Source organism: Agrobacterium tumefaciens (assembly GCF_009649785.1).
Taxonomy (GTDB): Bacteria; Pseudomonadota; Alphaproteobacteria; order Rhizobiales; family Rhizobiaceae; genus Agrobacterium; species Agrobacterium tumefaciens.
In genome coordinates this window covers 112,340-153,612 of the sequence record NZ_WJOK01000014.1, presented here as the reverse complement: position 1 = coordinate 153,612, position 41,273 = coordinate 112,340, and the positions used below count along the sequence as shown (strand labels likewise).

At 59.5% G+C, this 41,273-nt stretch carries 39 protein-coding genes and 1 pseudogene (1 of these 40 cut by a window edge); 26 read left to right on the top strand and 14 right to left on the bottom strand.

What is annotated here, in order from left to right; all coding sequences use genetic code 11:
• The 3 genes and pseudogenes from GH784_RS16525 to GH784_RS16515 all read left to right on the top strand — a co-directional run.
• A pseudogene (locus GH784_RS16525) lies at positions 1–701 on the top strand (pseudouridine synthase); the annotation flags it as partial.
• The gene (gene rsmD, locus GH784_RS16520) at positions 682–1,239 is read left to right on the top strand and encodes a 16S rRNA (guanine(966)-N(2))-methyltransferase RsmD (protein WP_004432183.1); all 558 of its coding nucleotides are present in this window, start codon (positions 682–684) and stop codon (positions 1,237–1,239) included. The pseudogene GH784_RS16525 and the gene rsmD, both read left to right, overlap by 20 nt.
• Positions 1,240–1,427: 188 nt before the next feature.
• Positions 1,428–2,354, top strand: coding sequence for a patatin-like phospholipase family protein (locus tag GH784_RS16515; RefSeq protein ID WP_065702803.1), 927 nt, complete (start codon positions 1,428–1,430; stop codon positions 2,352–2,354).
• Between the two features lie 42 nt (positions 2,355–2,396).
• Here GH784_RS16515 and GH784_RS16510 read toward each other — a convergent pair whose 3' ends face one another.
• On the bottom strand, positions 2,397–4,226 hold the full coding sequence (locus tag GH784_RS16510; RefSeq protein WP_004432178.1) for a monovalent cation:proton antiporter-2 (CPA2) family protein: 1,830 nt from the start codon (positions 4,224–4,226) through the stop codon (positions 2,397–2,399).
• A 116-nt stretch (positions 4,227–4,342) separates the two neighbouring features.
• Here GH784_RS16510 and GH784_RS16505 point away from each other — a divergent pair, with 116 nt between their 5' ends.
• The 6 genes from GH784_RS16505 (at position 4,343) to lpxK (ending at position 10,368) form a co-directional block, all read left to right on the top strand.
• The gene (locus GH784_RS16505) at positions 4,343–5,689 is read left to right on the top strand and encodes a TldD/PmbA family protein (RefSeq protein WP_004432174.1); all 1,347 of its coding nucleotides are present in this window, start codon (positions 4,343–4,345) and stop codon (positions 5,687–5,689) included.
• Between the two features lie 93 nt (positions 5,690–5,782).
• Complete coding sequence (locus tag GH784_RS16500) at positions 5,783–6,589, top strand: 3'(2'),5'-bisphosphate nucleotidase CysQ (protein WP_065702801.1); 807 nt, start codon at positions 5,783–5,785, stop codon at positions 6,587–6,589.
• 58 nt (positions 6,590–6,647) lie between these two features.
• Positions 6,648–6,887: a DUF4170 domain-containing protein gene (locus GH784_RS16495; protein ID WP_019564234.1), complete on the top strand. Its 240-nt coding sequence runs from the start codon at positions 6,648–6,650 to the stop codon at positions 6,885–6,887.
• A gap of 215 nt (positions 6,888–7,102) precedes the next feature.
• Positions 7,103–8,425 (top strand): lipid IV(A) 3-deoxy-D-manno-octulosonic acid transferase, encoded by a 1,323-nt coding sequence (waaA, locus tag GH784_RS16490; protein WP_013635565.1) that lies wholly within the window; start codon positions 7,103–7,105, stop codon positions 8,423–8,425.
• Complete coding sequence (locus GH784_RS16485) at positions 8,419–9,156, top strand: HAD family hydrolase (RefSeq protein WP_065702799.1); 738 nt, start codon at positions 8,419–8,421, stop codon at positions 9,154–9,156. Before waaA ends, GH784_RS16485 begins: the two co-directional genes overlap by 7 nt.
• A 165-nt stretch (positions 9,157–9,321) precedes the next feature.
• On the top strand, positions 9,322–10,368 hold the full coding sequence (lpxK, locus tag GH784_RS16480) for a tetraacyldisaccharide 4'-kinase (RefSeq protein ID WP_065702798.1): 1,047 nt from the start codon (positions 9,322–9,324) through the stop codon (positions 10,366–10,368).
• 75 nt (positions 10,369–10,443) lie between these two features.
• Here lpxK and GH784_RS16475 read toward each other — a convergent pair whose 3' ends face one another.
• The 3 genes from GH784_RS16475 to mutL all read right to left on the bottom strand — a co-directional run bounded on the left by GH784_RS16475 (position 10,444) and on the right by mutL (position 13,046).
• Positions 10,444–10,731 (bottom strand): DUF3892 domain-containing protein, encoded by a 288-nt coding sequence (locus GH784_RS16475; protein WP_025592606.1) that lies wholly within the window; start codon positions 10,729–10,731, stop codon positions 10,444–10,446.
• A 122-nt stretch (positions 10,732–10,853) separates the two neighbouring features.
• The gene (locus GH784_RS16470; RefSeq protein WP_003519053.1) at positions 10,854–11,075 is read right to left on the bottom strand and encodes a DUF2093 domain-containing protein; all 222 of its coding nucleotides are present in this window, start codon (positions 11,073–11,075) and stop codon (positions 10,854–10,856) included.
• A gap of 150 nt (positions 11,076–11,225) precedes the next feature.
• On the bottom strand, positions 11,226–13,046 hold the full coding sequence (gene mutL, locus GH784_RS16465) for a DNA mismatch repair endonuclease MutL (protein ID WP_065702796.1): 1,821 nt from the start codon (positions 13,044–13,046) through the stop codon (positions 11,226–11,228).
• A 407-nt stretch (positions 13,047–13,453) separates the two neighbouring features.
• Here mutL and GH784_RS16460 point away from each other — a divergent pair, with 407 nt between their 5' ends.
• Positions 13,454–15,073, top strand: a complete 1,620-nt coding sequence (locus tag GH784_RS16460) for a response regulator (protein WP_049790311.1) — start codon at positions 13,454–13,456, stop codon at positions 15,071–15,073.
• A 142-nt stretch (positions 15,074–15,215) separates the two neighbouring features.
• The gene (locus GH784_RS16455) at positions 15,216–16,568 is read left to right on the top strand and encodes a putative bifunctional diguanylate cyclase/phosphodiesterase (RefSeq protein WP_003519050.1); all 1,353 of its coding nucleotides are present in this window, start codon (positions 15,216–15,218) and stop codon (positions 16,566–16,568) included.
• Positions 16,569–16,662: 94 nt separating this feature from the next.
• Here the strand turns inward: GH784_RS16455 and GH784_RS16450 are convergent, their stop codons facing one another.
• The 4 genes from GH784_RS16450 to GH784_RS16435 form a co-directional block, all read right to left on the bottom strand.
• Positions 16,663–17,550 carry an SMP-30/gluconolactonase/LRE family protein gene (locus tag GH784_RS16450; protein ID WP_065702794.1) on the bottom strand — a complete coding sequence of 296 codons (888 nt, stop codon included), beginning with the start codon at positions 17,548–17,550 and terminating at the stop codon, positions 16,663–16,665.
• A 4-nt stretch (positions 17,551–17,554) separates the two neighbouring features.
• Positions 17,555–18,184: a 2-dehydro-3-deoxy-6-phosphogalactonate aldolase gene (locus GH784_RS16445; protein WP_065702813.1), complete on the bottom strand. Its 630-nt coding sequence runs from the start codon at positions 18,182–18,184 to the stop codon at positions 17,555–17,557.
• Positions 18,185–18,261: 77 nt separating this feature from the next.
• Complete coding sequence (locus tag GH784_RS16440; protein WP_065702792.1) at positions 18,262–19,176, bottom strand: 2-dehydro-3-deoxygalactonokinase; 915 nt, start codon at positions 19,174–19,176, stop codon at positions 18,262–18,264.
• Complete coding sequence (locus GH784_RS16435; protein WP_065702790.1) at positions 19,176–19,946, bottom strand: SDR family NAD(P)-dependent oxidoreductase; 771 nt, start codon at positions 19,944–19,946, stop codon at positions 19,176–19,178. The genes GH784_RS16440 and GH784_RS16435 overlap by 1 nt, the downstream gene beginning before the upstream one ends.
• A gap of 84 nt (positions 19,947–20,030) precedes the next feature.
• Between GH784_RS16435 and GH784_RS16430 the strand changes: the two genes are divergently transcribed.
• The 12 genes from GH784_RS16430 (at position 20,031) to GH784_RS16375 (ending at position 31,936) form a co-directional block, all read left to right on the top strand.
• Positions 20,031–20,900 carry an IclR family transcriptional regulator gene (locus GH784_RS16430; RefSeq protein ID WP_065702788.1) on the top strand — a complete coding sequence of 290 codons (870 nt, stop codon included), beginning with the start codon at positions 20,031–20,033 and terminating at the stop codon, positions 20,898–20,900.
• Between the two features lie 208 nt (positions 20,901–21,108).
• Positions 21,109–21,849: a helix-turn-helix transcriptional regulator gene (locus GH784_RS16425; protein WP_065702787.1), complete on the top strand. Its 741-nt coding sequence runs from the start codon at positions 21,109–21,111 to the stop codon at positions 21,847–21,849.
• Between the two features lie 78 nt (positions 21,850–21,927).
• Positions 21,928–23,151, top strand: coding sequence for a CmpA/NrtA family ABC transporter substrate-binding protein (locus tag GH784_RS16420; RefSeq protein ID WP_003519038.1), 1,224 nt, complete (start codon positions 21,928–21,930; stop codon positions 23,149–23,151).
• 127 nt (positions 23,152–23,278) lie between these two features.
• Positions 23,279–24,430, top strand: a complete 1,152-nt coding sequence (locus tag GH784_RS16415; protein ID WP_065702785.1) for an Mrp/NBP35 family ATP-binding protein — start codon at positions 23,279–23,281, stop codon at positions 24,428–24,430.
• A gap of 338 nt (positions 24,431–24,768) precedes the next feature.
• Positions 24,769–25,746, top strand: a complete 978-nt coding sequence (gene corA / locus GH784_RS16410) for a magnesium/cobalt transporter CorA (RefSeq protein WP_003511691.1) — start codon at positions 24,769–24,771, stop codon at positions 25,744–25,746.
• A 15-nt stretch (positions 25,747–25,761) separates the two neighbouring features.
• Complete coding sequence (locus tag GH784_RS16405; protein ID WP_013635578.1) at positions 25,762–27,681, top strand: potassium transporter Kup; 1,920 nt, start codon at positions 25,762–25,764, stop codon at positions 27,679–27,681.
• Positions 27,682–27,827: 146 nt separating this feature from the next.
• Complete coding sequence (locus tag GH784_RS16400; RefSeq protein ID WP_194842975.1) at positions 27,828–28,979, top strand: cell wall hydrolase; 1,152 nt, start codon at positions 27,828–27,830, stop codon at positions 28,977–28,979.
• A 270-nt stretch (positions 28,980–29,249) separates the two neighbouring features.
• Positions 29,250–29,615: an AtpZ/AtpI family protein gene (locus GH784_RS16395; RefSeq protein WP_003511695.1), complete on the top strand. Its 366-nt coding sequence runs from the start codon at positions 29,250–29,252 to the stop codon at positions 29,613–29,615.
• 60 nt (positions 29,616–29,675) lie between these two features.
• Positions 29,676–30,425: a F0F1 ATP synthase subunit A gene (locus tag GH784_RS16390; protein WP_003511697.1), complete on the top strand. Its 750-nt coding sequence runs from the start codon at positions 29,676–29,678 to the stop codon at positions 30,423–30,425.
• Between the two features lie 73 nt (positions 30,426–30,498).
• Positions 30,499–30,726 (top strand): F0F1 ATP synthase subunit C, encoded by a 228-nt coding sequence (locus GH784_RS16385; protein ID WP_003494147.1) that lies wholly within the window; start codon positions 30,499–30,501, stop codon positions 30,724–30,726.
• A gap of 81 nt (positions 30,727–30,807) precedes the next feature.
• Positions 30,808–31,449 carry a F0F1 ATP synthase subunit B gene (locus tag GH784_RS16380; RefSeq protein ID WP_003511698.1) on the top strand — a complete coding sequence of 214 codons (642 nt, stop codon included), beginning with the start codon at positions 30,808–30,810 and terminating at the stop codon, positions 31,447–31,449.
• A gap of 1 nt (position 31,450) precedes the next feature.
• The gene (locus tag GH784_RS16375; RefSeq protein ID WP_003511699.1) at positions 31,451–31,936 is read left to right on the top strand and encodes a F0F1 ATP synthase subunit B; all 486 of its coding nucleotides are present in this window, start codon (positions 31,451–31,453) and stop codon (positions 31,934–31,936) included.
• A gap of 218 nt (positions 31,937–32,154) precedes the next feature.
• Here GH784_RS16375 and GH784_RS16370 read toward each other — a convergent pair whose 3' ends face one another.
• The 3 genes from GH784_RS16370 to GH784_RS16360 all read right to left on the bottom strand — a co-directional run bounded on the left by GH784_RS16370 (position 32,155) and on the right by GH784_RS16360 (position 35,129).
• A complete protein-coding gene (locus GH784_RS16370; protein ID WP_065702783.1) occupies positions 32,155–32,844 on the bottom strand; it encodes a permease in 690 nt (229 codons plus the stop codon).
• A gap of 137 nt (positions 32,845–32,981) precedes the next feature.
• The gene (locus GH784_RS16365) at positions 32,982–33,635 is read right to left on the bottom strand and encodes a ribonuclease HII (protein WP_019564214.1); all 654 of its coding nucleotides are present in this window, start codon (positions 33,633–33,635) and stop codon (positions 32,982–32,984) included.
• Positions 33,636–33,971: 336 nt separating this feature from the next.
• Positions 33,972–35,129, bottom strand: a complete 1,158-nt coding sequence (locus GH784_RS16360) for a PA0069 family radical SAM protein (protein ID WP_065702782.1) — start codon at positions 35,127–35,129, stop codon at positions 33,972–33,974.
• A 288-nt stretch (positions 35,130–35,417) separates the two neighbouring features.
• Here GH784_RS16360 and GH784_RS16355 point away from each other — a divergent pair, with 288 nt between their 5' ends.
• A complete protein-coding gene (locus GH784_RS16355) occupies positions 35,418–35,936 on the top strand; it encodes a hypothetical protein (RefSeq protein ID WP_003511706.1) in 519 nt (172 codons plus the stop codon).
• A 27-nt stretch (positions 35,937–35,963) separates the two neighbouring features.
• Here the strand turns inward: GH784_RS16355 and GH784_RS16350 are convergent, their stop codons facing one another.
• The 3 genes from GH784_RS16350 to GH784_RS16340 form a co-directional block, all read right to left on the bottom strand.
• On the bottom strand, positions 35,964–37,397 hold the full coding sequence (locus GH784_RS16350; protein ID WP_065702780.1) for an FAD-binding oxidoreductase: 1,434 nt from the start codon (positions 37,395–37,397) through the stop codon (positions 35,964–35,966).
• Positions 37,398–37,445: 48 nt separating this feature from the next.
• Positions 37,446–38,423, bottom strand: a complete 978-nt coding sequence (locus GH784_RS16345; protein WP_065702778.1) for an L-threonylcarbamoyladenylate synthase — start codon at positions 38,421–38,423, stop codon at positions 37,446–37,448.
• A gap of 64 nt (positions 38,424–38,487) precedes the next feature.
• Positions 38,488–39,096, bottom strand: coding sequence for a DUF6656 family protein (locus GH784_RS16340; protein WP_013635584.1), 609 nt, complete (start codon positions 39,094–39,096; stop codon positions 38,488–38,490).
• Between the two features lie 332 nt (positions 39,097–39,428).
• Here GH784_RS16340 and GH784_RS16335 point away from each other — a divergent pair, with 332 nt between their 5' ends.
• A complete protein-coding gene (locus GH784_RS16335) occupies positions 39,429–40,673 on the top strand; it encodes an aromatic ring-hydroxylating oxygenase subunit alpha (RefSeq protein ID WP_013635586.1) in 1,245 nt (414 codons plus the stop codon).
• Between the two features lie 7 nt (positions 40,674–40,680).
• Positions 40,681–41,273 carry the 5' portion of an FAD-binding oxidoreductase gene (locus tag GH784_RS16330; RefSeq protein WP_013635587.1) on the top strand. The gene runs 490 nt beyond the window's last position, so the window shows 593 of its 1,083 coding nt (coding positions 1–593); the start codon lies at positions 40,681–40,683; the stop codon falls past the right edge of the window.

Genomic DNA, 41,273 nt, shown 5'->3' with positions numbered 1-41,273 from the left:
CCGGCGCAAAGCCCACCCGTGATGGCAAGGAGCGGAAGTCTTCTGCCCGCGCGGAAGCGGAAAGCCTGTTCAAGAAGCCATCCGCCCAGGCGGAAGCGCGCCGCAACGTCGTCAGGCATGCCGATTCCGAGGGCGAGTGGATCCGTTCGGATTCCCCGCGCGAAGAGGAAGGCGGTCGTGGACGTGGCGACGGCCCGCGCGGTGGAAAGAGCTTTGGAGATCGCGGCGGGAAATCCTTCGGTGACCGCCCGTTCCGTGACAAGCCACGTGAAGCGGGAGATCGCCCGCGTGGCGACGGTCCTCGCGGCGAGAAGAGCTTCGGAGATCGCCCCGCACGCGGTGGAAAACCGTTTGGCGACCGTCCGTTCCGTGACAAGCCACGTGAGGAGGGTGATCGCCCGCGCAGCGACCGCCCACGCGGCGAGAAGAGCTTCGGAGATCGCACAGCACGTGGTGAGAAACCTTTCGGTGACAAGCCAAGAGGCGCAAAACCGGGTGGAAAACCCGGCGGCAGGCCCTCATCGGGCAAGCCTTCTTTTGGAAAACCGGGTGAACGTGGCGAACGTTCGGGTTTTTCAGGCAAGGGCAAAGGCCCCGGTGGCGGTAGCGGCCCCGGCGGCGGCAAACCGGGCGGCAAAGGCCCGGGTGGCAAACCTTCTGGTGGCAGGGGAATGACACGTAATGCGGATCGTAGGCGGTGAGTTCCGCGGCCGAAATCTGGCCGCGCCGAAAACAAATTCCATTCGTCCGACAATCGACAGGACACGGGAAAGCCTCTTCAATATTCTAAGCCACGCCTATCCGGAAAGTCTTGACGGTACGCGCGTTCTGGACGTTTTTGCCGGAACGGGCGCGGTCGGGCTGGAGGCGCTTTCGCGTGGCTGTCGTGTGGCGCTCTTCGTCGAAAACGGCGTTGAGGGCAGGGGGCTGTTGTGGGAAAATATCGATGCGCTGGGGCTGCATGGGCGTGCCCGCATCCTGCGGCGTGACGCGACCAAGCTTGGCGGCGTCAACAATATCGAGCCCTTCGATCTACTGTTCGCCGATCCGCCCTATGGCCAGGGCCACGGGGAGAAGGCATTTGCTGCTGCCCATGCTGGCGGCTGGCTGGCACCCGGTGCGCTCGCCATTCTGGAAGAGCGCGGCGATGTTGTGGTCAATGTCGAGCCGGTGTTCAAACCGCTCGAAAGCCGCATCTTCGGTGACTCGAAAATGCACTTCTACCGCTACGAGCCCTAGAGCATTTCCAGCAAAAAACGGCCCCGGTTTCCGTGCGGAAATGCCGCAAAACAAAGAGTTAGAGTGTTTTCGCGATTTGAAGAAAAGCGAAAACGCTCTGACGGCAGCACTTCCCGTCACGTCACGGTCTTGTCTTGTTTGCCGAATAGGCAGAGGCTTTGCCGTGGAAAGGGTCTTGGGTATTTGGCATGGAGCAGGGTGTAAACGACAGCGTCACAATGGTTCACGCCGGGCAAGAGGCAATCGATGCCAGCCGCGAGATCGGTCATGAGCCGACATTCGGCCTGGCGCTCGGCGGCGGTGGCGCACGCGGCATCTGCCACATCAACGTCATCGAGGCATTCGACGAACTAGGCATTCGCCCGGTCGCGCTTTCCGGCTCCTCCATCGGCTCCATCATCGCAGCAGGCATGGCGGCCGGCATGAGCGGCAAGGAAATCCGCGAATATACGCTTGAACTCATGGGGCGGAAGGGTTCGGTCGCCAACCGTCTCTGGAGCCTTGGCCCCGCATCCATGCGCCATGCGGTCGATGGCTTTCGTCTTGGCCAGTTCAATCTCGAACTCATTCTGCACGCCTTGATGCCGCAGGCCCTGCCGAAGGATTTTTCCGAACTTGCCATTCCCCTGAAAGTGGTGACCACGGATTATTATGCGCAGACCGAAGTGGTGGTGGAAACCGGCGAGATCATTCAGGCGCTGGCGGCTTCTGCGGCTATTCCGGCTCTATTCATGCCGGTGCGCGTCAACGGCCGCATCATGATCGATGGCGGCATCTTCAATCCTGTGCCCTATGAGCATCTGATGGATCAGGCCGATATCATCGTCGGCATCGATGTGGTTGGAGGCCCTGAAGGTGATGGCACCACCATGCCGAACCGGCTGGACAGCCTGTTCGGCGCCAGTCAGCTGATGATGCAGGCGGCCATTGCCCTGAAACTCAGATTGCGCCCGCCGCATATTTTCCTGCGCCCACCGGTGCACCGTTTCGGCGTGCTGGATTTCCTCAAATCGGAAGAAGTTCTGAACGCTTCCGCCGGGATCAAGGATGATCTGAAACGGCAGATCGAAATGCAGGTGGAACTGTTCCATCGCGGGCAGGGCGTGGAGGCTTGAGCGGTACTCCTTGAGTATTCGCTATGGGCGAGCGCGTGCCGCTTAGTGGGTGACTGCTATTTCACCCTCGTCTTCGTCCTCTTCTTCCTCGCGCTTTTCCACCTTGTTCTTCGGCTTCATCAGTGGCTCGGGCTTCACTTCGCGCACCGGCTTGTTGTGCAGCATCTGCCTGCCGGCGGCGAGCCCTTCCACGGCCTGTAGCTGCAATCTCTCCTCGTCGCGCTCGCGTATGTCGTCGGAAATGGCAAGCGCCCTTTCGCCGTCCATGTCCAGCCCTTCCAGAATGCGGCGGCCAAACAGCAGGCCGGATTCCAGCGTCTCGCGGATTTCGTATTCCACGCCCTTTTTCCTGAGATCGAGGGAATGAATGCGGTCATAGGAGCGGGCATAGATGCGCACGCTTGGAAATTCCGACTGGATCATGTCGATGATGCGGTCGGTGACTTCCTTTTTATGGGTGCAGACCGCCACGAGATCGGCGCGCTCTATGCCAGCCGCGATCAACACGTCCTTGCGTGTACCATCGCCAAAAAAGATGCGGAAACCGAAGCGGGAAGCCTGACGTACACGATCGGCCGAACTGTCGATGACAGTCACGTCGCGCCCACCGGCAAGCAGGATTTGCGAGGCGATCTGGCCGAAGCGCGAAAAGCCGATCATCAGCACATCGGCGCCAGCCCCGTCAAAATCCTCGTCCAGCGTGTCCTCATCGGCATCCTCCGCCGTCAGCCGGCGAGAAACCACTGCCAGCAGCGGCGTCAGCGCCATGGAAAGCGTCACGATGGCGACAAGGATGGAAGCCGTCGCCTGCGGAAACAGGCGGGAGGCGGCGGCAGTGGAAAACAGCACGAAACCGAATTCGCCGCCCTGCGCCAGCAGCAGCGCGATACGGCTCGATGCATAACGGGATGAACCGGCGATGCGGCATAGCCCATAGATTACGGCCGCCTTCACAGCCATCATCGCCGGCACGGCGATCAGGATGAGAAGAATGTGCTCGTAGACGATGTTGATGTGCAGCGACATGCCGACAGCCATGAAGAACAGCGCCAGAAACAGCCCGCGAAACGGCTCGATATCGGCTTCCAGCTCGTGCCGATAAGAAGATTCCGACAGCATCAGCCCGGCCAGCAGCGCACCCATGCCCATCGAAAGCCCAACCGCCTCCATGATGGCGGCCGCACCGATGACGACGAAGAGGGCGGCGGCGATCATCACCTCCCGCGCACCCGTGCGGGCGATGATCTGGAACATCGGCGTCAGCAGATAACGCCCGGCCAACACCATGCCCGCCACCGCGACAACGGAGGCGACGAGATCGTAGGCCATCGAATCCGTTGGTACGTCCGGGCGGTTGGAAAGAATGGTCACAAGGGCGAGAAGCGGTACGATAGCGAGATCCTGAAACAGCAGGATCGAGAAGGAGCGGTTGCCATGCCGCGTATTCATGTCGCCATCGTCTTCAAGAATCTGTAACGCAAAGGCGGTGGAGGAGAGTGCAAGGCCGAAACCCGCAACGAGGCTGCCGCGCGCGTCGATCAGTCCGGCCCACCAGGCAATCAATGCCAGCACGCTGCCCGTCACCAGCACCTGCGCCAGCCCCAGCCCTAAAATATCGCGCCGCATCTGCCATATGCGCGATGGCTTGAGTTCGAGGCCGATGATGAAGAGCAGGAAAACCACGCCCAGTTCCGAGACGTTGAAGATATCTTTCGCGTCTGTCACCAGATGCAGGAACGGCCCGATGACGATGCCCGCCACCAGATAACCGAGCACGGTGCCAAGGCCGAGTTTGCGGAAAATCGACGCCGCGATGACAGCGCCGGCCAGAAGCAGCAAGGGTTCGGAAAAGAGAGCGTCGTGCTCGGTCATGCTGGCTGACTTTCGAATATGGTGGCGACAAAGCCTTGTCGATGGAGAAAGCGGCGTTTCGCCCTTGATGCGGGGTTGATGGCACAATAAATGGAACAGGAATGAAAGGCCAACTCATGTCCTCAGAAATAGATTCTTCCAAACTTCTCGATCGCGCCAGCGAGCTTGTCGATCTTGCCCGTGCTGCAGGCGCGGATGAGGCGGATGCCGTCGTCGTCCGCTCTCGGTCGCAATCGGTCGGCGTCCGGCTTGGCAAGGTGGAAAGTACCGAATCCTCCGAAAGCGATGATTTTTCGCTTCGCGTTTTCGTCGGGCGGCGGGTGGCGAGCGTTTCGGCCAATCCCGGCTTCGACCTGAAGACCCTGGCGGAACGGGCGGTGGCCATGGCGAAGGTTTCGCCGGAAGACCCCTTCGCCTGCCTGGCAGACAAGGAACGGCTCGCAACCTCCTACGACGATCTCGAGCTTTTCGATGCGACCGAGGTCTCTACAGATCAATTGCGTGAGGCAGCCCTCGCCTCGGAAGAGGCGGCGCTTGCCGTCAAGGGCGTCAGCAATTCCTCCGGTGCTGGCGCATCGAGCGGCATGGGCGGCCTCGTCCTTGCCACCTCGCACGGTTTTTCCGGCAGCTACATGGGCAGCCGTTTCAGCCGTTCCGTCAGTGTCATCGCCGGCGAGGGCACGAAGATGGAGCGCGACTACGATTTCGACAGCCGCCTCTATTACGCCGATCTGGATGCAGCCGAAGAGATCGGCCGCCGCGCCGGCGAAAAAGTCGTGCGGCGGGTCGGCCCGCGTCAGGTCGATACCGGCAGCAATATTACCGTGGTTTTTGATCCCCGCATCGCGCGCGGTTTCGTCGGCGCCATTGCCGGCGCGATCAATGGCGCTTCCGTTGCCCGCAAGACCAGCTTCCTGCGCGACAGGATGGGGCAGCAGGTTCTGAAAAAGGGCCTTTATCTGACGGACGATCCGCAGATCGTTCGTGGCCCCTCGTCGCGTCCTTTCGATGGCGAGGGTGTCCGGGGCGAGAAGATGACGATGATCGAGGACGGGGTGCTGAAGCATTGGTTCCTCTCTACCTCGGCAGCGCGTGAACTCGGCCTTGAAACCAACGGTCGCGGCGTGCGCGGTGGCACTTCGGTATCGCCGTCCTCAACCAATCTTGCGCTGGAGCCAGGCGATATTTCGCCGGAAGATCTGCTGAGGGACGTCGGAACCGGCTTTTACGTCACCGAATTGATTGGCCATGGCGCCAATATGCTCACCGGTGAATATAGCTGCGGTGCGAGCGGCTTCTGGATCGAGAATGGTGAAAAATCCTTCGCGGTTTCCGAGGTCACCATCGCTTCGAACCTGAAGGACATGTTCATGCGTGTCACGCCGGCTAACGATATCGACCGTAAATACGGTGTCGCAGCACCGACGCTTGCTATCGAAGGCATGACGATCGCGGGCAAGTGAGGCGACCTGCGGGTTGTTTTCGCCAGCACTTTGTGTGCAAGTGCGAAGGGAAAAACAGGCGCGCCGTATGAGGCGCGCGGAAAAGACGGCAAAATGAACGATATGGCTGAGGCCCGCTGGGCTTCCGATCTGAGGCTGGTCCTCGAAGCCGCACGCAAGGCGGGCGAGACGGCCCTCGGTTTCTTCCGCAAGGACCCCGAGGTCTGGTGGAAGAATGGCGGGCTTTCACCGGTCAGCGCGGCCGATTACGCGGCAAACGAAATTCTCGAAACCATCCTGCGTACCGCCCGGCCGGAATATGGCTGGCTGTCGGAAGAGACGGATGACGATACGACAAGGCTGGCCCGCTCCACCGTCTTCGTCATCGATCCCATCGACGGAACGCGCGCCTTCATCGGTGGGCGGGATACCTGGTGCGTCAGCGTCGCGGTGGTGCATGAGGGCCGACCCGTCGTTGCCGCCCTTGTTGCGCCTGCACTCGCAGAGGAATTCACCGCGCTTGAAGGCGGCGAAGCGCTGAAGAACGGCAAGCCGATTTCAGCCGCCCGCGAAAACACCGGCGTCTTCCATCTGGCCGCACCGGAAGACGTGATTACGCATCTGCCGGAAGTGGTGCGCAGCACCGTCAAGCGCATTCCGCATGTGCCCTCGCTCGCCTACCGGCTGGCGATGGTGGCGGATGGCCGCATCGATGGAACGCTGGTCAAGGCGAACTCGCACGAGTGGGATCTGGCCGCCGCAGACCTGATCCTCGAAAGGGCAGGCGGCAGTCTGGTCGGACTTGACGGAAAACCCCTGATGTACAATCGCCGCGAGGTAAACCACCCCGCATTGTGCGCTGCAGCAGAATATGCGCTTCCCGCGCTTTTGAAAGCGTTTTCACATCTGTCCGATGGTTGACGTTTGCCCGGAAATCCCGCAGATGAGGGGCTCTCAGAGCTTAAGAAAGAGACAAGACATGACGGAATCTGGCAAACAGAAACAGCTGCTGCACCTTGTGTTCGGCGGCGAACTGGAAAATCTTCAGGATGTTCAGTTCCGGGATTTGAATGCGCTCGATATCGTCGGCATCTATCCTGACTACGCTTCCGCGCTGACCGCGTGGAGATCCAAGGCGCAGATGACTGTTGATAACGCCCATATGCGTTATTTTATCGTGCATATGCACCGTCTTCTCAATCCCGACGATAAAAATTGAGTCCTTTTGCCCTTGCGTTGTAATACTATTGGGTGAAGGCGAGTTTTCCCGTGATTCCTGCCCGGAATGGCAGGCAGGAAATTCGGTTGCGAGAAAACGTGATCGCGCTTTTGTTTCCGATGATAAAAAATGACGCAATTTGAGAAGAAGTAGGCGGCGATAACAACAAAGAACAGGGGCAGGGCATTGCGCGGAATGATCAAGGGCAGAATGTCATGAGCAGCCGTATCGCACGTTTCGCTCTTTCCGGTTACAGGATTGCCGGTATCGCCGCTTATCCGTTTGCACGGCCTTATCTTTCCTATCGGGCCGCAAAGGGCAAGGAAGACAAGCGCCGCCGTCTGGAACGTTTCGGTTACGCCAGCGCGGAGCGCCCCCGTGGCCCGCTCGTCTGGTTCCATGCCGCAAGTGTCGGCGAAACGCTCGCCCTCATTCCGCTGATCCGCGAAATACGCAAGCGCGATATCTTCGTGCTTTTGACCACAGGCACCGTCACCTCGGCCGAGCTGACCCGTACCCGGCTTGGCGATGATGTGATCCACCAATATGTGCCGCTCGACATCAAGATCGCGGTCAACCGTTTCCTCGCCTACTGGGCACCGGATGCCGCCATCACCGCTGAATCGGAAATCTGGCCGGTGACGATGATGGAGCTGGAGCGCCGGCACATTCCGCAGATCCGGGTCAATGCGCGGCTCTCAGACCGTTCCTTCGACCGCTGGAACAACCGGCACGACATTGCGGAATCGCTGTTCTCCAAGCTGGCGCTGGTGGTTGCGCAATCCGATGTCGATGCCGAACGCTTCCGTGATCTCGGCTCCTGGCCGGTGGTGATATCCGGCAATCTCAAGGGAGATACGGATCCGCCGCCTTGCGACGAAGCTCTGCTCGAGCACTATCGCAGGCAGATCGGCCCCCGCAAGACATGGGCGGCGATCTCCACCTTCGACGGTGAAGAGAAGGCAGCAGCCACCGTGCATGCGGCGATCAAGTCGCGCAACGGTCAATTGACCATCATCGTGCCGCGCCACCCCGAGCGCGGCGACGACGTGGAAGCCATGCTGAAGGGCATGGGGTTGACCGTGGCGCGCAGAAGCCGCAACGATGTGATCACGCCGGAAACCGATATCTTCCTCGGGGATTCCATTGGCGAAATGGGGCTTTACCTGAGGCTCACCGAACTTGCTTTCGTCGGCCGTTCGCTGACGGCCGAGGGTGGGCAGAACCCGCTGGAGCCGGCAATGCTGGGCTGCGCCGTACTGTCAGGCGCGCATGTACAGAATTTCCGCGAGGCCTATCAGAAGCTGATCCGCGCCGGCGGCGGGCGCATCGTCCGCGATGTCGAGATGCTGGCCAAGGCGGTGCATTACCTCCTGGTCAACGACAATGAACGCTACAAGATGATCGATGCCGGCAACCGGGTCATTCAGGACATGCGCGGCGCGCTTTCCGCCACCGTCAAGGCGCTGGAGCCCTACATCAACCCGCTCACAGTCACCGCCAAGCTGCAGCCGCGGAGTGCCATCGGTTCATGGTAGCGGATATGGAGATTGATGCGACCCGATCGATTGCCGCAGTCCTTTTCGACAAGGACGGTACGCTGTTGGGTTATGACGCAAGCTGGGGGCCGGTGAACCGCGAACTTGCGGCGATTGCCGCCAAGGGCGATCCCGTTCTTGCGGACCAGCTTCTCGCCGCCTGCGGCATGGATCCGGTTACCGGGCATGTGGTGCCCGACAGTCTTTTGGCTGCCGGCAATACGGCGGAGATAGCTGCCGGTCTCGTCGCCGCCGGTTCGCCTTGCGATGTCGTGGAGTTGACTGCGCGGCTCGACCGGCTATTCACTGAAGCAGCGGATAAATCCGTGCCGGTCACCGATCTCAAGGCATTTTTCGCAAGGCTCAAGGCACGCGGCTACAAGCTTGGCATCGCCTCCAGCGACAACGAAAACTCCATCCGCCAGACGGCGATCCGTTTCGGTTTCGAAAGCGATGTCGATTTCGTCGCGGGTTATGACAGCGGTTACGGCACCAAGCCGCAACCCGGCATGGTTCTCGGTTTCTGCGACGCGATTGGTCTTGCGCCTGCGCGCGTGGCAGTGGTCGGCGACAATAATCACGATCTGCACATGGCAAGAAATGCCGGCGCAGGATTGCGCATTGCCGTTCTCACCGGAACCGGCTCGCGCGAAAGCCTTGGCGCCGACGCCCATTATTGTTTCGATGATATTACCGCGCTGGAAACCCTGCTTCCGGAACGCGTTGTTTAGGTCATGTCCCCGCAGTGCGCGCCACTTGTCGCACAAGATGGGAAGAGACAAGCTGCGCATGTATAGCCGGGTTTTGCAATTCAGGGTTTTTTCTGGCAAATACCCATGTGACTTATCGAATTTAAAGCGCAATGCCGTGGGTGATGCGGCCGGGAGCAGGCATATATGGTTTCTGAAGCGCCGCCTTTCTGGTGGCAGAAAGCAGGCTGGCAAGCCTGGCTGTTATCACCGTTTTCCCTTCTCTACGGCAATATTGCCGGCCGGCGGATGCGCACGGCAAAACGGGCGAGCGTTCCCGTTCCGGTCATCTGCATCGGCAACTTCACCGTAGGTGGTGCAGGAAAGACGCCGACCGCAATGGCAATCGCCCGAGCCGCCACCGCAAAGGGCCTGAAACCCGGCTTCCTGAGCCGTGGTTATGGCGGCACACTTGATGTCACGACCCTCGTAGATCCCGCGCAGCACCGCTCCGCTGATGTCGGCGATGAACCTCTGCTGCTTGCCCGCGAGGCGGTGACGGTCATCTCCCGCAAGCGGGTGGAAGGTGCACATCGGCTGGTGAAGGAGGGCGTGGATCTCATCATCATGGATGATGGCTTCCAGAGCGCACGCCTGACATTGGATTATGCGTTGGTCGTTATCGATACGGTGCGTGGCATCGGCAACGGCCATCTTGTGCCGGGCGGCCCGGTCCGGGCGCCGCTTGCCGAACAGATGCGGCATATGACCGGACTCTTGAAGGTCGGTAACGGCCATGCGGCCGATCCGCTGGTCAGAACCGCGGCAAAGGCCGCCAAACCGGTTTTCGTCGCGGCGATAAAGCCGCAGGAACCGCAGGATTTCAGGGGAAGGCGCGTGCTGGCCTATGCTGGTATCGCCGATCCCGCCAAGTTTTTCCGAACTGTCGAGGGGCTTGGTGGCGAAATCGTGCTGCAGCGCTCCTTTCCTGACCATCACCATTTCAGCGATGACGAGATCGCCGATCTTCTGCAGGACGCGGATAAGGAAAACTTGCAGCTGGTGACAACGGCCAAGGACGCCGTGCGTCTTAACGGGCACCATGGCCGTGCGGAAGAATTGCTGTGGAACAGCCTGGTGATCGAGGTCGACATGGTGTTCGACGATCCCAATGCGGCCACAACGATCATCGAGACGGCGGTGCGGAACTGCCGCGCCCGTTTGCTGCGGGAAAATGCGCGGACGTCATTCTAACAAATATACCAAGTATTTTGTGGTAGGCGCACCAAAATAAAGATTTATATTTCAGTGCGCTATGCCATACTCGTCTTAAGGGCATTCAGGCAAGCTTAGGAGGTTATTTGGTTGATCACCGTCTGATGTAGTTTTTAGATACTTGTTTCCATAAGCACTTTTGGCCACGACTACGTTGACCCTATCCCCTGCAGGACGTTCTACATAGAACGCGTAAGTTTTGTTCTCGATGCCTACGATTGCGTCGTTGAGCGTAAGTTTCCAGTTCTTACCGTCCGGGTTGACGCCGCCGACGCTTCTTATGCGTTCCCAAGCGCTGCTTCTGTCAGTTTTATTGATGCATCTAATTCTGGCAGTGATCATAACGAATCGTTCCTTTGCTCGTTGAACAAGAGAACTATCGCATACCTCAATTTTCGCGTGAATTAGTGTTTTCTATAATACCAGTGCTCGCGAAGCATATTCACTACATCGTCGCGTCTACACTATGCTGGCAAATTACCAGCCTTGCGCTCTGCCTCCAGTGAGGCGCTGGCATCCACATAGGCTTCCTGCCGGGCGACGCTCCAGTAGCGCAGCTCATCGACCGGAATGGTCTTGCCGGTGATGGCGCATATGACATGCGAGCCGGTCTGCACGATCCGGAAGTCACCGTCGAGATATTCGATGACGGCGATGCGGTTTCCGCCTCCCTCAAATCTGTTCATCCGTTTTCGTCTCCTGCTATGTCCTGTCAGTGCATCCAGCCCGAAACGGCGTAGCGTTCTCCTGAACAATCCGGATGCTCCAGTCCCTTGAATTTATATCGCTGAGCTACGCCCAAGGCCAGCCCTGCCTGCTGCCCCCGGGGTTAAGGCTCAGCTTCGGCCGAAGAGACGTTCTATATCGGAAAGTTTTAGCTCAATATAGGTCGGACGACCGTGATTGCACTGTCCTGAACCCGGCGTGTTTTCCATCTGCCTTAAAAGCGCGTTCATCTCCTCCGGCCGCATGCGCCGCCCTGAACGCACCGAGCCGTGGCAAGCCATGGTGGCGGCGACATATTCCAGCTTGTTGGCAAGCGTGGAGGCAGCGTCCCATTCAGCGATCTCGTCGGCAAGCTGCCGCACCAGCCCCTGCACGTTGACCTCGCCAAGCATCGCCGGCGTTTCGCGAACCGCGACCGCCCCCGGCCCGAAACGCTCGATGACCAGTCCCAGTGCATCGAAACCAGCCGCATGGTCCATCAGCCGGTCGCAATCCTCTTCGGGAAGGTCGATGATCTCAGGAATGAGCAGCACCTGTGAAGGCGGGCGTCTGGAATGCAGCGCATTGCGCATTTCCTCAAACACCAGCCGTTCATGCGCCGCATGCTGATCGACGATGACGAGGCCGTCTTCCGTCTGCGCGACGATGTAATTCTGGTGCAACTGCGCCCGCGCAGCGCCGAGCGGATATTGTGACGGTTCGAGCGACGGGCTTGCCGAGGCCTCGTAAACCTCGCGGGGTTCTGCCCGCGCGGTCGGCATGGTGATGTCGGAAAAGCGCGATTGCACGGCCTCGGCAAATTGCATGTTCCCGGAAATGGCAAGCGGTCGGGAAGGCGAGGCCGCGGCGGACCATGTCGCAGCGGCAGACGGTCGGAGATTGGACGGGCTGTAGCCGGGGCGAAAGGCGTTCATCATCTGGCTGGCACCAGTCGTCGCCGCCCTGTCACCGTCGCGGGTCAGCGCCTGGCGGATCGCACCGACGATCAGTCCGCGAACGAGGCCGGGATCGCGAAAGCGCACATCTGATTTCGCCGGATGCACGTTCACGTCGACAAAGGCGGGATCGAGCGTCAGGGACAGCACTGCGACCGGATATCGCCCGTGCGGTACGGTTTCGGCATAGGCACCGCGAATGGCGGACAACAGCAATTTGTCCTGCACCGGGCGACCGTTGACGAAGACATATTGATGCGCCGAGTTGCCGCGGTTGAAGGTCGGCACGCCGGCAAAACCGGAGAGCGTTACATCCTCGCGCCCGGCATCGATTTCGATGGCGTTGTCCTTGAACTCGGCACCGAGAATCTGCGCCATGCGGGCAAGATGATCGTCGCCGGTGGAGGGGATTTCAAGTGTGGAGCGGTCGGTGCCTGACAGCACGAAGCGGATATGCGGAAAGGCAATTGCCATCCGCTTGACGACTTCGGTAATGGCGGCTGCCTCCGCTCGCTCCGTTTTCAGGAATTTCAGCCGTGCGGGCGTCGCGAAAAACAGGTCGCGCACCTCGACGATGGTGCCGGCATTGGCAGCGGCGGGCCGGACCTCGGAGACTTTGCCGCCGGTGACGGAGATCACCGAACCCTGTTCTGCGCCGTGTTGCCGGCTGGTGATGGAAAGCTTGGCAACCGAGCCGATGGAGGGCAGGGCCTCGCCGCGAAAGCCAAGCGTGCGGATATCGTCAAGCGTGGTGGATATTTTCGAGGTGCAATGGCGTCGGACCGCAAGCTCCAGATCGGCAGGCGACATGCCGGAGCCGTTATCGGTGATGCGCACCAGTCCCTTGCCACCGCCCGCCGTGGCGATTTCGATGCGCGTTGCGCCCGCGTCGATGGCGTTTTCCACCAGCTCCTTCGTGGCGCTGGAGGGTCTTTCTATGACCTCGCCGGCGGCGATCTGGTTGATGAGGGTTTCTGAAAGCTGCTTGATGGCCATGATCGTCATTTTCGCGGATTCGTCACGGCTTCGAAAGCAAAAAACTCAAGTCGTGAAAGTTTGCACATGTTTTGCGGCCTGCCCGGCGTTTGATCATTTCCGTTCAACGTCAGGTTAAGCGTTAATCCGCCTTTAATCGGCCTTGCATATGGTGAGGCGGCTTGAAATGACTGCAGGAACGAGGCCCCCCGTCGCCGGGTGGTGTGACGTCGTATATGGGTGAACGTCATCTTCCCCTCAAGACTGCTTCAAGTAGCGAACCCTGATGTCTCTTTTGCGGAATTTACCGTTTCATCCCGGCATTTGCCTCGGACGATTCCAATAGAAACATAAGCCTGACCCTGAAAACAGGTGGGAGTTTGCAGTTGAGTGATTTGGCGTCCTCCGGCGCGGGCGTTCATACAGTGATGCTTGATGCCCTTTGCGACGCGCTTGGCGCGGCGATCGTCGTTTACGACCGGAACGATCACATCGTTTTCGCAAGCCGGAAGCTTTTGAGTTTTTTTCCACTGCAAGAGGCCGTTATCGGGCCGGGCGCGCGGCTGCGCGACTATCTGAGCGCGCTTTACGATTGTTATCTTCTGGAAGCGGAAAGCCTGTCCGCCAATGCCCGGCAGCTGGGACGCGAGGAATGGATTGGCGAGCGGCTGGCGCTGCACTGGAAGGAAAGGTCTGAAAAAACCGAGCGGTTGAAGGGGGAGCGCTTCCTGCGCTTCGTCATGAACCGCCTGCCTTCCGGGCTGGGCATCAGCGTCGTTGCCGATATTTCCGAACAGAAGAAAAGAGAAGAACAGTGGCGCATCGACCTCGAACGCGTGCAGCTGATCGAAGACATTCTCGACAATCTGCCGTTTCCGGTCCTCGTCAAGGACCGGAACCTCGCCTATGTCGCCGTAAATAAAGCCGCCTGCACCATGGTCGAGACCAGTGCAGAGAGCATTCTCGGCCGCACGGTTTTCGATCTGCATTCGCGCCAGGTCGCAGGCCGGATCGACGCTGCCGATCGCATGGTGCTGGACAGCGGCACGCCGAGCATCCTTCCCGAAAGGGTGAGGCGCGCGAATGGTGAAGAGGTGCTGACGATTACCCGCAAGCAGCGGGTGGGTCGGCCTGGCCGGCATTTTCTGGTCACGACGATGGAGGACGTGACCGCGCTCGCCACCATCGACGCGAACGGCATGCCCGTCATCCCCTCGCTCGAACATGTCGATTTCGTCGCCTCCACCTATGGCAAGGATGAAGATCGCGATTCCGCAGGCGGTCTGCTGAAAAGCAAGGCAGTGCTGGTGGTTTCCGGAAACGGGCGCTTTGCCGAAGCCGCCTGCCACCGGCTGGCCGCGAGCGGCATGGATCATGCCGTGGTGAGGAGCGAGGAAGAACAGCGAAGTTTCATCGATATCGCCGCTTCCGCAGGCGTCGGCATCGATGTCGTCGTCGTCGACGCCCAGATGAGTGTCACATGCCTCGATATCGCGGCTGCGCATGACCTGCCGGTCGTCACCATCGAGGAAGAGGAGATCGATGCTTCGCTGCTGCATTATCTCGCCGTCGGCCTCAAATCGTCTCCGAAGCAAAAATCCTCCGACGAGGACTGGGAGATCATGACCGAAGACCTGCCCAAAATCCTCAAGACCGGCGGCGTCTGCGAGATACTTCTCGTCGAGGACAACAGGGTCAACCAGATCGTCTTCTCACAAATCCTCGAGGGATTGGGGCTTTCCTGGCGGCTTGCCACGTCGGGTGAGGAGGCGTTGCGTCTTTTTGAGGAGCAGGCACCGTCCGTCGTCCTGCTCGACACCACGCTTGGCGATATCGACGGTTTCGAGGTCGCCCGCCGTATGCGTGCACTGGCCGGCGACGAGCGCATTCCCATCGTCGGCGTCATCACCCACGCTTTCGAGGGCGATCTCGACAAATGCCTGGCGGCGGGCATGGAAGACATGCTGCTGAAACCCGTCAGTCCCGATATGGTCGATGCCGTTTTTCTGCGCCTTTTCGGCAAGGATGCCCTGCGGCTGCAAGCCTGAAGCTCCTCCATTTCAGCTTTTTGTGTTCGAGCCGCTGGCATTGCGGAGACGCCGCCGCATTTTCGGTGCGCGGTTCTATGGCTTTTTTAATACTTGCCCTGCATTGTGATCGCGGTCGACACGGGATTCACGAGATGCAGGAATGAAACGGGCAGAGCCGCAGGCGTTGCACGTCAGCCAGAACGAGCTGCAGGCGATGGCTTACAGCGATCCGCTGACGGGGCTTGGCAATCGTTACCGTTTGCGGGACAAGATCCGCATGCTCGCCAGCGAGCGTTCCAGCGATCCCGCGCCCTTCACCGTCGGCATTGCGAATATTGACGGCTTCAAACCCATCAACGATCTTTTCGGCGTGCAGGCGGGCGACGAGATTCTGTGCCAGGTCGCGCATCGGCTGAAGGCTTGCATTCCCGATGGCGCCGCCGTGACACGCCATGATGGCGACGAGTTCGCCTTCGTGCTGCCGCTGGTATTCGAACGCACCGGCGCAGAGCGCATCGGCAACATGATCAAGGACGTGCTTTCTGCGCCTTACGACCTCGGCGACCGCAACGTCCGGCTTTCCTCATCCTTCGGTTTTGCCATCTATCCCTTCGCCGGCGATGATTTCGAGGATTTGCTGAAAAGCGCCGAGACCGCGCTTTACCGCTCCAAGCGCCGTGGCCGTGGACAGATAACGGTCTATTCGCGCGAGATTGCGCAGGAAATGAAGCGCGCCACCCAGCTGGAACAGGCGTTGCGGAACGCCATCATCACCGATGCGATCGACGTGCATTTCCAGCCCATCGTCAGGCTGGAAGAAGCGAAGGTCATCGGTTTCGAGGCACTCGCCCGCTGGAACGACCCCGATCTCGGTTTCGTGTCGCCCGCCGTTTTCGTGCCGCTGGCCGAAGAACGCGGTTTCATCGACGCGCTGTCGGAAGCGCTGCTGAGGAAGGCGGCGGAAGCGGCGCTGTTCTGGCCGCGAGAGCTTTTCCTGTCCTTCAACCTGTCGTCCGCGCAATTGATGGACCCAGGCACAGCGGATAATATTCTGTCCATCCTGTCGCGTGTCGGCCTTGATCCGCACCGGCTGGAGCTTGAAATAACCGAAACCGCTGTCATGACTTCCGCCGATACCGCGCAGCGCATCATCAGCGAATTGCAGGGTGCGGGTGTTCGTATCTCTCTTGACGATTTCGGCACGGGCCAGTCGAGCCTTGGCCGCCTGCGCGACTTCACCTTCGACAAGGTCAAGATCGACCGCGCCTTTGTCTCCCGCATCAGCAGCGACCGTCCTTCGGAACATATCATCAAGGCCATCGTCGCCATGTGCGAAGGGCTTGATCTCGAGGTCGTCGCGGAGGGTATCGAGGAGCAGGCGGAAGAGGAAAAACTGCGCGCGCTCGGCTGCGCTATGGGGCAGGGCTATTTTTACGGCCGCCCCGCCGATGCCGCCGCCACGCAGCGTTACCTTCACGAGAACTATCGCGAGATCCTGTCGGATATTCCCTGAGAAATGGAGTGGCCTTGCACATAAGGCTGTAGGGACCTCCCCAACCTCATCCCTGTGACGAGCACAGGAATGAGAAGGCGGCACGCGCCGCGCTTCACAACCGGTAGAGCGGCTCGAACCTGCCCTTCACCTCAATCCCGAGCTCGAATGTCTTTCCGTGCTGCGGATTGGCGGCAATGGCGTCGTCGTCAAGATTTTCGCGGGCGGATGTGACGAGAAGGCGCGACGCATCGGGGCCGATGAAGGCCGGGCAGGTCGTCTGTCCCGCTGGCACCAGATAGCGTTCGATGTGGTTGCCGTCGGCATCGTAACGATCGACCGCACCCATCCCCCAGCGGGCGTTCCAGATATGCCCTTCCGCATCGCAGACCGATCCGTCGACGCCACCGTCGATGCCGGCGGTGTCAATGAACACCTCTGCCTTGCCGGTGGGAAGTCCCGTCTCGGCATTGAGCGGCACCCTCATCAGCTCGTTGACCTTGGTGTCGACGTAATATCCGGTCGCGCCATCGGGCGAAAAGCAGATCGAATTTGGAATGCTGACATCGGCAAACAGCTTGGTCACGGTTCCCCTGGCAACGTGGTAGATGCTGCCCGCGCCGATTTGCGCCTTGCGGCCCATGGTGCCGATCCACAGCGCGCCCGAGGGATGCATACGCCCGTCATTCGAGCGGTTGTCGGGCATGTCCTTTTCAAGCTCCGCATGCAGCGTCAACACGCCGGTTGCCGTATCGCGAAGGAAAAGGCCGTCATCGGAGGCGATCAATTGCTTGTGGTCGCTGATTTTCGCCAGTGCGCTGCCCATGAAGGGCAGGGCGTGCACCGTTTTGCGGCCGGAAGCGAGATGCAATTCATGCAGTTCGCGCCCGATGATATTGAACCACCAGGCCGTGCCGGTCACCGGGTCGAAAGTCGGGCCTTCGCCAAGCGTCATCGGCGTTTCGTCAAGAACACGTCCGGCAAAGGGAAAAACGGTCGCCATGCTTTTATCCTCCAATTGCTGCATCATAGGCCGAAACTGTGACGATGGCGCGCTCGCGCACCTCCGCAGCCGTCATGCCGGGCTTGTAGAGACTGGTGCCAAGCCCGAAAGCGAGGATGCCGGCGTTGGTATAGTCGGCGAAATTCTTGTCCGAGACGCCACCAACGGCGGCAATGACCAGATCCTTCGGCAGGATCGTCCGGATCGCTTTGATGCCGGACGGGCCGATGATGCTGGCGGGAAAGAACTTCAGCCCGGTTGCTCCGGCTTTTGCGGCAACCAAAGCCTCGGTCGGAGTCAGAACGCCCGGCATCGTCACCATGCCCTTGACGCGCGCGGCGGTGATGACGTCGGCATCGGCGTTGGGGCTGACCATCAGCTTGCCACCGGCGGCGTCCAGCGCATCCACGTCTTCCGTGCTGAGCACGGTGCCGGCGCCGATCAGGCAATCGGCGGGCGCCATCTTCGCGGCGATCTCGATCGAGCGGAACGGATCGGGCGAATTGAGCGGGATTTCGATGGCGCGGAAGCCGGTCTCGATCAGCGCGCCGACGACGCCTTCGGTTTCCTCGGGTTTAAGGCCGCGCAGGATGGCGATCAGCGGATATTTCATGGCGGGGAAGGGGATACGCATGGTGGGTCTTTCGTCCTTGAGCGGGATGGCGAAAAGCGTGAGCGGTTTTCGCCTGGAATTCCGCTCCACTGAATAATCTATGACCAGATGGCATTTGCGGCGGCTAACAACCCGCGCCGAACGGCCTCGTCTGCGTCGATGACAGTATATTGAATCTCAAGGGCTGCGAATGCACCCTCGTAAAGCGCACCGAGCGCGCCGGAGCCGATCAGCACCACCGGCGTGTCCCGCCGTACGGAGGAATGCGCACCGGCGATTTCCAGTCCGATCATGATGCCGGAAAGCTTGGCCTTGGCATCTGTCGCGGTGAGGCCGTGCAACAATTGTCCAGAGCGCAGGGTGAACAGACGGTTGGTGGCGAGCTGCGGATTGGCATAGACGTCGCGCACCGCCGCCCTGAATACCTCGTGCTCGCCGGTAAAGGCGTCGGCTTCCGCCACCGCATGGGAAAGGATGGTCTGTTTCGAGATGACCTCGAACAGCTCACCGGTCATGAAGGTGGCAAAGCCCGTCACGTCGCTGCCATCCACCGTTACCCATTTGGAATGGGTGCCGGGCATGCAGACCAGCTTCTTGCCGCCACCGGCGGAGCTGAGTGCACCGAGCAATTGCGTTTCTTCGCCACGCATCACATCAGGTGCGTTTTTGTCCCGCTGCGCCAACCCCGGCAGAATGCGGACGTCCCGCTCCTGACCCGGCACGCGCACCGCACCATCGAGAACCGCTGAAAGCGATGCAGGCACGTCGATATAACCGGCTTCCACCCAGCCCTGCCGCGCACCCGCCATGCCGCAGATAAGAACCGGCAGTTTTTCCGGTGCGCCGATGGCATCGAGATGCGATTGCAGCACCTCTGTAAAGCCGGTCCGCATGGCCGTCGTCATGCCTTCAGCACTTCTGCGCTCAGCCAGCACCGCGCCGGACCGGCTGAGCAGCCAGAGCCGGAAACTGGTCGTGCCCCAGTCGACGGCGATAAAAGCGGGTTCAGACATTATAACAGGCCTCCGTCTACGATTATGGATTGCGCGGTGATCGCGCTCGATGCCGATGATGCGAGAAACAGGCACGGACCCACCAGATCGGCGGCGACAAGCGTGCGCTTGAGACATTGCCGTGCCGTGGTCGAGGTGACGTTGTCTTCCGTCAGCCACAATTCTTTCTGCCGTTCCGTCACGATCATGCCCGGCAGCAACGTGTTGACGCGGATATTTTCCGGCCCCAACCGTCCGGCCAGGCTTTTCGTCAGGCCGATGATGCCGGCCTTGGCTGCCGCATAAGAAGGAAGCTCGCCCATGTTCAGCAAAAACGAAATCGAGGAGAAATTGATGATGGCTGCGTCCTGCGCCTGCCGCAGATGTGGCAAGGCGGCCTGAACCGTGAAGAACATCTGCTTGAGATTGACTGCCTGATTGGCATCCCAATAGGCTTCTGTGACGGTATCGATGTCGTGGCGGTCGTCCCATGCGGCATTGTTGACGAGCACCTTGATGCCGCCGGTTGCAGCTGCCGCCGCCTCCACGCTCTGCCGGGTCGCCGCAATATCGCGCAGGTCGGTCTTGAAGAAATGGACCGGATGGCGTGCGGCATGAGCAAGCCGCGCAACGAGCGCCACACTCGGCTCTTCGGCGATGTCGATGAACGCGACCCTTGCGCCCTGCGCCGCAAAGGCCTCCACCAGCGATGCCCCGATGCCGGAGCCGCCGCCGGTGACGAGCACGCCCGCGTCCTTGAGGTCAGGGAAATGGGCTTGCATCATCGGCATCGTCTCGTCCAGTGAGGGGCTTGATTGTTCCATTATTTGGAACTAGATTTTACTAAGTGGAATTATTCTCTTGGCCGCAGGCTTATGTCAAGACAGATGACGGTGGATGTTGCCATGCCCGATCACAAAAACCCAAATGACAGCGAGCATGAGGTGGTTCCTGCCTTGGAGCGAAAAAAGGAAAGCGTAACCGGCACGCTTGGTAAGGCCGTCTCGCTTCTGGAGCTTATCGCCCTTGCCGAAAAACCGATGCGCTTCACCGACGTTGTCGAGGCTTGCGGCCAGCCGCGCGGCACGGTGCACCGCCAGCTCGCCCATCTCGTGGCCGAAGGTCTGGTCGATCATGTCGCCGACCAGACCTATGTCGTGGGTCTGAGGCTGCTGCAATTGGCTGCCAAGGCCTGGAGCAGCAATGATCTGCGCAGCGTTGCCGCGCCGCATCTGGCGGCATTGCAGGAGGCGACGCAGGAATCCGTGCATCTTGCCGTTCTGAACGGCGGGCAAGTCACCTATCTGGACAAGATGGAGGGCAAGCATACTTTGCGCATGCACTCGCAGGTGGGCAAGACATCACCCGCCTATTGCACAGGGGTGGGCAAGGCCGCGCTGTCAATGCTTTCCCCTGACGATCTCGCTGCACTTGCCGCAGAGCTGGACTTCCACCGCTTCACGCAAAATACGATCGTAACCCCGCAAATGCTGGCGCAGGATGTGGCCGCCATTCGCAGCAATGGCTACGGTTTCGACCTTCAGGAGCATGAAATCGGCATCCACTGCGTTGCCGCGCCGGTAATGGCGCCGGGGCGCAATTTTCTCGCGGCGATTTCCGTCACCGGCCCAGCCTATCGCGTGGATGTGGAGCAACTGCGGAAATGGGGTCCTCTGGTGCGCGAAACGGCCGATCAAATTTCGGCGGAACTTGCCTGCAGATTATCTCCGGTTGCGAATGGTTGAGAAAAATGGATGCGTGAAGCTGTTGGTTTCCGCTTCAAAAACGGCAGATCGCGCGCCGATGCGTGTAAGTGAAATCTTATTTTCGATTATTCGGAATTAAGTTTCAACTTTTGTTTGCATGAATCATTTTGGCGAGTAACATCCGCGCAATTTCCGCACGAAGGCAGGCCTTTGCGGCGGTATTTTCTCTTTTTTGAAGAACCGCTTCATGCAGAAAACAGAGACGGCCGCCGTTCAGTCGATTGGTGTTGATTGCGTTCGCGAGATCGCCGGTCTCAACACGCAATTTGATATATTCCGGTTTTTGAAACGGCTGACGGAAGCCTGGGGATTCAAGGCCTTCATGGTGCTTGACCTGTCGGCCGAAATGGCGAGCGAATTGTCGCAATGCACCATCATCACCAGCTGGCCGGCCGAGCTTTTGCAGCGTTATGACGAAGAGGGCCTGCTGCAGAGAAGCCGGGTTATGGCGCAGTTGAAAAAATCGACCACTCCCTTTTCCGTCTCCCTGGATTTTCTGGTCAGCGGCGACGAAAACGCGCCGAAGAAACCGGTCATCGGACTTTTTGAGCGGTTCGATATGATCAATTCGGTGTGGTTTCCCGTTCACGACATCACCACGATGCGGGGAGCGGTGTCTTTTTCCGGTAACAAAACGAGTTTGCCCACCAGCCAGCTAGCGGAACTTTTTTACATTTCCAGCCACATCTTTGCCCGGCTATCTGAAATCCGCCGCCTTGACCTGCGGGTTCCCGAGACATTGAACGAGCGCGAGATAGATTGTCTGAACTGGACGGCCGCCGGCAAGACCAGCGCCGAGATCGCTGAAATCATGATGCTCTCGGAACATACCATCAATCACTACCTGAACCGTGCGACGAAAAAACTCGATACGGTCAACCGCACCCAAGCCGTCGCAAAGGCGCTCCGGGTCGGTCTGATTAAATAGCGAAACCGCAAATTTATCATTGTGATAAATGGGTTCCTGGGCGATCCTTCTTTCGAATCACCGGGAAGGAGAAATCGTTTGCCGGAACGGCATAGGATAAAAGCGGGGTTTTCTCCGACTGTCGATTGCGCCGTACTGATAGCCGCTGCCGAAAAAGGCTTTGCTGCCGACGAAGGCGTCGAACTGGAACTCATCCGAAAACAATCCGCGCGCGCCGTGCTTGCAGCACTTGGCGAGGACGAGGTTCAGATCGCCCATTTGCCCGCCGCGGTTCCTGTCGGTTCCGCGGTTGGCCTCGATGACCTGCCGGCCGATATTGTCGGCGTCTTCACTCTTTCCCTTGGCGGATCGGCAACGACCGTTTCGCACGGATTTTTCGACGAGCTTTACCGGGAGGGCATGAAGCTGCCGGACCCGGCCGCGTTCGGGCGGGCGATGGCCCGTGTCTGTTCCGCGCGCCGGGCGGCGGGTGAAAAACCGCCGGTCTTTGCGATCGAGGATATCGTGTCCACGCCGTTTTATGCGTTGCGTTATCTGCTCGGAAGCTGCGGTGTGCTGCTCGGCCGCGACATGGAAATCGTCGAAGCCCTGCCGAAGGCTATGCCGGCACTTTTGGAAAGCGGCAAGGTCGATGCGCTCTGTACCGCCGAACCGGCGGGCAGCGCTGTGGTGCTGGGTGGCGGCGGGCGGATCGTCACCACGGGAGCGCTGATCTGGCACAATGCGCCTGAAAAGATACTGGCCGTGAAGCGGCCCTGGGCGGAAGAGAACGCCACTGTGCTGGAAGGCTTGCTGCGTTCGCTTTATCGCGCCGGCGAATGGTGCGCCAACTCCGCCAATATCGAGGAACTTACCGGCATTCTTGCCGCCCCCCATTATATTGACGAGAACGGCGAATTCCTGCTTCCGGCGCTGACAGGCTATATTTCCACTTCGCAAAGGGACATGCAGCGTTTTCAGGAGTTTTTCGTAACAAGCGCCAAGGCCGCCAATTTCCCCTGGCAAAGCCAGGCGCTGTGGTTCTTCAGCCAGATGTTGCGCTGGGGCGAGGTTCCCCCCGATCGCCGGTTCGATGCAGCCGTGGTGGAGGCCGCACGCAATGCCTATCGGCCGGATATCTTCCGCAAGGCGATGAAGCCGCTTTTCGTGCCGGTGCCGGGCGCGAACCTGAAGCTGGAAGGCACGTTGCGGGAGCCGGTCCATGTCGGGGCGTCACGCTCGGGTCTTGTCCTCGGCCCCGACTGTTTTTTCGATGGTCGGGTTTTCGATCCGGAAACGCTTGATATGGACGACGAAATCTGAAGTCTGCGAATAAACCGTCGCGGTGATCCGCTGTTTGCGGTTTGGCATTGGCGAACGGGCCGCGTTTGTCTATGGATGGCGCGGAATGCAGCCCATATCCGGCGGGATGATGTAGCGGAGTAAACATATGGCAGAGGTCAGCAAGCACCAGGTCGAAAAGGCTTTGGAGGCAGTCATCTATCCGGGCAGCGGCAAAAGCATTGTGGCGCTTGGCATGGTCTCGGAAATCTTCATCGCCGACGCGAAAGCCTATTTCTCTATTACCGTCCCGGCCGACAGGGCAGCCGACATGGAGCCGTTGAGGCTTTCGGCTGAACAGGCCGCCAAGGGCGTTCCGGGTATCGCCGGTGCCGTCGTCGCGCTGACGGCGGATCGCAAACCCGGCACACAACAACCCGCACCGGCGCGCCCGGCACCAGCACCCGCGCGCCCTGCGGCTGCGACCGGCCGCCCGCCCGCGCAACCCGGCTCGTCGAAGGTCGGCGTTCCCGGCGTCGGCGCGATTATCGCCGTTGCCTCGGGCAAGGGCGGGGTCGGCAAGTCCACGACCGCCGTCAACCTGGCGCTGGGCCTGCAGGCGCTGGGCCTCAAGGTTGGCATGCTCGACGCCGACATTTACGGCCCCTCGCTGCCACGACTGCTGAAGATTTCAGGACGCCCGCAGCAGCAGGAAGACCGCATCATCATCCCCATGGAAAATTACGGACTGAAGGTCATGTCCATGGGATTTCTGGTGGATGAGGAAGCGGCGATGATCTGGCGCGGGCCGATGGTTCAGTCCGCATTGATGCAGATGTTGCGTGAAGTCGCCTGGGGTGAACTCGATGTGCTGGTGCTCGACATGCCGCCTGGCACCGGCGACGCGCAACTCACCATCGCCCAGCAGGTGCCGCTCGCCGGCGCCGTCATCGTCTCCACGCCGCAGGATCTGGCGCTGATCGACGCGCGCAAGGGCATCACCATGTTCCGCAAGGTGGAAGTGCCGCTGCTCGGCGTCGTCGAGAATATGAGCTACTTCATCGCACCGGATACCGGCGCGCGTTATGATATTTTCGGCCATGGCGGTGCCAAGGCAGAGGCTGAGCGGATTGGCGTGCCGTTCCTCGGCGAAGTGCCGCTCACCATTTCCATCCGTGAAATGTCTGATGCCGGAACGCCGGTGGTTGCCGCCGAGCCGGATGGTCCGCAGGCCGCCATCTACCGCGATATTGCGGAAAAAGTCTGGGCCCGCATCGGTGCGGGCGAAAGAAAAGCCGCCCCGAAAATCGTTTTCGAATAACGTACCGGTTGCGGAAGAAAAAAAGGCCGGGCGGTCGCCCTGCCTGGATATATTTTAAAAACAATATGTTAACTGGTGGCTTCGGGAAAGGCCGATGCATTTGAACGCCAGAGATGCATCGCCTGCAATGCTGTCGCGAGAAAATATTGCTTGATTGGGTCTCGCTTTGGGAGCATAGCCCTGCGCCGTTTGGTTCTTGGTCCGTCAGTCCGGCGGGATGTGAAAATCCCGCTCGTTCCGGTGTTCCCTGAAGTGTCGTCCAAAGGTTTGCCGACCTTGAACAGGATATGTTAAGCAGCATTGCGGCTGAAGCCAGCGATGCGGACCGGAGAAACGGATTGATAAAAGCCTATCGCGCCAACTGCGAGGCGATCAGCCTGTCGCCAGACGACGGCCGTGAACAGATTCCCGACGATATCGTCTGGATCGACCTTATCAATCCGACGAGAACGGAAGAGCAGTATGTTGAAAAACTGCTGGGGCTTGAGCTGCCCACCCGCGAGGATTTGAAGGATATCGAACCTTCCAGCCGCCTTTACATGGAAGATGGCAACGTCTTCATGACCGCCTCTCTGGTTTGGAAGGCAGATTCCGACGGTCCACGCCTGACCGATGTCGCCTTCATTCTTGCCGGCAAGCGCCTTGTGACGATCCGTTATGCCGAGCCGAAATCATTCCACCTCTTCACCGCCGCCATCACCCGCGTGCCGCACGAGATGCGCAGCGGCACCGCGCTGTTGCTGAAACTGCTGGAAACCATCGTCGATCGCACGGCGGAAATTCTCGAAAACTCGGTGGCAGGCATCGACAATCTCGCCGCCGATCTTCTCGGCAGCCAGGCGCGCAGCAAGCGCAAGGCGCCGCGTTATCTGGAAGACCGACTGACGAACATTGCCGCCTATCACCGGCTGATCTCCAAGGTTCGCGACAGCCTTGCTTCCCTTGCACGCCTGCAGACTTTCCTGTCCACAAGTGGGCAGGTCCAGCAGGACAAGGAAGCGAGGGAACAGAGCAAATCGATCGGTCGGGATATCCAGTCGTTGAGCGAACATGCCTCCTTCGTTTCCGGCAATCTGACATTCCTGCTGGACGCTTCTCTCGGCATCATCAACATCGAGCAGAACGGCATCATCAAGATCTTCTCGATCGCGTCGGTCGTGTTCCTGCCGCCCACTCTGGTGGCGTCGGTTTACGGAATGAACTTTCAGCTCATGCCGGAGTTGAACTGGACGTTTGGCTATCCACTCGCGCTCGTCGTCATGCTGATGTCGGCAATCATCCCGTTTCTCTTTTTCCGTTGGAAGGGCTGGCTCTAAGGAGCCAGGATCATCATGTCTCAAATCGCAGACAAGGACTTTACCGAGAAGCCGGATTCGGATGACAAGCATCAGAACAAGGGGCTTTATGCCGCGATCCTTGGTTCTATCGGCGTCGTCTACGGCGATATCGGCACCAGCCCGCTCTATGCCTTCCGCGAAGCGCTAAAGCCGATCGCCTATGATGGCGTGACGAGAGAAGAAGTCATCGGCCTGACATCCCTGATGATCTGGTCTCTGACGATCATCGTGACGTTCAAATATATCACGCTTCTGCTGCGCGCCGACAATGACGGCGAGGGCGGCACACTCTCGCTTCTGGCGCTGTTGATGAAGACGGCGGGCACTCACCGCAGCGTTCTCATCGTGCTCGGCCTCATCGGCGCAGCCCTGTTCCTGGGCGATGCCATGATCACGCCGGCGCTATCAGTGCTTTCGGCGGTGGAGGGTCTGAAGCTCGTCACTCCGGCCATGGACGACTTTATTATTCCGATCTCCGTCTGCATTCTCATCGGTCTATTCGCGATCCAATCGCACGGTACGGGAACGGTGGCGAAATTCTTCGGACCGATCACCGCTGTCTGGTTCCTGGTCATGGGTGTAGCCGGCCTCATTCACATCGCCGATGATTTCGGCATTCTCTATGCCTTCAACCCCTGGCATGCGGTCGAGTTTCTCGCCAATGAAGGCTTTTATGGCATCGTCGTGCTGGGCGCGGTTTTCCTGACGATCACCGGTGCTGAAGCGCTTTATGCCGATCTCGGCCATTTCGGCCGCCGTCCCATCCAGTGGGCATGGTTCTGTCTGGTTTTCCCGGCACTGACGCTGAATTATCTCGGTCAGGGCGCGCTGGTTCTCAAGGACCCGGCGGCGATGTCCAATCCGTTTTATCTGATGTTCCCGCAATGGGCGATCCTGCCGGCCGTCATTCTGGCGACCGCCGCCACCATCATCGCCAGCCAGGCGGTTATAACAGGCGCGTTCTCGCTCGTGCGTCAGGCGATCCATCTCGGCTATCTGCCGCGCATGGAAATCCTCTTCACTTCGGAAACCAATACCGGGCAGATCTATCTTCCTGCCGTCAACACCATCCTGCTGTTCGGCGTCGTCGCACTGGTGCTCACCTTCAAAAGTTCGGATGCACTGGCCACCGCCTACGGCATTTCCGTTACCGGCGCGATGGTCGTCACCAGCATGATGTTCTTCGAATTCGTTCGCAAGCGCTGGCAGTGGTCCATCTGGCTGGCGATTGGCGTGCTGGCGCCGCTTCTGCTGCTGGAACTGATTTTCCTCGGTGCAAACCTGCTCAAGATACATGATGGCGGCTATGTGCCGGTGTTGCTGGCAATCGCTTTCACCATCATCATGACCACCTGGCAGCGCGGCTCGAAAATCCTTTTCGCCAAAACCCGCCGCAGCGATGTGCCGCTGAAGGCTTTCGTGGCTTCGGTGGAAAAGGAAAGCGCCCATGCGCCGGTGCGCGTGCCCGGCACAGCGATTTTCCTGACTGGCGATCCGGATGCCGCACCCGCTGCATTGCTGCACAATCTCAAGCACAACCACGTCCTGCACGACAAGAACGTGATTTTGACGATCCGCACGGAAGACCAGCCGCGCGTCCGCCCCGAAAATCGTTACACACTGACGAAGCTGAGCGATCGTTTTGCCGTGGTCGAACTGCATTTCGGCTTCATGGAAACGCAGAACGTCACCCAGGCGCTCGGTTACCTCAGGCGCACGGGTTACAAGTTCGACATCATGTCCACCTCGTTTTATCTCGGTCGCCGCAAGCTGGTGCCGGATCCGAAATCGGGCATGCCCGGCTGGCAGAACCGACTGTTCATCGCGCTTGCCGAAACGGCCGCCGATCCCTCGGACTACTTCCGCCTTCCGGCCAACCGCGTGGTGGAACTCGGGTCTCACGTCGTCGTCTGATTATTAGAAGGTGGTTACACATTAACGTGAAGCCGCGCCCGCGCGCGGCGTTAACCAAGCATCAAGGTTAATAAGAGATTCTCGAACACCTGTAACAAATATGGTTCCTGGTGTTCGGAGTGCTGGTTTTGCGTTCGAAAAGAGTAATGCGTCGTCGGTCCTTTGCGTCCCTTCAGGCATGGACCTCACCCATTGTCTTCGGCCTAGCTGCCTGGCTCGTCTTTCCTTCCATTGCCGCACGCGCGGATTTGGCCTCCCTGCTGGCAGGGCTGGACAATGGCGGCGAGCAATGGCGCATGGTGCTGACCGCGTCTCCGGCAGGCTCTGTCCATAATGCCTCGCTCACCTTTAACGATGCGGAAGGGGAGGCGGCGTTGCATGGCAGCGGCATGACCCTGCCCGATGGCCGCAAGGTGGCTTTCGTTACCAACAAGAAGGGTGACGAGACGACACCCGACAGCGAGCGCGTCAACCGTGCCGCCAAGAAGGGTCGCATCGTCGCAACCGAAATCATGCAGCCGCCAAAGGCCTTCACCGCCGGTTCCGTGCTGGAACGCACCAGCATGCTGGATATAGAGCCGCTGAAGCGCAAGGACCGCACGGCTTTTGTGAAACCGAAACGCGGCAGCGACGTCAAACTTGCCTCCTTCTATTTCCGCCGTGATGAAAAGAAGGCGGACAAAAGCGTCTCTCCGATGCTGGCGGAACTCGTCACCAACAGGACTCCCGATATTCTCGCCACGGCTTACGCGCCGGCCGAACCGGATTTCGCCCGTGAATCGCCGTTCGACGCCATTCTGAAAAAGCCGGAGGCCGGCCGCTTCGTGCCGTTGATCGGCGCGGACGATCACGCATGGGCGGCAACGCCGCTGCCCGCTGCCGTGTTTTCCGCAGCCGAACAGCAATGCCTCGCATCCGGCATCTATTTCGAGGCGCGCGGTGAATCGGTCAAGGGACAGGCGGCGGTGGCACAGGTGATCCTTAACCGCGTACGCAACCCCGCTTATCCGAAAACCATCTGCGGTGTGGTTTATCAGAACAAGGACTGGCGCAACCGCTGCCAGTTCTCCTTCGCCTGCGACAATATAAAGGACCGGGTGAATTCCGAACGTCACTGGAAAATGGCGCGCGAAGTGGCCATGGCAACCACCGCCGGCAAAATCTGGCTGACGGAAGTGGGCTCGGCGACTCACTATCATGCCGTCTATGTTCGTCCCGCCTGGGGAAAATCCATGAAGAAGGTCGGCAGGATTGGCTTGCACGTCTTTTATCGAACCTATGGTGGCGGCTGGAGCTGATACCACCGCCAATTTGTCGCAATTTGCGTGTCAAAAATGCCGATTCCCGGGGGAAACATCGTCGACAAACGGCGATTTGGCGTTAAGCCTTTGTTTTTAAATATTTAATTTGTCAAAAAACAAGCTTCGCCAGTGCCTTGACTAGCGAAGCCCCTAAAACTATGTTGCGCGCGACTTCAGAGCGGGCTGGAACAGGCTTAATCCGTCACCGTTTACAACTCCAAAGGGTTCTGGCATGGCTGGAACGGAGAAAATGGGTGGGATTTTAAGATGACTGGCAACCGTGACGATAGTCTGGACGAGCGTCGCAAGCGCCTTGCCGAAGAGTTGGCAAAGGTGAAGGCGGAGGATGAGGCGGAAGTGAGGGCGGAGACCAATGCCGCGGAAAGCCGGAAAGGCTTTGCGATGGCGGTGAAGCTCTCATCGGAGTTCATTTCGGCCATCGTGGTCGGCGCTATGCTGGGTTATCTTCTGGACTATTTTGTCGGCACGACGCCGTGGGGGATGATCGTTCTTCTTCTTCTCGGTTTCTGCGCAGGCGTATTGAATGTGTTGCGCTCCACGGGCGCGGTGGCAAAGCCGCCGCTGCTTGAGAGAGCCGACAAGCGAGACGAGGGTGGAAAAGACGGCGTTTAAGCTGTTTTTTCTTGCAGTTGAGATGCCGCCGTGAGCGGCGACAGGTAAAGAGGGCAGCCGGTGGCAAACGATCCGACCCATCAGTTCTTGGTGCAGCCGATCATTCCGATCGAAATTGGCGGCGTCGATTTTTCCTTCACCAATGCGTCGCTTTTCATGGTCGCGACCGTGGCCGCCGCTTCCGGTTTCCTTTATTTCGCAACGTCGAGCCGCGGTCTGATCCCGACCCGCATGCAGTCCGTTGCTGAAATGTCCTATGAATTCATCGCCTCCATGCTGCGCGAAGGCGCCGGCAAAAAGGGCATGGTGTTCTTCCCATTCGTATTCTCGCTGTTCATGTTCGTGCTGACTGCGAACCTTCTCGGCATGTTCCCGTATTTCTTCACGGTCACCAGCCAGATCATCGTCACCTTCGCGCTTGCCTGCCTCGTCATCGGCACGGTCGTCGTTTACGGTTTCTACAAGCACGGTCTGCATTTCTTCGGCATCTTCGCACCTTCTGGCGTGCCGAAGGCGCTTTTGCCGCTTGTCGCGTCAATTGAAATGATTTCGTTCCTGTCGCGTCCGATCAGCCTTTCCGTTCGTCTCTTCGCGAACATGCTGGCTGGCCACATCACGCTCAAGGTTTTCGCAGGCTTCGTCGCCTCCATGGGTGCGCTCGGCGCGCTCGGTATCGGCGGTGCAGTCCTGCCTCTCATCATGACGGTCGCAATGACCGCTCTCGAATTTCTCGTTGCCTTCCTGCAGGCTTATGTGTTCGCGGTACTGACTTGCATGTACCTGAACGACGCCGTGCATGGTGGTCACTGAGAAGTAAAGTCGCTGGCCCCGGCAACGGGCGCCAAAAGATAGCCGCAACAACCAATATCTCAAGGAGTCTCACATGGAAGCGGAAGCAGCAAAGTACATCGGCGCAGGTCTCGCATGCCTCGGCATGGCTGGTACGTCCCTCGCACTCGGCCGTATCTTCGGTGATTACCTCTCCGGCGCACTGCGCAACCCCTCTGCTGCCGACAGCCAGTTCGGCCGTCTGGTATTCGGCTTCGCCGTTACGGAAGCTCTGGGCATCTTCTCGCTGCTCGTAGCTCTCCTTCTCCTGTTCGCTGTCTAATAACGGCATCAGGTCTGGATCACGGCTCGCGCAAATTGCGTGCCGTGATCCTTCGCATTTGCAGTCCCCCTGGAGGTGAGCATGTTCGTGACCGAGGCTTATGCCCAGTCAGCACCGACCGTAGGTGAAACGCATACGGAAACTCCGGCTGTCGGCCAGCCGCAACCGGAAGCCACGCACACGGAAACCGGTGTAGCGCACGGCGCCGAACACGGTGCTTCCGGCGTTTTCCCGCCGTTCGACCAGTCTACTTATGCATCGCAGGTCCTGTGGCTGGCGATCACGTTCGGCCTTTTCTACCTGCTCATGCAGAAGGTCATCGTTCCTCGCGTCGGCGGCATTCTTGAAAACCGTCATGGGCGCATTGCACAGGATCTCGATGAAGCGGCACGGCTGAAAAGCGAAGCCGACGCAGCCGTCGAAACCTATGAAAAAGAACTCGCGGCAGCCCGCGCCAAGGCAAGCTCGATAGGCTCCGCGGCACGTGACGCCGCCAAGGCGAAAGCCGATGCCGACCGCGTCGCTATCGAAGCCGGACTTGCCGAGAAGCTTGCCGCCGCCGAAAAGCGCATTGCGGGTATCAGGGATCAGGCATTCGCGGATGTCGGCGCCATTGCCGAGGAAACCGCGACCGCAATCGTTGACCAGCTGGTTGGCGCCAAGGTCAAGGATGCCGACGTCAAGGCCGCCATTGCAGCCGCTTCGACTGTGAAGGGAGCCTGATATGGCGTTTGATGCATCATTTTTCGCTCTTGTCGGTCTTGTCCTTTTCTTCGTCCTGATCGCCTATCTCAAGGTTCCGGGCATGCTCTCCAAGTCCCTGGACGAGCGCGCACAGAACATTCAGGACGAACTGGCCGAAGCCAAGCGTCTGCGCGAAGAGGCACAGCACCTGCTGGCCGAATACCAGCGCAAGCGCAAGGAAGCCGAAGCTGAAGCAGCCGGCATCGTTGCCGCTGCCGAACGCGAAGCGGCCGCCCTGACCGCCGAAGCCAAGCAGAAGACGGAAGAATTCGTCGTCCGCCGCACGGCCCTGTCGGAACAGAAGATCAAGCAGGCCGAAGAAGACGCCATCGGCGCCGTTCGTGCCGCCGCCGTGGACATCGCCATTGCAGCTTCCGAGAAGCTCATTGCCGAAAAGACCACCGCTGCCGCAAAGGCCAAACTTTTCGCCAACACCATTGGCGAAGTGAAGTCGAAGCTGAACTAAGTTCATCTCGGGCTATTCAAAACCCCTCCGGCACCCGCCGCGAGGGGTTTTTTGTTTTATGCCTCAACCACGGGCGGTGTTGGCAAGCTCGCGGTTGCACACTGTGGTGCCGGCTTGCAGCGTGTCTATCGATGTCTGTCGACCTTTGGAGAAAAAGCATCGGCTTTGTGGACTGGATGCTGGCCGGCAATTCGTGGCTGCCAATTTGTCGAGGCTTGTTAAGTGATCGCGGGATAGATTGTCTTGGCCTCGAGCGCTATCAGCACCGCCAGTACAAAAGCTGCCGCGGTGGCAACCAGAAATGCGCCACTGAAAGCCAGGCCTGCTTTCGCGATGCCCAAGCCGAGATCCTGCATCAGCCATCTTATCTGAGCCTGCGCATACCAGATCGTGGCGAGCGCGATAATGGCGAGCCCTAACGTAAGGCCATGTTCCAGAGGCATGGATGCAAAATCGAAACCCAGAACCAGGACAAATGTAAACGGCGCAGCCACGTAACATTGGCTGAAGAACGGCGGACGCAGGGAGTTTCGCGTGATCCTCACCCGTTTCCACCGCAGAAGCGTGACGGCCATACACAGCGGATAAATCCCGAATATAACGCCACGCGCTATGAGCAGGTTCGAACCCGAACCAAGCTCCCGGGCGGCCAATGCGGGATCGTAAATGGTCGGAAGGGAAGCGGAGAGCCCCTGCGAAAATAGCAGAGTGATCAGGAGGAAGAGGGGCGGACTCAGTGTGTCGTCATACTGGTCCTCAAGCCGATCCGCGAGTTCGCTATCGGCGTAGCGCATCATGCTGAGCGGTGCGACGACCGATCGCCACATTGTCAGCGGATAGAAGAGGAGCCATGAAACCAGCTCGTAGAGAAGTTCTTCGAGCGACTTCAACAGTTTCATGAAATCCAAATCTCTTCTCCCAAAGCCCGTCAAGTCCACGCATTGAGATAGAATTCTACCAGTGGAGACGGAGATCGTCACCTCATGGCAGGGCGCTGAAATCCCGGGCGAGACCGCATTCTCCGCTTCAGGATCGTGGTTTTCGATCAGTCCTGCTTCAGCGGCCTGAAACTCATCCGGTGCAGCGGGCAGGGCCCATGGCTTTCTATAGCGCGCAGGTGGGCTGGTGTGCCGTAACCCGCATGGCCTTCGAAACCATAGGAGCTGTGCACTACACCGGCCCGTTCCATCATCCGGTCACGGGTCACCTTGGCGATGATCGAAGCGGCGGCGATTGAGAGGGAGCGGGAATCGCCCTTGATGACGGCCTTCGACTCGCAGGTGATGCCCGGCGGCTTGTCGCGGCCATCTGCCAGCACGAGGGCTGGGGAAATTTCGAGGCCGAGTACGGCGCGACGCATCGCGTCGAGGCTGGCGCGCAGGATATTCATGGTGTCGATAAGGCCGGGGCCGGAGGAGGCGACGGAAACGATCGATGTTTCCATGATTTGCAGAAACAGGCTTTCCCGTTTCAGCTTGGTCAGTTTCTTGGAATCGTCAAGACCACCAGGAATATTGTCGGGATCGAGAATGACAGCTGCCGCAACCACTGGTCCCGCGAGAGGCCCCCGGCCTGCCTCATCCGTGCCGGCCACGGGCCAAAGCCCCTTCTTCCTCGCTTCAAGTTCGAAGGAGAAATCGGGGCCCGTATCGGCGAGATCAAAGAGGGCAGGAGAATCGGGTGTGGTGCGGCGTTTCATGCGGCAGAAACTTGCACACACACCCGATCTCCTGCAAGCCCCCGGAAGCGGGCGATGACGGGCGCGGCCAGCCGGGTCAAGGGGCGTGGCCAACCGTGCCCCTTAGGTCGTCATGACCTTTGATCCTCCAACGGGGCGGCGGAGGAAAAACGATCGCACGCGAGGCGGCGGGTTCCGGGGGTGATGTCCGACGGGCCAGGGAAACCCGCCGGGCATTTCGTCAAGAGCATGGCCCCGTCAACAGGAAAGGGCTGCCACTCCTTATGTGTCTGCACCGCTGGGTATCGTTGCGCGCATCGTAATGCGCCTTCGATCGGCCAAGCGGGCCTCATATTTTCAAAGCAGCGACAATTGCACGCCGGCACCTCCCGGCGGCACGAAGATATCGTCGCGCAGGTTAATGCCGCGGCGGATGAGGCCAAGCCGTTTCGTCGCCATTTCGAAACGCCTGCCGATCTGCCATGCATAGGGACCAGCACCCTTCATGCGTTTTCCGAATTCCGCATCGTAATCCTTGCCGTCGCGCATGGAGCGCACCAGCGACATGACATGCCGGTAGCGGTCCGGATAGTTGCGCAGCAGCCAGTCGCGGAAGAGGGGGCTGACCTCCAGCGGCAGGCGCAGCAGCACATAGGAGGCCTCCGTTGCGCCAGCGGCCTTGCCGGCTTCGAGAATGCGTTCGATCTCATGATCGTTGAGTGCGGGAATGACAGGTGCCATCATCACCGCCACGGGAATGCCGGCATCCGTCAGCGCCTTGACCGCTTCCAGCCGCTTTTCGGGCGTGGCGGCGCGCGGTTCCATGCTGCGTGCCAGCTTGCGGTCCAGCGTCGTCACGGAAATACCAACCTTGACGAGACCTTTCTTGGCCATGGGCGCGAGAATATCGATATCCCGCTTGATCAGGGCCGATTTGGTGACGATGGCGACGGGATGGTCGGCCTTTGCCAGCACTTCCAGTATCTGCCGCATGATCCGCCATTCGCGCTCGATCGGCTGGTAGGGGTCGGTATTGGTGCCGATGGCAATGACGCGCGGCTTGTAGCCGGGCTTCGCCAGCTCCCTTTCGAGCAGCTTTGCCGCATCCGGCTTGGCGAAAAGCTTCGCCTCGAAATCCAGCCCCGCAGAGAGCCCCATATAGCTGTGCGTCGGACGGGCGAAACAGTAGATGCAGCCATGTTCGCAGCCGCGATAGGGATTGATGGAACGGTCGAAAGGGATGTCAGGCGATTCGTTGCGGCTGATGATGCTGCGCGGCTTTTCCACCTGCACTTCGGTGCGGAACTCCGGCAGCTCCTCGAGGGTCTGCCAGCCATCGTCGAAAACCTCCCGCTGCAGGGCCTCAAAGCGCCCACCCGGGTTAAGTCCGGCACCACGCCCGCGACGACGGTCGATCTCGATGCGCAGGCCCGACGCATCGGCCAACGCATTGGCAATGTCAGGCGTATGGCTCGGCTGGAAAGCAGCCTGCCCCGAAAGCGTATGGTCTCTCATCTGGATGCTCCCAGGGTGCCGCACGCCTCTCAAGGCAAGCCAACGCCCTAAACCGTTTCCACTCGAACCGGCGTTTCATTGCCTCTTCGAATGATTAAATTCCTACCGCAAAAATGAGAACATTACAAGAACAAAAAATGCAAAATCGATAGCTGGCCGACCCGCGGCCGGGGTCCTGTTTGTGTCAATCCCACCTGAAGGTGGGTTAGAGTTAAGCCTGAACGGTCGCGGATTTTCTGACATCCAGCGCAGTGGCAATTTATTGTGCGATGCGTTAGAGCTATGCATATGTTGACAGTCATAATGGAATGCCGGGATCAGGAACCGGAACTGGCGCATACGCTGTCTGCGCTTGTAACCGGGGCCGTGGAAGGGCTGGTAAGCGACGTTGTGATCCTCGATCACGGTTCGCGCGATGGATCGTCGCGCGTCGCCGATGCCGCTGGCTGCCGTTTTTATGCGCAGTGGGATATTGAGGATGTCATGCGCTCGGCGCGCGGGCATTGGATCCTGCTGGTCGAACCGGGTGCGCGTCCGCAGAGCGGCTGGATCGAAGAGATTCTCGAATATGTGGCTGTCTGTGCCGAGCCCGCGCGTTTCTCGCCGTCCCGGTATCACAAGCGGCCCTTTTTCAGCCGGATAGTGCGCCGCCGTCCTCCCTTGGAATGCGGCTACCTGATGCCGAAGAAACATGCGGTGGCGATCGCAAAATCCGGCATGGGCCTGACACAGCTCGTGCACGCGCAAAAGCCGCGCCGCCTGAATGCGGAACTGGTTCCCGCCTGGACGGCGAGAACTTCCAACTAACATGCAACGATGATGAAGCTGCTGTCCCTAGCGGGCGGTGATCACCTTGCCGGGGTTCATGATGCCCGCGGGGTCAAAGGCGTGTTTGATGCGTCGCATCAGGTCCATTTCAATGCCAGGCCTGATCGCGGCCAGTTCGTCGCGCTTCAACTGGCCGATGCCATGTTCGGCCGAAATCGAGCCGCCGAGCGACAGTACGATGCCGTGCACGATCTCGTTCATATCCCGCCAGCGACCGATGAATTCAGCTTTGTCCGCACCAACCGGCTGGGAAATATTGTAGTGGATGTTGCCATCGCCCAGATGGCCGAAGGCGCAGACGCGGGCGCCGGGAATGGCGGCAAGAACGGCCTTTTCCGCCGTTGCCATGAATTCCGGTATCTTCGACACCGGAACGGAAACGTCGTGTTTGATAGAGCCGCCTTCCGGCTTTTGCGCATCCGACATGCTTTCGCGCATATGCCAGAGCGCCTGACGCTGCGCTTCCGATGAAGCGATCACCGCATCCTCGACGAGCCCAGCGGAAAAACCGCGGTCCAACAGCGATTGCATCATTGTTTCAGCCGTCTCAGCCGAATCGGAGGTGGAGATATCGATGAGCGCGTACCAGTCATGCGGCGTTTGTAGCGGATCGCGCACGCCGGGAATATGTTTGGCGGTGAATTCCACGCCGATGCGCGGCATCAGCTCAAAACCGGTCAGCGCCGTGCCGCAGAGGTTTGAGGCCATTTCGAACAGCTTCAACGCGTCCTCAGTGGATCGAAGACCGGCAAAACCCACCTGATGGCCGAGCGGCACGGGGAAAAGCTTCAGCACCGCACCGGTGATAACGCCGAGCGTGCCTTCCGAACCGATGAAGAGATCGCGCAGATCGTAACCCGTATTGTCCTTTTTCAGCCGGCGAAGCCCGTCCCAGATTTCACCTGTTGGCAGCACCACTTCAAGCCCCAGGCAAAGCTGGCGCATATTGCCATAAGCGAGAACTGCCGTGCCGCCGGCATTGGTGGCCAGATTACCGCCGATGCGGCACGAGCCCTGCGAACCGAGCGACAGCGGGAACATCCGCTCCACGGTCGATGCGGCCTTGTGAATGTCGTCGAGAATGCAACCGGCATCCGCAACGATGGTGTTGGCGACCGGATCGATGTCGCGGATACGGTTCATGCGCTCGAGCGAGAGGATGATGTCGGTTCCGTCAGCACGCGGCGTCTGGCCACCCACAAGGCCAGTATTGCCGGTCTGCGGCACGATGGGCGTGCCGGTCTCGCTGGCGAGCTTCAGGATGGCTGCAACCTCCTCGACAGTGCCGGGCTTGAGCAGCAGCGGTGACGCACCATGGTAAAGCCCGCGATTTTCCACAAGACGCGGCGCCATTTCCACAGCGTCGCGCACCGCGTTTTTTTCGCCGACAATGGCAGTGAAGCGGTCGAGGATGTCGGAGGAGGGGGCTGCGATTGTCATTGGCGTCTCGCTGTCATTTGAAACGGTGGGCGAAATGGTGAAGTGCCGTCAGCCTCGCGGCGCGGCGGCGCGGGAAAGGCGGTCATTGATCGCCTCTCCAAGACCGTGGGCGGGAATGGTTGTGACCGCGATTGTCGCGGCACCGCTCGCGTCGGCCGCTTTGAGATAATCGAACAGATTGGCGGCCGCCTCGGCAAGGTCGCCGGAAGGGCTGAGGTCGAGAACGGTACGGGCCGTCTCTTGTCCCTCAACCGCGATGCCGCCGAACCGGATCAGTGCCTCGTCGGAAGAAACGGACGTCGCGTCGAGGCGAACAGCTGCACCGGGCGCATAATGCGAGGCGAGCATTCCGGGTGCCTCGATGGCAGCTGATGCCTTTTCCGGCCGTTCGAGCTGGGTGCCGGTGATGCGCTCGATCTCCTCGGTGACGATGCCGCCGGGACGAAGCAGCCGCACCCGCCCGTCGTCTTCCACTTTGACGATGGTGGATTCGACACCGACGGAGGCAGCACCGCCATCAAGAATGAGGTTGATCCTGTTACCGAGATCAGCCTCGACATGGGCGGCACTGGTGGGGCTGATCTTGCCTGAACTATTGGCACTGGGCGCAGCAAGAGGTTTGTCGAACCGGCGGATCAGATCACCGGCGAAACCCTGCGGAACGCGAATGCCGACGGTATCGAGCCCGGCCGTTGCAAGTGAGTGAATGCCGCTTGCCGGTTTCAGCGGCAGAACCAGCGTCAACGGGCCGGGCCAGAAGGCTTCGGCGAGGCGTCGCGACACGGGATCGAAAACCGCATAACGTTCGGCCATGGCGATATCGGCCATATGGCAGATCAGCGGATTAAACTGCGGCCTGCCTTTCGTTTCGTAAATGCGGGCAATGGCCGCCGGATCGGTTGCGTCCGCAGCAAGGCCGTAGACGGTTTCCGTGGGCAGGGCGATTGGCTGGCCGCGGGAAAGCTCCTCGACGGCCGCCTGCAAGGCGGTTTCCCGCTCGTTTTCGATATCGATATGACGCGCCATGATGCTGCCTTTCAGGGCGTCAATAGCGTATTTCAGGGCCTTATGGAAAGCGCTATCGTGGCTTTTATATTGCCTTGATGATCTTGCGCATCTCGTCCGAGCGGGCGCCGAGCATAAGCACGTTTTTGAGCGCAACGCGTGGGTCGTGGGTCTGGAACAGCAGGCCGCCGCGATGGAAGGAGGTATCGATGGCGACGTTCTTGTTTGGAAGCGCGTTGATGGCGACTGCGAAATACATCCGCGAATAGCGCGCATCGATGTTTTCGAAGAAGTTCTCGGCCCCGCTCAACTCGGCGAAGAAATTCGCGAAATAGAATGACCAGAGCACATGACGCTCGGCGTCGAAACTGGTTTTCGCTGCCGTGACATGGCAATAGCCGAGATGCGGCCGCTCATCCAGCAGATGGTGGAAAACCATCTTGGGAAAACGGATGGACTGGTGAAAGCCATTGAGACGGCTATGGGTGGCGTCGGCAGCAGCCTCGAGCTTGCGTCCGGTCATCGCCGCCACTTCTTCATGGCTGTAATAGACGCGTTCCCTCGGCAGCCAGCGTTCTTCGTAGCGGCTGATGCGCCCGGTTCGCAGGAAATCCGAATGCGCGGTCTTTGAACGTATCGGCGTGACCGAATGTTTGCCGGCATCGAAATAACGTATGCGTGTCGCCTTCTCCACCTGGAACGCCCTCGTTGTTGTCGATCAGGCAATATAGTTTAGGGCATGTTAAAACTCCGTTGCGCCACACCCCCCGTTTTTTAACGGGTAGAGAGGGAGCTGCGCGACATCATGCGTCATATTGCGACGTGGTTTCCGGCGGGGAATAGCTGCCGGATTTCGCAGCGGAATGGCGTGCAACGGCCATTGGCGCATGTCGCAATTTGTCGCCAATGCGGAAGCCGATGTCGCTGTCTGCGCTACCGCAAATGAACGCTGATGTTTAGATGGGATCACACTTCCGCAGTCCGATAAATGGTGTGGGGCAGGGCGGTTTGATCGAGGATTTGGCCATGGAATTGCGTGATACCGTACTGCGTCAGCTGAAGAACCGCCGCGAAGGCTTCAGCCTGGAACAGTCTTTCTACACGGACCCGGATTATTTCAATCTGGACATGGAAACCATCTGGTACCGCGACTGGCTGTTTGTCGGCCATGATTGCGAAGTGCCGAAGGCCGGCAACTACATCACAGTTCAGGTCGGCGCCTATTCCGTCGTCATCATTCGCGGTCGCGACGGACAGATTCGCGCCCTCCATAATTCCTGTCGCCATCGCGGTTCCCGCGTCTGCTCTTCTCATAAGGGCCAGTCCGCACGCCTCGTCTGTCCCTATCACCAGTGGACCTACGATCTGGACGGCAAGCTGCTGTTTGCCCGCCATATGGGCGATGATTTCGACAAGGCTGAATTCGGCCTGAAGCCGGTCCACTGCGAAACCGTTGCCGGTTACGTCTTCATCTGCTTGGCAGACCAGCCCGCCGATTTCGCGCCGATGCGCGCCGAGGTCGAAAGCTACATGGCGCCGCATCGCATCTGGGAAGCCAAGGTCGCGCATGAAAGCACGATCATCGAAAAGGGTAACTGGAAGCTCGTCTGGGAAAACAACCGCGAGTGCTACCATTGCGCCGCCAACCATCCGGAACTCTGCCGCACCTATCCTGAAAACCCGAGCGTTACGGGTACGGACGGTGGTGCAAGCGATCCCGAGATCGGTGGCCACTGGGCACGCTGCGAGGCTGCCGGCCTGCCGAGCCGCTTCAAGATCGATCCGAAAGGCCAGTTCCGTGTTGCCCGCATGCCGCTGATCGGCGAGGCGGAAAGCTACACCATGTCGGGAAAACGCGCCGTGCGCCGGCCGCTTTCGGATGATGTCAGCATCAGCCATATCGGCGCGCTGCTTCTGTTCCATTATCCGACGACCTGGAACCACTTCCTCGGCGACCACACCATTTCCTTCCGCGTGCTGCCGCTCAACGCCAATGAGACCATGGTCACTACCAAATGGCTGGTGCACAAGGATGCGGTTGAAGGCGTGGATTACGATCTCGAGGATCTCACGCACGTCTGGAACGAAACCAACGATCAGGACCGCCGCATCGTCGAGGAAAACGCCTTCGGCATCCGTTCGCCCGCTTACCAGCCCGGCCCCTATTCCATGGAAGACGAGGGCGGCGTGATGCAGTTCGTCAACTGGTATGCCGATTTCATGGTTGACCGGCTGTCGGGCGACAAGGCCCGCCTTTCGGCAGTAGCGTAACGCGAAGATGAATATGGCTGTGACCTACAAGCACATAGACGAGATGAAGCCGTGGAGCGACAAGCTCCACCTGCTGGAATGCATTTCGGTGACGCCCGAGACGCCTGACGTGATGACATTCCTGTTCCGGTCGGAGGATCAGAACTGGTTCCGTTATCTGCCGGGCCAGTTCGTGACGCTGGAATTGCCGGTAGGCAAGGAGCCGCTCTACCGCACCTACACATTGTCCTCCAGCCCGTCGCGGCCCTATGCGCTGTCGGTCACGGTCAAGGCGCAGGCCACCAGCATCGGCACGCGCTGGATGTTCGACAATCTGAAGCCCGGCATGAAAATCCGGGCGCTCGGCCCGCTCGGCGATTTCTCTTATGTACGGCATCCCGGCGACAAATACCTGTTCATCTCGGCCGGCTCCGGCGTGACGCCGATGATGTCGATGGTGCGCGACATGAGCGACCGCGCGCCGCAGAGTGACATCGCCTTCATCAATTGCTCGCGCTCGCCATCCGATATCGTGTTCCGTCACGAGCTGGAATATCTTGCCCGCTTCATGCCGAAACTGTCGCTCGGTTTCATCGTGGAAAATTGCGGCCGCACTGATCT

Bases quoted from the DNA above. Each gene is read 5' to 3' on its own strand.
- rsmD (WP_004432183.1), top strand. From the start codon at position 682: ATGCGGATCGTAGGCGGTGAGTTCCGCGGCCGAAATCTGGCCGCGCCG.
- GH784_RS16515 (WP_065702803.1), top strand. From the start codon at position 1,428: ATGGAGCAGGGTGTAAACGACAGCGTCACAATGGTTCACGCCGGGCAA.
- GH784_RS16510 (WP_004432178.1), bottom strand. From the start codon at position 4,226: ATGACCGAGCACGACGCTCTCTTTTCCGAACCCTTGCTGCTTCTGGCC.
- GH784_RS16505 (WP_004432174.1), top strand. From the start codon at position 4,343: ATGTCCTCAGAAATAGATTCTTCCAAACTTCTCGATCGCGCCAGCGAG.
- GH784_RS16500 (WP_065702801.1), top strand. From the start codon at position 5,783: ATGAACGATATGGCTGAGGCCCGCTGGGCTTCCGATCTGAGGCTGGTC.
- GH784_RS16495 (WP_019564234.1), top strand. From the start codon at position 6,648: ATGACGGAATCTGGCAAACAGAAACAGCTGCTGCACCTTGTGTTCGGC.
- waaA (WP_013635565.1), top strand. From the start codon at position 7,103: ATGAGCAGCCGTATCGCACGTTTCGCTCTTTCCGGTTACAGGATTGCC.
- GH784_RS16485 (WP_065702799.1), top strand. From the start codon at position 8,419: ATGGTAGCGGATATGGAGATTGATGCGACCCGATCGATTGCCGCAGTC.
- lpxK (WP_065702798.1), top strand. From the start codon at position 9,322: ATGGTTTCTGAAGCGCCGCCTTTCTGGTGGCAGAAAGCAGGCTGGCAA.
- GH784_RS16475 (WP_025592606.1), bottom strand. From the start codon at position 10,731: ATGATCACTGCCAGAATTAGATGCATCAATAAAACTGACAGAAGCAGC.
- GH784_RS16470 (WP_003519053.1), bottom strand. From the start codon at position 11,075: ATGAACAGATTTGAGGGAGGCGGAAACCGCATCGCCGTCATCGAATAT.
- mutL (WP_065702796.1), bottom strand. From the start codon at position 13,046: ATGGCCATCAAGCAGCTTTCAGAAACCCTCATCAACCAGATCGCCGCC.
- GH784_RS16460 (WP_049790311.1), top strand. From the start codon at position 13,454: ATGCTTGATGCCCTTTGCGACGCGCTTGGCGCGGCGATCGTCGTTTAC.
- GH784_RS16455 (WP_003519050.1), top strand. From the start codon at position 15,216: ATGAAACGGGCAGAGCCGCAGGCGTTGCACGTCAGCCAGAACGAGCTG.
- GH784_RS16450 (WP_065702794.1), bottom strand. From the start codon at position 17,550: ATGGCGACCGTTTTTCCCTTTGCCGGACGTGTTCTTGACGAAACGCCG.
- GH784_RS16445 (WP_065702813.1), bottom strand. From the start codon at position 18,184: ATGCGTATCCCCTTCCCCGCCATGAAATATCCGCTGATCGCCATCCTG.
- GH784_RS16440 (WP_065702792.1), bottom strand. From the start codon at position 19,176: ATGTCTGAACCCGCTTTTATCGCCGTCGACTGGGGCACGACCAGTTTC.
- GH784_RS16435 (WP_065702790.1), bottom strand. From the start codon at position 19,946: ATGCCGATGATGCAAGCCCATTTCCCTGACCTCAAGGACGCGGGCGTG.
- GH784_RS16430 (WP_065702788.1), top strand. From the start codon at position 20,031: ATGTCAAGACAGATGACGGTGGATGTTGCCATGCCCGATCACAAAAAC.
- GH784_RS16425 (WP_065702787.1), top strand. From the start codon at position 21,109: ATGCAGAAAACAGAGACGGCCGCCGTTCAGTCGATTGGTGTTGATTGC.
- GH784_RS16415 (WP_065702785.1), top strand. From the start codon at position 23,279: ATGGCAGAGGTCAGCAAGCACCAGGTCGAAAAGGCTTTGGAGGCAGTC.
- GH784_RS16405 (WP_013635578.1), top strand. From the start codon at position 25,762: ATGTCTCAAATCGCAGACAAGGACTTTACCGAGAAGCCGGATTCGGAT.
- GH784_RS16400 (WP_194842975.1), top strand. From the start codon at position 27,828: ATGCGTCGTCGGTCCTTTGCGTCCCTTCAGGCATGGACCTCACCCATT.
- GH784_RS16395 (WP_003511695.1), top strand. From the start codon at position 29,250: ATGACTGGCAACCGTGACGATAGTCTGGACGAGCGTCGCAAGCGCCTT.
- GH784_RS16385 (WP_003494147.1), top strand. From the start codon at position 30,499: ATGGAAGCGGAAGCAGCAAAGTACATCGGCGCAGGTCTCGCATGCCTC.
- GH784_RS16380 (WP_003511698.1), top strand. From the start codon at position 30,808: ATGTTCGTGACCGAGGCTTATGCCCAGTCAGCACCGACCGTAGGTGAA.
- GH784_RS16375 (WP_003511699.1), top strand. From the start codon at position 31,451: ATGGCGTTTGATGCATCATTTTTCGCTCTTGTCGGTCTTGTCCTTTTC.
- GH784_RS16365 (WP_019564214.1), bottom strand. From the start codon at position 33,635: ATGAAACGCCGCACCACACCCGATTCTCCTGCCCTCTTTGATCTCGCC.
- GH784_RS16360 (WP_065702782.1), bottom strand. From the start codon at position 35,129: ATGAGAGACCATACGCTTTCGGGGCAGGCTGCTTTCCAGCCGAGCCAT.
- GH784_RS16355 (WP_003511706.1), top strand. From the start codon at position 35,418: ATGTTGACAGTCATAATGGAATGCCGGGATCAGGAACCGGAACTGGCG.
- GH784_RS16350 (WP_065702780.1), bottom strand. From the start codon at position 37,397: ATGACAATCGCAGCCCCCTCCTCCGACATCCTCGACCGCTTCACTGCC.
- GH784_RS16345 (WP_065702778.1), bottom strand. From the start codon at position 38,423: ATGGCGCGTCATATCGATATCGAAAACGAGCGGGAAACCGCCTTGCAG.
- GH784_RS16335 (WP_013635586.1), top strand. From the start codon at position 39,429: ATGGAATTGCGTGATACCGTACTGCGTCAGCTGAAGAACCGCCGCGAA.